General features: G+C 64.9%; 46 protein-coding genes (1 of these 46 only partly in view). 25 read left to right on the top strand and 21 right to left on the bottom strand.

Features of this window, described 5'->3' with window-relative positions; all coding sequences use genetic code 11:
* Positions 1–46 precede the first annotated feature (46 nt).
* Genes O4220_RS20305 through O4220_RS20290 form a run of 4 tightly spaced genes read right to left on the bottom strand, consistent with a single transcriptional unit; the run spans position 47 to position 5,443 of the window.
* Positions 47–2,119, bottom strand: a complete 2,073-nt coding sequence (locus O4220_RS20305) for a xanthine dehydrogenase family protein molybdopterin-binding subunit (RefSeq protein ID WP_269607262.1) — start codon at positions 2,117–2,119, stop codon at positions 47–49.
* On the bottom strand, positions 2,116–3,111 hold the full coding sequence (locus O4220_RS20300; protein ID WP_269607261.1) for an FAD binding domain-containing protein: 996 nt from the start codon (positions 3,109–3,111) through the stop codon (positions 2,116–2,118). The genes O4220_RS20305 and O4220_RS20300 overlap by 4 nt, the downstream gene beginning before the upstream one ends.
* Positions 3,108–3,608: a 2Fe-2S iron-sulfur cluster-binding protein gene (locus tag O4220_RS20295; RefSeq protein ID WP_269607260.1), complete on the bottom strand. Its 501-nt coding sequence runs from the start codon at positions 3,606–3,608 to the stop codon at positions 3,108–3,110. The genes O4220_RS20300 and O4220_RS20295 overlap by 4 nt, the downstream gene beginning before the upstream one ends.
* 59 nt (positions 3,609–3,667) lie before the next feature.
* Positions 3,668–5,443: a DEAD/DEAH box helicase gene (locus tag O4220_RS20290; protein ID WP_269607259.1), complete on the bottom strand. Its 1,776-nt coding sequence runs from the start codon at positions 5,441–5,443 to the stop codon at positions 3,668–3,670.
* A 310-nt stretch (positions 5,444–5,753) separates the two neighbouring features.
* Here O4220_RS20290 and O4220_RS20285 point away from each other — a divergent pair, with 310 nt between their 5' ends.
* A complete protein-coding gene (locus O4220_RS20285; RefSeq protein ID WP_269607258.1) occupies positions 5,754–7,541 on the top strand; it encodes an AMP-dependent synthetase/ligase in 1,788 nt (595 codons plus the stop codon).
* A 60-nt stretch (positions 7,542–7,601) separates the two neighbouring features.
* On the opposite strand, the gene O4220_RS20280 is transcribed toward O4220_RS20285, so the two are convergent.
* The gene (locus tag O4220_RS20280; RefSeq protein WP_269607257.1) at positions 7,602–8,219 is read right to left on the bottom strand and encodes an alpha/beta hydrolase; all 618 of its coding nucleotides are present in this window, start codon (positions 8,217–8,219) and stop codon (positions 7,602–7,604) included.
* A gap of 81 nt (positions 8,220–8,300) precedes the next feature.
* On the opposite strand from O4220_RS20280, the gene O4220_RS20275 reads away from it, so the two are divergent.
* A complete protein-coding gene (locus tag O4220_RS20275; protein ID WP_269607256.1) occupies positions 8,301–11,750 on the top strand; it encodes a TM0106 family RecB-like putative nuclease in 3,450 nt (1,149 codons plus the stop codon).
* Here O4220_RS20275 and O4220_RS20270 read toward each other — a convergent pair.
* Positions 11,720–12,934: an amino acid deaminase/aldolase gene (locus O4220_RS20270; RefSeq protein WP_269607255.1), complete on the bottom strand. Its 1,215-nt coding sequence runs from the start codon at positions 12,932–12,934 to the stop codon at positions 11,720–11,722. The two genes, O4220_RS20275 and O4220_RS20270, sit on opposite strands and share 31 nt — an antisense overlap.
* 76 nt (positions 12,935–13,010) lie before the next feature.
* On the bottom strand, positions 13,011–13,652 hold the full coding sequence (locus O4220_RS20265; RefSeq protein ID WP_032403836.1) for a TetR/AcrR family transcriptional regulator: 642 nt from the start codon (positions 13,650–13,652) through the stop codon (positions 13,011–13,013).
* 88 nt (positions 13,653–13,740) lie between these two features.
* On the opposite strand from O4220_RS20265, the gene O4220_RS20260 reads away from it, so the two are divergent.
* A complete protein-coding gene (locus O4220_RS20260) occupies positions 13,741–15,054 on the top strand; it encodes a D-arabinono-1,4-lactone oxidase (RefSeq protein WP_269607254.1) in 1,314 nt (437 codons plus the stop codon).
* Positions 15,055–15,188: 134 nt separating this feature from the next.
* Positions 15,189–16,676, top strand: coding sequence for a molybdopterin-dependent oxidoreductase (locus O4220_RS20255; RefSeq protein ID WP_269607253.1), 1,488 nt, complete (start codon positions 15,189–15,191; stop codon positions 16,674–16,676).
* A 1-nt stretch (position 16,677) separates the two neighbouring features.
* On the opposite strand, the gene O4220_RS20250 is transcribed toward O4220_RS20255, so the two are convergent.
* Complete coding sequence (locus O4220_RS20250; RefSeq protein WP_269607252.1) at positions 16,678–17,619, bottom strand: adenosine deaminase; 942 nt, start codon at positions 17,617–17,619, stop codon at positions 16,678–16,680.
* A gap of 10 nt (positions 17,620–17,629) precedes the next feature.
* Positions 17,630–18,421 (bottom strand): enoyl-CoA hydratase/isomerase family protein, encoded by a 792-nt coding sequence (locus tag O4220_RS20245; protein WP_269607251.1) that lies wholly within the window; start codon positions 18,419–18,421, stop codon positions 17,630–17,632.
* Positions 18,422–18,510: 89 nt separating this feature from the next.
* On the opposite strand from O4220_RS20245, the gene O4220_RS20240 reads away from it, so the two are divergent.
* Complete coding sequence (locus tag O4220_RS20240; protein ID WP_037190332.1) at positions 18,511–19,656, top strand: acyl-CoA dehydrogenase family protein; 1,146 nt, start codon at positions 18,511–18,513, stop codon at positions 19,654–19,656.
* A 98-nt stretch (positions 19,657–19,754) separates the two neighbouring features.
* Here the strand turns inward: O4220_RS20240 and O4220_RS20235 are convergent, their stop codons facing one another.
* The 3 genes from O4220_RS20235 to O4220_RS20225 all read right to left on the bottom strand — a co-directional run bounded on the left by O4220_RS20235 (position 19,755) and on the right by O4220_RS20225 (position 22,355).
* The gene (locus O4220_RS20235; protein WP_269607250.1) at positions 19,755–21,209 is read right to left on the bottom strand and encodes a DHA2 family efflux MFS transporter permease subunit; all 1,455 of its coding nucleotides are present in this window, start codon (positions 21,207–21,209) and stop codon (positions 19,755–19,757) included.
* A gap of 9 nt (positions 21,210–21,218) precedes the next feature.
* A complete protein-coding gene (locus O4220_RS20230; RefSeq protein ID WP_269607249.1) occupies positions 21,219–21,854 on the bottom strand; it encodes a PadR family transcriptional regulator in 636 nt (211 codons plus the stop codon).
* 297 nt (positions 21,855–22,151) lie between these two features.
* Positions 22,152–22,355, bottom strand: coding sequence for a cold-shock protein (locus tag O4220_RS20225; RefSeq protein WP_008714360.1), 204 nt, complete (start codon positions 22,353–22,355; stop codon positions 22,152–22,154).
* A 173-nt stretch (positions 22,356–22,528) separates the two neighbouring features.
* Between O4220_RS20225 and O4220_RS20220 the strand changes: the two genes are divergently transcribed.
* Together O4220_RS20220 and O4220_RS20215 are read left to right on the top strand one after the other, a co-directional pair.
* Complete coding sequence (locus tag O4220_RS20220; protein ID WP_269607248.1) at positions 22,529–23,272, top strand: GNAT family N-acetyltransferase; 744 nt, start codon at positions 22,529–22,531, stop codon at positions 23,270–23,272.
* Positions 23,273–23,355: 83 nt separating this feature from the next.
* Positions 23,356–24,372, top strand: coding sequence for a glutathione S-transferase family protein (locus O4220_RS20215; protein ID WP_269607247.1), 1,017 nt, complete (start codon positions 23,356–23,358; stop codon positions 24,370–24,372).
* 19 nt (positions 24,373–24,391) lie between these two features.
* Here the strand turns inward: O4220_RS20215 and O4220_RS20210 are convergent, their stop codons facing one another.
* Entirely contained in the window at positions 24,392–24,772 is a 381-nt protein-coding gene (locus O4220_RS20210) for a VOC family protein (RefSeq protein WP_269607246.1), read from the bottom strand.
* A complete protein-coding gene (locus O4220_RS20205) occupies positions 24,769–25,623 on the bottom strand; it encodes a helix-turn-helix domain-containing protein (RefSeq protein ID WP_269607245.1) in 855 nt (284 codons plus the stop codon). Before O4220_RS20205 ends, O4220_RS20210 begins: the two co-directional genes overlap by 4 nt.
* 97 nt (positions 25,624–25,720) lie before the next feature.
* Between O4220_RS20205 and O4220_RS20200 the strand changes: the two genes are divergently transcribed.
* The 6 genes from O4220_RS20200 (at position 25,721) to O4220_RS20175 (ending at position 37,187) form a co-directional block, all read left to right on the top strand.
* Positions 25,721–26,440, top strand: a complete 720-nt coding sequence (locus tag O4220_RS20200; protein WP_032380636.1) for a hypothetical protein — start codon at positions 25,721–25,723, stop codon at positions 26,438–26,440.
* Positions 26,441–26,483: 43 nt separating this feature from the next.
* On the top strand, positions 26,484–27,323 hold the full coding sequence (locus O4220_RS20195) for an LLM class F420-dependent oxidoreductase (protein ID WP_269607244.1): 840 nt from the start codon (positions 26,484–26,486) through the stop codon (positions 27,321–27,323).
* Positions 27,324–27,433: 110 nt separating this feature from the next.
* The gene (locus O4220_RS20190; RefSeq protein ID WP_269607283.1) at positions 27,434–28,528 is read left to right on the top strand and encodes an ABC transporter ATP-binding protein; all 1,095 of its coding nucleotides are present in this window, start codon (positions 27,434–27,436) and stop codon (positions 28,526–28,528) included.
* Positions 28,525–29,295, top strand: a complete 771-nt coding sequence (locus O4220_RS20185; protein WP_269607243.1) for an ABC transporter permease — start codon at positions 28,525–28,527, stop codon at positions 29,293–29,295. Before O4220_RS20190 ends, O4220_RS20185 begins: the two co-directional genes overlap by 4 nt.
* A 231-nt stretch (positions 29,296–29,526) precedes the next feature.
* A complete protein-coding gene (locus O4220_RS20180; RefSeq protein WP_269607282.1) occupies positions 29,527–33,255 on the top strand; it encodes an ABC transporter ATP-binding protein in 3,729 nt (1,242 codons plus the stop codon).
* A gap of 110 nt (positions 33,256–33,365) precedes the next feature.
* A complete protein-coding gene (locus O4220_RS20175) occupies positions 33,366–37,187 on the top strand; it encodes a multifunctional oxoglutarate decarboxylase/oxoglutarate dehydrogenase thiamine pyrophosphate-binding subunit/dihydrolipoyllysine-residue succinyltransferase subunit (RefSeq protein WP_269607242.1) in 3,822 nt (1,273 codons plus the stop codon).
* A gap of 257 nt (positions 37,188–37,444) precedes the next feature.
* Here O4220_RS20175 and O4220_RS20170 read toward each other — a convergent pair whose 3' ends face one another.
* Positions 37,445–38,089, bottom strand: coding sequence for a TetR/AcrR family transcriptional regulator (locus O4220_RS20170; RefSeq protein ID WP_269607241.1), 645 nt, complete (start codon positions 38,087–38,089; stop codon positions 37,445–37,447).
* 69 nt (positions 38,090–38,158) lie between these two features.
* Here O4220_RS20170 and O4220_RS20165 point away from each other — a divergent pair, with 69 nt between their 5' ends.
* Genes O4220_RS20165 through O4220_RS20155 form a run of 3 tightly spaced genes read left to right on the top strand, consistent with a single transcriptional unit; the run spans position 38,159 to position 41,526 of the window.
* The gene (locus O4220_RS20165; RefSeq protein WP_269607240.1) at positions 38,159–39,730 is read left to right on the top strand and encodes a flavin-containing monooxygenase; all 1,572 of its coding nucleotides are present in this window, start codon (positions 38,159–38,161) and stop codon (positions 39,728–39,730) included.
* Positions 39,727–40,560 carry an SDR family NAD(P)-dependent oxidoreductase gene (locus O4220_RS20160; protein ID WP_269607239.1) on the top strand — a complete coding sequence of 278 codons (834 nt, stop codon included), beginning with the start codon at positions 39,727–39,729 and terminating at the stop codon, positions 40,558–40,560. Before O4220_RS20165 ends, O4220_RS20160 begins: the two co-directional genes overlap by 4 nt.
* 12 nt (positions 40,561–40,572) lie before the next feature.
* Positions 40,573–41,526, top strand: coding sequence for an alpha/beta hydrolase (locus O4220_RS20155; RefSeq protein WP_269607238.1), 954 nt, complete (start codon positions 40,573–40,575; stop codon positions 41,524–41,526).
* On the opposite strand, the gene O4220_RS20150 is transcribed toward O4220_RS20155, so the two are convergent.
* Positions 41,482–42,369: a glycine betaine ABC transporter substrate-binding protein gene (locus O4220_RS20150; protein ID WP_269607237.1), complete on the bottom strand. Its 888-nt coding sequence runs from the start codon at positions 42,367–42,369 to the stop codon at positions 41,482–41,484. The two genes, O4220_RS20155 and O4220_RS20150, sit on opposite strands and share 45 nt — an antisense overlap.
* Before the next feature lie 207 nt (positions 42,370–42,576).
* Here O4220_RS20150 and O4220_RS20145 point away from each other — a divergent pair, with 207 nt between their 5' ends.
* Genes O4220_RS20145 through O4220_RS20130 form a run of 4 tightly spaced genes read left to right on the top strand, consistent with a single transcriptional unit; the run spans position 42,577 to position 46,053 of the window.
* Positions 42,577–43,551, top strand: a complete 975-nt coding sequence (locus O4220_RS20145; RefSeq protein ID WP_269607235.1) for an ABC transporter substrate-binding protein — start codon at positions 42,577–42,579, stop codon at positions 43,549–43,551.
* The gene (locus tag O4220_RS20140) at positions 43,551–44,702 is read left to right on the top strand and encodes an ABC transporter ATP-binding protein (RefSeq protein WP_269607234.1); all 1,152 of its coding nucleotides are present in this window, start codon (positions 43,551–43,553) and stop codon (positions 44,700–44,702) included. Before O4220_RS20145 ends, O4220_RS20140 begins: the two co-directional genes overlap by 1 nt.
* On the top strand, positions 44,699–45,364 hold the full coding sequence (locus O4220_RS20135; protein WP_269607233.1) for an ABC transporter permease: 666 nt from the start codon (positions 44,699–44,701) through the stop codon (positions 45,362–45,364). Before O4220_RS20140 ends, O4220_RS20135 begins: the two co-directional genes overlap by 4 nt.
* Entirely contained in the window at positions 45,361–46,053 is a 693-nt protein-coding gene (locus O4220_RS20130) for an ABC transporter permease (RefSeq protein WP_269607232.1), read from the top strand. Before O4220_RS20135 ends, O4220_RS20130 begins: the two co-directional genes overlap by 4 nt.
* An 88-nt stretch (positions 46,054–46,141) precedes the next feature.
* Here the strand turns inward: O4220_RS20130 and O4220_RS20125 are convergent, their stop codons facing one another.
* From O4220_RS20125 to O4220_RS20110, 4 genes are all read right to left on the bottom strand, one after another.
* The gene (locus O4220_RS20125) at positions 46,142–47,302 is read right to left on the bottom strand and encodes an NAD(P)-dependent malic enzyme (RefSeq protein ID WP_269607281.1); all 1,161 of its coding nucleotides are present in this window, start codon (positions 47,300–47,302) and stop codon (positions 46,142–46,144) included.
* Between the two features lie 298 nt (positions 47,303–47,600).
* Positions 47,601–47,888: a hypothetical protein gene (locus O4220_RS20120; protein ID WP_269607231.1), complete on the bottom strand. Its 288-nt coding sequence runs from the start codon at positions 47,886–47,888 to the stop codon at positions 47,601–47,603.
* Positions 47,885–48,499: a MarC family protein gene (locus tag O4220_RS20115; RefSeq protein WP_032375910.1), complete on the bottom strand. Its 615-nt coding sequence runs from the start codon at positions 48,497–48,499 to the stop codon at positions 47,885–47,887. The genes O4220_RS20120 and O4220_RS20115 overlap by 4 nt, the downstream gene beginning before the upstream one ends.
* Positions 48,496–49,332 carry a PHP domain-containing protein gene (locus O4220_RS20110; protein ID WP_269607230.1) on the bottom strand — a complete coding sequence of 279 codons (837 nt, stop codon included), beginning with the start codon at positions 49,330–49,332 and terminating at the stop codon, positions 48,496–48,498. The genes O4220_RS20115 and O4220_RS20110 overlap by 4 nt, the downstream gene beginning before the upstream one ends.
* A 57-nt stretch (positions 49,333–49,389) precedes the next feature.
* Between O4220_RS20110 and O4220_RS20105 the strand changes: the two genes are divergently transcribed.
* Both O4220_RS20105 and O4220_RS20100 read left to right on the top strand, forming a co-directional pair.
* Entirely contained in the window at positions 49,390–50,478 is a 1,089-nt protein-coding gene (locus O4220_RS20105) for a magnesium and cobalt transport protein CorA (protein ID WP_269607229.1), read from the top strand.
* 140 nt (positions 50,479–50,618) lie between these two features.
* A complete protein-coding gene (locus O4220_RS20100) occupies positions 50,619–51,587 on the top strand; it encodes an esterase/lipase family protein (protein ID WP_269607228.1) in 969 nt (322 codons plus the stop codon).
* Between the two features lie 7 nt (positions 51,588–51,594).
* On the opposite strand, the gene O4220_RS20095 is transcribed toward O4220_RS20100, so the two are convergent.
* The gene (locus O4220_RS20095; protein WP_269607227.1) at positions 51,595–52,179 is read right to left on the bottom strand and encodes a suppressor of fused domain protein; all 585 of its coding nucleotides are present in this window, start codon (positions 52,177–52,179) and stop codon (positions 51,595–51,597) included.
* Positions 52,180–52,283: 104 nt separating this feature from the next.
* Here O4220_RS20095 and O4220_RS20090 point away from each other — a divergent pair, with 104 nt between their 5' ends.
* From O4220_RS20090 to O4220_RS20080, 3 genes are all read left to right on the top strand, one after another.
* Positions 52,284–53,000, top strand: coding sequence for a metallophosphoesterase family protein (locus O4220_RS20090; protein WP_269607226.1), 717 nt, complete (start codon positions 52,284–52,286; stop codon positions 52,998–53,000).
* Positions 52,990–53,853 carry a chromosome partitioning protein ParB gene (locus O4220_RS20085; protein ID WP_094641301.1) on the top strand — a complete coding sequence of 288 codons (864 nt, stop codon included), beginning with the start codon at positions 52,990–52,992 and terminating at the stop codon, positions 53,851–53,853. Before O4220_RS20090 ends, O4220_RS20085 begins: the two co-directional genes overlap by 11 nt.
* Positions 53,854–53,992: 139 nt before the next feature.
* Positions 53,993–54,138 carry the start of an MFS transporter gene (locus tag O4220_RS20080; protein WP_269607225.1) on the top strand. 1,291 nt of this gene lie beyond the right edge of the window, so 146 of the gene's 1,437 nt are visible here — the first part of the coding sequence; its start codon is at positions 53,993–53,995; the stop codon falls past the right edge of the window.

Here is a 54,138-nt window from a genome sequence, read left to right as displayed (position 1 = left end):
TCCAACTTCTCACCCAGAAAACCGCCACTTGACACTCATAGGAGCATCACATGCGGCGCAGCTGCTCTAGCACCTTGTCCAAGGTGATCGGAAGGTCGCGGACTCGGACGCCGGTGGCGTTGTAGACCGCGTTACCGATGGCCGCCGAGGAACCGACCGCACCGATCTCACCGATTCCCTTGCCGCCCATCGGCGCGAGTTCTGTATCGACCTCGTCGATCCACACGGCCTCGAGATCGGTGACGTCCGCACATGCCGGAATGTGGTACTCGGCGAGGTCGTGATTGGCGAAGCCACCGAACTCGTGATCGACGATGCCACTCTCCATCAAAGCCATCCCGAGCCCGAACGTCATACCGCCGATGAGCTGAGACCTGGCCAACCGCGGATTCATCACCGCGCCGATGCCGAACACCCCGAGCATCCGCCGCACCCGCACCTCACCGGTATCGATGTCCACGGCCACCTCGGCGAACTGGGCACCGAAGGCCATGCGCGCCAGCTCCTTCTGCCCTTCGACGTCATCGGTGGTATCCGCCTCGGCCGAGTTGCCCGGCCGAAATTGCCCCTGATCCTTCAACGCATGACAGACCTTGGTGACGGCCCAACCCCACGACGAGGTACCCGACGATCCGCCGGCTCCAGGTGCTTTCGGCAGAGCGCTGTCACCGAGTTCGACTGTGACGGTATCTGCATCGACCTCGAGAGCATCGGCGGCAATCTGACGAAGCACGGTCCGCGCACCGGTACCGATGTCCGACGCGGCGACGGACACCGTGATCGAGCCGTCCTGCTCCACGCGTGCCGCCGCGGTACTGGGCGAAATCAGCACCGGGTAACTCGCCGTCGCGACCCCCATGCCCACGAGGACGTTGCCTTCTCTGCGCTGTCCCGGCGTCGAGACCCGACGGTCCCAACCGAACTTCTCGGCTCCCTCACGAAGGCACTGGACCACGCTGCGTGAGCTGAACGGGTTGCCGCTCGCTGGGTCGACGTCGGGCTCGTTCGCGATGCGCAGTTCTATCGGATCGATTCCGGTCGCCTCAGCCAGTTCGTCGATCGCCGTTTCGACGGCGAACATGCCGGGCGCTTCGCCGGGTGCCCGCATCCACCGCGGAGTTCCGACGTCCAGCTGTGCGAGTCGGTGGGTGGTGCGCCGGTTCGGTGCCGCGTAGATGTGCCGGGTCGATTCCGAAGTCTGCTCACAGAACTCGAAGATCGTGCTGGTCTGCTGAAACGAATCGTGCGCGATCGCCTGCAGAGTTCCTGTCGAATCAGCGCCGAGACGAACGTGATTGAGCGTCGGGGTCCGATAGCCGACGACATCGAACAGAGCCTGCCTCGGCAGGACCAGTTTGACCGTCTCGCCGGTGGCCCGTGCAGCCATGGCGGCGAGGACCGCGTTGGGCCGAGTGCTGCCCTTCGCTCCGAATCCACCGCCGACGTTCTCCGCGATCACGCGAACGTTCTCAGGTTCCAGGCCGAACGCCGTGGCCAGATCTCCCTGAACGCCCGACGGTGCCTGCGTCGAGTCCCACAGTGTCAGAACGCCATCGGACCAGTGGGCAGTGGTGGCATGCGGTTCCATCGGACTGTTGTGCATCGGAGCAGTCGAGTACCAGTTGTCGATGAGATGCTCTGCCGAGGCCAGCGCCGCGTCGGGATCGCCTACGGTCACGTCGGTGGGAAACCCTGCGTTGACAGACTCGGGCGCGTACAGCGAGCCGTGCTCGGCGGTCAGCGTGTTGTCGGGAGAACGGACGTCGGCGTACTGCACCCGCACCTGGGCAGCGGCGGCCCGCGCGGCTTGGAGGGTCTCGGCCACTACGACGGCGACGATCTGGCCGCGGTACGCGACGGTGTTCGACTGCAGCACATGCAGTTCGGCATCCTCGACCGCGCCGAGCTTCTCGGCGTTGCCGTGCCACAGGACGGCGTGCACCGCGGGGTCGGCACCGAGTTCGACGTGCTCGACCGTACCGGCCGGAACCGTGGCGGGCACGTACCAGGCATACAACTGCCCGACGGCCGGCGGCTGTTCCGCGGCGTAGCGCGCCCTACCGGTGACCTTTGCGATGGACTCGGTACGCCGAATCGACTGTCCGATCGATGCGGTCATGACCGAACCTCCGAATCTGTGAGCTCCACCAGGGTTCGGGAAACAAGATTGATCACCAACGGTATCTTGAACGCGTTGTCACGCAACGGCTCTGCCGCGTCGAGTTCCAGTGCGATCGCCCGCCGGAAAGACGCCTCCTCGGCGGCCGTGCCCAACAGTGCGTGCTCGGCAATATGTGCTCGCCACGGCTTGTGCGCGACGCCGCCCAGCGCGATCGACACCCCGCGCACGATTCCGTCCTCGACGTCGAGAACAGCGGCCACGGACGCGATCGCGAAGGCGTAGGACTGCCGATCCCGCACCTTGCGGTAGGTGGAGACGGCGGTGTCGGCCGGCTTCGGAATCTCGATGGCCGTCACGATCTCGTCCCGAGCCACCGTATTGTCGCGCTCGGGCTCGTCCCCCGGGAGTCGGTAGAAGTCGTCGATCGCGAGGACACGTTCACCGTCGACTCCGCGAACGACTATGCGCGCGTCGAGCGCCGACAGCGCAACCGCCATGTCCGAGGGGTGCGTCGCCACGCAGGCCTGCGAGGCGCCGAGAATAGCCAGGTTTCGGTGTTCACCCGTACGCGCAGGGCAGCCCGAGCCTGGTTCGCGCTTGTTGCACGGCTTCGACGAGTCCATGAAGTACACACATCGAGTGCGCTGGAACAGGTTTCCGCCGGTGGTCGCCATATTGCGCAGTTGACCCGATGCACCGGAGAGCACCGCCCGCGAGAGCACCGGGTAGCGCTGACGCACCACCGGATGCACGGCGAGGTCGCTGTTGGTCACGGCCGCACCGATGCGCAGGGAACCGTCGGCGACTATCTCGATATCGTGCAACGGCAATCGCGTCACGTCGATCAGAGTCGACGGGCCCGCGACCCCGAGCTTCATCAGATCGACGAGGTTGGTTCCTCCGCCGAGCACCATCGCGTGTTCGTCCTGAGCCAGGCGGGCCACTGCGTCGTCGACTGCGGTAGCGGCGTCGTACTCGAAGGTCTTCACGATGCGTCCTGGACGGCCGGAACGATGTTGGCGTACGCACCGCAGCGACAGAGGTTACCGCTCATACGTTCTCGCACTTCACCCGAATCGAGTTCGACGTCGGTGGCCTCGAGGTCTTCGGTGACGGCGCTGGGCCATCCCTGCTTGGCTTCTTCGATCACCGCGACCGCCGAGCAGATCTGCCCGGACGTGCAATACCCGCACTGGAACGCATCACGATCGACGAAGGCCTGCTGCACCGGATGCAGCGTGTCGCCGTCGGACAGTCCCTCCACCGTGGTGATCTCGCGATCCTGCTGCGCGACCGCGAACGTCAGGCAACTGTTGATCCGGCGACCGTCGACCAGAACGGTGCAGGCACCGCACTGTCCGTGATCGCACCCCTTCTTGGCCCCGATGAGGTCGAGGTTCTCCCGTAATGCGTCGAGCAGGGTGGTTCGGGTGTCGCAGTCGATCTCGCGATCGGTGCCGTTGACACGAAGAGTGACATTGGTCATGCCCCGGCGGATACCCGTGGCCTCGGCCACCAAACGCTCGAGTTCGGTGGTCCTGCGCGCTAGCGCTTTCCCTTGAACTTCCCGCCGCCGCGCGGCCCACCGCTGCGTCCGGGAGGGCCGGAATCGGGCTGCAGCTGAATCAGCACGCCACTGATGCGTGTCCGGCGCAACGCCTCGACCGTCTCGTCGGCGAGATCGGCCGGCAGCTCCACCAGCGAGTGATCGGGGCGAATGCTGATGTGCCCGAAGTCGCTTCGGCGCAGTCCGCCTTCGTTTGCGATGGCACCGACGATGGCACCGGGAGCAACATTATGCCGCTTTCCGACGCTGATGCGATACGTCGCCATCTCCTGGCCCGTCTTGCGGTGATGCGAGCTGGCCGCATCCTCGTCGAAGGTGCGAGGGGGACGCGGCTCGCGCGGCTCGCGGGGTGCCCGCGGTGGGGCAGGCGGCTCCGGCTTCAGAAGGAAGGCTTCGCCGTCGCGCGACTGGATCGCCAGCGCTGCCGCGATGTCGACCAAGGGCACGTCGTGCTCGCGCTCGTAGTCCTCGATGAGGCGGCGGAACAGCGCCAGATTCTCGTTGCCGAGACTCTCGGTGATGGAGTCCTTGAACTTCGTCACGCGCTGCGCGTTGACGTCGTCGACGCTCGGGAGCTGCATCTCGGTGATGGGCTGCCGCGTCGCACGTTCGATGGCCTTGAGCAGATGGCGCTCGCGCGGCGCGACGAACAACAGAGCCTGACCGGCGCGGCCCGCTCGACCGGTACGACCGATGCGGTGCACGTAGGACTCGGTGTCGTGCGGGATGTCGTAGTTGATGACGTGCGAGATACGGTCGACGTCGAGGCCACGGGCCGCAACATCGGTGGCCACGAGAATGTCGATCTGGCCGTTCTTGAGCTGGCCGATGGTGCGCTCACGCTGAGCCTGCACGATGTCGCCGTTGATCGCGGCGGCCGAGAAGCCCCGTGCGCGCAGTTTCTCGGCGAGTTCCTCGGTGGCCTGCTTGGTGCGCACGAACATGATCATGGCCTCGAACTCTTCGACCTCGAAGATTCGAGTGAGAGCCTCGAGCTTGCGCTGATGGGCAACCTGCACGTAGCGCTGGGTGATGTTCGGTGCCGTCGACGTCTTGGTCTTGACGGTGATCTCCACCGGGTCGTGCAGATACTGCTTTGAGATCTTGCGAATCGCAGCCGGCATCGTGGCCGAGAACAACGCGACCTGCTTGTATTCGGGAGTGTCGGACAGGATGCGCTCGACGTCCTCCTGGAACCCCATCTTGAGCATCTCGTCGGCTTCGTCCAGCACCAAGTACTCGAGCCCGGACAGGTCGAGCGTGCCCTTCTCGAGGTGGTCGATCACACGGCCCGGTGTGCCGACGATGATCTGGGCACCCTTGCGCAGGCCGGAGAGCTGAATGCCGTACGCCTGGCCGCCGTAGATCGGCAGGATGTGCAGACCCGGAATGTGGGTGGCGTACTTGCCGAACGCCTCGGCGACCTGGAGCGCCAGCTCGCGCGTCGGTGCGAGCACCAGAGCCTGCGGCACCCGACGCGAGACGTCGAGACGGGACAGGATCGGCACCGCGAACGCGGCGGTCTTGCCGGTTCCTGTCTGCGCCAGGCCGACGACGTCGTTACCCGCCATCAACGGTGGAATGGTGGCCGCCTGAATGGGCGACGGGCTCTCGTAACCGACGTCGCGCAGGGCCTTCAGGACCCGCTCGTCTATTCCGAGATCGGCAAAGGTGACGTCGTCACCCGTCGTCGAAGGCGACTCACCTGCGTGGCCCTGGACGGGAGGGGGCGAACTCGTCTCGTCAGACGTCACGGCGGCATCCTGATCAGATTCTGAAGTGCTCATATGTCGCCGAGTTTAGTACCTGCTCGGCCCCTGCGACCCCTTCTGCGCTGATCAGGTGACGAAACCGCCGACGGCGGTGCCCCGTGCGAGCCGCCTCACAGACGCCACCCGACGGCGACACTCGACCGAAGACGGTTATGTTGTACTCCGAGTCACACTCAACTCCCCCCTGAGCCGACCAAAAATTCACAAACCGGACACCCTCGGTGGTGCGTTACGGACCGGGGTGTGATGAAATGCACAACTACCACGCTATTTTTCCGTAAGGGGTCCAGCAGTGCGCGAATATTCAGTGCCGGCGTCGTTCACCATTCCCGACGACGCTTCCATGGCCGACACCGTCTTCCGCTACGAGAAGGAGTCGCCGAACCTCGTACCGTTCCAGCGACTCGTGAACGGCACCTGGACCGACGTCACAGCGGGCCAGTTCGCCAAAGAGGTCACCGCGGTTGCCAAAGGCCTGATCGCATCGGGCATCGAACTCGGCGACCGCGTCGCGATTCTCAGCGCGACGCGCTACGAATGGGTGGTTCTCGACTACGCCATCTGGACCGCAGGCGGATGCACCGTCGCGATCTACGAGACCTCATCGGCCGACCAGGCGCAGTGGATCCTCGAGGATTCCGCGACCAAGCTGCTGATCGTCGAGACCGCGTCGCACGTCTCCAATCTCGCGGACGTCACCGACGGTGCCGCCGATCTGCGTGAGGTACTGCAGATCGACAGCGGTGCCATCGACGAGCTGACCACCCGCGGCGCGGGAGTGAGCGACGAGGACGTGCACACCCGCCGACACCAGGTCACTGCGGCCTCGCCTGCCACCCTGATCTACACCTCGGGCACCACCGGCCGCCCCAAGGGCGTGCAGCTGACACACGCCAACTTCTACGCCGAGGTCCAGGCCACCCAGATCGCGCTGCACGACTCCATGCGCGAGGGCAACCGCACACTGATGTTCCTCCCGATGGCGCACGTGTTCGCCCGCGCCGTGTCGTTCGGTTCGTTCGAGTCGAAGGTGACCGTGGGCCACACCTCGGACGTATCGACACTGGTGGATCAGTTCGCCGTCTTCAAGCCGAACTTCATCCTCTCGGTGCCACGCGTGTTCGAGAAGGTCTACAACTCGGCCAAGCAGAAGGCACACGACGGCGGCAAGGGCAGCATCTTCGACAAGGCCGCCGCGACGGCCATCGAGTGGAGCGAGGCCCAGGAGAAGGGCGGCGCAGGCCTGGTCCTGAATCTCAAGCACGCAGTCTTCGACAAGCTCGTCTACTCCAAGTTGCGGGCTGCCCTCGGCGGCAACTGCGATCGTGCGGTCTCGGGCGGTGGCCCCCTCGGCGCTCGCCTCGGCCACTTCTTCCGCGGCGCGGGTGTCCCGGTCTACGAGGGCTACGGACTGACCGAGACCAGCGCAGCCGTCACCGTCAACACCACGAAGGAACAGCGCGTCGGCACCGTCGGCAAGCCCATCGACGGCCACGCGGTCAAGGTCGCCGAGGACAGCGAACTGCTACTCAAGGGCCCTGTGGTGTTCAGCGGCTACTGGCACAACGAGAAGGCCACCGCCGAAGCGATCGTCGACGGCTGGTTCCACACCGGCGATCTCGGATCGATCGACCAGGAAGGCTTCGTCTCGATCACCGGCCGCAAGAAGGAAATCATCGTCACCGCGGGTGGCAAGAATGTCGCTCCCGCGGTACTCGAGGACGCCCTGCGCGCGAACGCGATCATCAGTCAGTGCCTCGTCGTCGGCGATGCCAAGCCGTTCATCGGTGCCCTGATCACCCTCGATCCCGAGGCACTGCCGGGCTGGCTCGAACGCCACAGCCTCTCTGCCGACATCCCGTTCTCGGAGCTGTCGAAGAACGCGGACCTCGTCGCCGAGATCGACAAGGCCGTCGCCGAGGCCAACAAGAAGGTCTCCAACCCCGAGCAGATCAAGAAGTACACGATCCTCGAGAACGACTTCACCGTCGAAACCGGTGAGCTCACCCCGACGATGAAGCTCAAGCGCAACATCATCCACTCCGAGCGTGGCAGCGACATCGAGGCCATCTACTCGTAGATCGACCTGGAGAAAGGGCCCGGCGTGCTGTGCACGCCGGGCCCTTTCTCGGTTCTCGGGTCAGGACATGTGCTCGTCGAGGAACTCCGCGACCGCCAACGTCACCTGCAGATGAATCTTCTCGTGCAGCAGGTCGTGGCCACCGTCGTCGAACTCGTGCAGGGACGCGTCTGGCACACCGCCGATCCACTCGCGGACCGCATCGATCGGAGCCAAGCGGTCGTCGACACCGTGCACGGCGAGGATCGGAATCACATTGTCGGAGAGGTCGTCGGAAGCGCCCGTCACCGACTTCGGAGTGCCACACAGCACAGCGCACCGGACCGCCTCCGGATGCGCGCCGAGCGCTGCGATGGCCGTCGCGGCACCCAGCGAGTGCCCCATCAGCGCGAACGCCAATTCAGGATGCTCGGCCTCGGCGATGTCGAGCAACTGCAGCGCATTCTGAGCCAGGCCAGGTATCTGAGCCGCGTCGGTCAACTCCCCTTCGGTGAGACCGTGGCCGACATGGTCGACCGCCCACACGTCCACTCCGCGACCGTTCAGCACCCGCGCGAACCGGTGATAGTGGCCGCTGTTCTGACCGAGACCGTGGAGGAACACAAGACCGAAACGAGCATCGGGAACGGTCCAGTTTCGGTAATGGACAGCACCGGTGGCTCCGTCGAAAAATGGCATTCGATCATTTTGCCTCCTCTCGTCGGCATCCGCGCGCAACGTGACCGGCGCCGCTGTCGTCGATGGCTAGGGTGGGCACTTGTGTTCCTCCTCGGCGATCGGGTCGTCTACAGCGCCAGCGACCTCGCAGCGGCGGCGTCCTGCGAATTCGCATTGCTTCGCCGACTCGACGGGCTGACCGGACTGATCCCGCGTGCTGCCACCGAACCGGACCCCATGCTCGACCGCACGTCCGCACTCGGATTCGAGCACGAACGGCGTCAACTCCAGGCCTTCGAGCTGCGCTACCCCGGCGGCGTCCTGACGATGGACAGACCGGGACGCACCGCCCAGGAACTGGCCGACGCCGCGTGGGCAACCTTCACCGCGCTGACCGCGCGCACCCCTGTGGTGTACCAGGCGACCTTCTTCGACGGCCGGTTCCTCGGCTTCTGCGACTTTCTGGTGGCAGAGGGTTCGGGCTACGGCGTATACGACACCAAGCTGTCGCGGCACGCGAAGGTGCCGGCGCTGCTGCAGTTGGCGGCGTACGCAGATGCGCTGCGGACCGGCGGAGTGACTCCGAGCGACGACGTACACCTCGTGCTCGGTGACGGCAGCCACTCCGTTCACCCTCTCGCCGAGATACTTCCGGTCTACCGGCAGTCCCGGGATCATCTGCAACACATCCTCGACGAGCACCACGCCGAAGGCACCGTCGTCGACTGGTTCGATACGCGCTACTCCGGGTGCGGGCAGTGCGAGGCCTGCGCTGTCGAAGTGGAACAGCACCGAGACCTGGTTCTCGTCGCCGGCATGCGCACGAGTACCCGCGAGAAGCTGCTCGACGCAGGAATCACCACGGTCGACGAGCTGGCCTCCTCGACGGGGATCGTCGACGGGATGTCCACACGTACGGCGACGAACCTGCGCGCCCAGGCGGCACTGCAAGTTCGCCAGGAGCACAGCGGCGAACCACAGTTCGAGATCTTCGACGCCGATGCTCTCGGGGTGATCCCCGAACCCGATCCGGGCGACATCTTCTTCGACTTCGAGGGCGATCCACTGTGGGCCGAAGCCGGAAGTAGCGAGTGGGGACTCGAGTACCTGTTCGGCGTCTACACCGCCGACGGTGAATCCCTTCCGTTCTGGGCGCACGATCGCGCACAGGAACGCCGTGCCCTGATCGACTTTCTCGACTACGTCTCCGCACGCCGCGCCGCATACCCCCACATGCACGTCTACCACTACGCCCCGTACGAGAAGACCGCACTGCTGCGCCTGGCCGGACGATACGGAGTGGGCGAGGACGCCGTCGACAACCTACTGCGGGACAACGTTCTGGTGGACCTCTATCCGATCGTGCGATCGGCGGTGCGCATCGGAGCTCGGTCCTACAGCATCAAGAAGCTCGAACCGCTGTACATGCCCGCGGCCCGCGACGGGGACGTCACCGACGCGGCCGCGTCGATCGTCGAATACGCGAACTGGTGCGATCTGCGGGATCAGGGCAAGGATGTCGAGGCCGCCGCTCTCCTGGCCGATATTGCCGAGTACAACCGCACCGACTGCGAATCGACTCTGCGACTCCGCGATTGGTTGCTCGAACGCGCATCGGACGCCGGTGTTGCGCCGCGGGTGAACCAGGAGCTCGACCTCGACACGAGCGCCTCCGACACCGCGAGCCCGCTGGAACTCGAACTTGCCGAGTACTCGGGACTGCCCTGGGACCGCACCCCGACACAGCAGGCCGTTGCCCTGTTCGCCGGTGCCATCGGCTACCACCGCCGCGAGCGAAAGCCGTTCTGGTGGGCCCACTTCGATCGACTGACCCATCCGATGGACGAGTGGCCCGATGCGGCAGACGTATTGAAAGTCGAACGCGCCGAACTGGTGCACGACTGGATGAAAACGGCACTTACACAGCGGGTTCAACGACGACAGATCAAGCTGCTGGGGCATCTGAGCAACGGTGTGCTGTCCAGCTCGAAGGTCAAACTCCTCTACGCAGACCCGGCTCCGGAAGGGCTGCCGAAACAGCAACCGACCCATCGCGCGACCACGTCGGTCGAGATCGTGCAGGCCGGCTACGAGGGCACCCTCGACATGGTCGTCGTGCAGGAGAACCTGCGCAAGGGCGTGACCGGATACACCGACTTTCCCATCGCAACGGCACCCGAGCCGCCGCCTGCGACCAAATATCTCGAAGAGGCGATCGTCGCAGCGGCCACCGAGGTCGGCGCTGCCCTGCCCCACCTTCCGCGTACGGCCATCGCCGATCTGCTGACGCTGTCTGCGCCCCGAACCCGTTCCGGCACAGGCCTTCCTGCGGTCCAGGGGCACGACTACGCGGCTGCGGTAACCGCAGCGCTGCTCGATCTGGCGAACTCCTACGTGGCCGTTCAAGGCCCACCCGGGACCGGGAAGACCTACACCGCCGCGCGGGTGATCGCCGAACTGGTCGATGTCCATCACTGGCGCATCGGCGTGGTGGGCCAGTCTCACCACGTGGTGAACAATCTGCTGGACACCATCGTGGCCGCCGGGGTGGACCCGGCCAAGGTGGGCAAGAAGGCCCCGACCGCCCACACCGTCGTCGAACCCACCGACTACGCCCGTTTCGTCACCGACGCCGAGGAGGGCTGCGTCATCGGCGGCACCGCCTGGGACTTCTCCAACCCCGGCCGGATACCGCGTAGGGCCCTGGATCTGCTGGTCGTCGACGAGGCCGGGCAGTTCTCGCTGGCCAACACCATCGCCGTCTCGGTGTCTGCACGCAACCTGCTGCTGCTCGGCGACCCGGCACAGCTGCCGCAGGTCAGCCAGGGCACCCACCCCGAACTCGTCGACGAATCCGCCCTGGGCTGGATCACCGACGGTCACCCGACGCTGCCCGCCGATCGCGGGTACTTCCTGGCGACCACGTGGCGGATGCATCCGGATCTGTGCGCGCCCGTCTCGGCGCTGTCGTACGAGGGCAAACTGCAGTCCAACAAGGCTGTCACACAGGCTCGTTCACTGTCAGGGCTGGAGCCCGGCCTGCATGTCGTCTATCTGGACCATCACGGTAACTCCACGGACTCGGTGGAAGAGGCCGACGAGATCGTCGCACGAGTGCAGGGTCTGTTGGGTCGATCGTGGAGCAACCCCGAGTCGTTCGACGGCGAGCGGCCGATGCAGCAGTCCGACTTCCTCGTCGTCGCGGCCTACAACGCTCAGGTCGCCGTCATCCTCGAGCGTTTCGCGGCCGCCGGACTGGGTGACGTCTCGGTCGGAACCGTCGACAAGTTCCAGGGCCGACAGGCACCGGTGGTATTGATCTCGATGGCGGCATCGGCGATCGAGGACGTTCCGCGTGGCATGTCGTTTCTGCTCTCGCGCAATCGACTCAACGTCGCCGTCTCTCGCGGTCAGTGGGCCGCGATACTGATCCGATCGCGAGCACTGACCCAGTACTTGCCGTCGACCCCGGCCGGACTGGTCACCCTCGGCACCTTCATGAGCCTGTGCGAGAACGGAATTCAGCCGAACGCCATGCCCTCGCCGCGGTAGGTGGGGACCGCCTCGACGGACCCGTCGGCGTGCACCAGATGCAGGGTGTCGAATCGCTCGCACAGCTCGCCCGCCTTGGCGTGCCGAAACCAGACCCGATCACCGATCTGCACCTCCTCGGCCCCGCTCACCGGAGTCTGCACCTCACCGGCACCCTCGTTGCGCAGTAGCTTCAGCCCGGACGCCACTACTCCGGCGGCCTTTCTCGACCACGCCACCGGCCGCGGGGATCGCGACCCCGACGCCGGACCCGACGCGATGTAGCCACCGCCGAACAACGTTGCAATCTGGGGGGTCGGCTTGCGCACCGCGGACAGAGCGAAGAACAGCGACGGCTCGGCCGAGAAGGCGCGATACCGATCGAACAGCGTCGGCGCGAACAGACCCGATCCGGCGGTGACCTCGGTGACGACCGGATCGGCCGCCGAGAAGTCGATCGAGCCAGTGCCACCGCTGTTGACGATCTCGATGTGACCCACCGCCGCAGACACCGCCTCGACCACTGCCTTTCTGCGCGTGGAGATCTCACGGGCAGAGAGCGACTTCATCCATTCCACCGCGACATTGGCATCGGGCACTCCGGCGATCTGAGCCTCGTAGAACATCAGACCGACGACCCGGAACCCCCGCGAGTGCGCCGCCCGTGCGAAGTCGGCAACCTGCTCGGGATCGCGCAGCGGAGAACGCCTGACCCCGATGTGCAGCGGCCCGATCCGCAGCGAGGCATCGACATCGATGCAGATACGGGGCTTGAGAAGGTCGCTGCGGGTGGCGTCGCGCACGATGTCCAATTGCGCGACGTCGTCGACCATCAGTGTGATGCGACCCGACAGAACCCGATCGTTGACGACCTCGGCGAGAGCCGTGCGGTCGACACTCGGATAGCCCATCAGGATGTCCTCGACACCCTGGCGCGCGAGCCACACCGCCTCACGCAGCGAGTACGCCATGACCCCGCGCACGCCTTCTGCTGCGAGCACCCGATCGAGGACGGCTCGGCAGCGCACCGACTTGCTGGCGATCCGAATCGGCACACCCTTCGCTCGCGCTCGCAACGCTGCCGTATTGGCATCGAGAGCGACCGAATCGACTGCAGCCAAGGGAGATTCGAGATTCTCGGTGGCAGTGGCGATACGAGAGAGTGGTGTCGTGTCGGAGGTGACGACACCGGCGATCGAACTCATACTTCAACATTCCTTCGTCGTCGTTGCCGGGCCCACACAGTCAAACACTCCGCAGCCGAGAAGTCCCGGCGAGCACTCAACGGTCCAGAGCTTTGCCCGCGATCAGCCCGGACAGGTCGTCGATCTGCGCCAGCACCTCGAGGTCGTCGCCGTCGACCAGCCACCGCAGCACCAGCCCGTCGAGAGTCGCCATCCCGAAGCGTGCGATCGACTCCACCGGCTCGAGCCATCTCGTGCCGGTGTGATCGGAGCACTTCTCGAAGAACAACCGGGCCTCGGAGTCCCGGATCCGGTACTGACCGTTGGCAATCTCGGCGGCCGTCGCGGACCCGAGCGCGCGATGCCGCAGCAGGTAGGTCTTGATCTCGTACGCGAGCAACTGCCGATCCGGCGACTTCTCGATCAACAACCACACCGCGCTCAGTCCGCCGTGCACCAGCTCTCGCAGACCCCGAACTCCCGGCAATTCTCGAGTACCGACAGCGCTGTCCAGAGCCGCGTGGAGAATCTCGGTGACGTCGACGATGAGGTGCTCCCCCATCGCGATCACCAGATCCTGCTTGGTCTCGAAGTGGTACTGCACGATGCCCTTGGTGACGTCTGCGTACTCCGAGAGCGCCCGCACCGTCAGGGACTCGATACCCACCCGCTCGGCGACGTCGATCGCCGACTGCACCAGTTGTGCGCGTCGCACATCCGCGGGCAGCCTCGATTGCATGACCCGATACTAGGGCGCTGCCGAAGTCTGTGCCTCGTATTGACCCACGGGCAGCTCGGTGTGGGTTCGGGAGTGGGATAGTGATTCGATGATCGGGCGGCCGTGGCAGAACTGGGCAGGTAATCAACACGCGTTCCCGTCGGACCGCGCCGAGCCCGCATCGGTGGACGAACTGCGCAGCGTTCTGCAGCGCGCAATCGAGGGGTCTCGGCCGGTGCGGTGCGTGGGTGCCGGTCACTCCTTCACCCCGATCGCCGTCGCCGACGGCGTGCAGATCAGCCTCGATTCGTTGCGCGGGATCGAATCGGTCGTCCGCAACGACGACGGTTCCGCCCAGGTGACGGTGCTCGCCGGCACCCGGCTACGGGAGCTGACCGCGCAGCTGTGGGACCTCGGCCTGGCCATGACCAACCTCGGCGACATCGACGAACAATCCGTCGCCGGAGCCATCTCCACGGGCACCCACGGAACCGGGGCCCGCTTCGGCGGCATCGCAACTCAGGTGCAGGCGCTGGAGCTGATGACCGCGGACGGCCGGCTCGTTCGGTGCTCCCGCGACGAGAACGCAGAGCTGTTCGACGCGGCCCGCATCGGTCTCGGTGCGCTCGGCGTCATCACCCGCGTCACACTGCACTGCGTTCCGGCATTCGCCTTGCGGGCCGTCGAGGAACCGTCGACGCTGACGGCAACGCTCGCTGAGCTCGAGACCACCGTCGCTGCCGTCGACCACTTCGAGTTCTACTGGTTTCCACACACCGACCGTGTGCTGACCAAACGCAACACCCGCCTGCCCGGAAACGCCGAGCTGCGCCCGCTCGGAAAGGTGCGCTCGTACCTCGACGACGAGCTACTGTCCAACACGGTCTTCGAGGGGCTCAACCGCGTGGTGACGCGGGTGCCTGCCCTGATTCCTCGTCTCAACGCGGTCTCGGCCCGGGCGCTGTCGGCCCGCGAGTACACCGATCGCTCGTATCGGGTGTTCGCATCCTCGCGAACCGTCAAGTTCGTCGAGATGGAATATGCGGTGCCGGCATCCGAGATCGGCTGGGTGCTGCGCGAGGTGGATCGCTGGCTCGAGCAGTCTTCGATGTCGATCGCGTTCCCCGTCGAAGTACGGTTCGCCGCCGCCGACGACATCTGGCTCTCCACGGCTTATGGACGCCCGACGGCCTACATCGCTGTGCACCAGTACCACCGTCGCGATCACCGCGAATACTTCGACGCCGTCGAGGCCATCTGCCGCAGCGTCGGCGGGCGTCCGCACTGGGGCAAACTGCACTCCCTCGGCGGCGACGCACTGCGTGATACCTACGAGCACTTCGACGACTTCGTGCGCATCCGCGATTCGATGGACCCGACGAAACTGTTCGGTAGTAACTACCTCGAACACCTGCTGTCCTGAGCGGCTCACCGGTGTAGTGTTCCGCGCAATTTCTGCTCCACTGCTGCGACCTTCGAGCGGGTTCCCCCAGGCCAACGCGTCGAGTGGAGCGTCCCGTGCACGCAGCCACTCCCCGCACGCTTACATTGGAGCGAGTGAGCACAGGTAAACGCGCGCTGTCCGGCATCATCGCCGCCGGAGTCGTCCTCGGTGTCGGTGAATTGATTGCCGTCCCCATCGGACCGAACTCGTCGCCACTGACCGCCGTCGGGTCCTCGGCCGTCGACAACAGTCCGGCCCCGGTCCGTGAATGGGCCATCGACACGTTCGGCACCTCAGACAAGCTCGCCCTGTTCATCGGTATGGCCGTGGTGATCGCTGCTATCGCTGCCGCGGCAGGCATCGCCCGCAAACCGATCGGTGCTGTGGTGTTCGCAGCACTGGGCGTGCTCGGCGTACTCGCGGCAGTGACGCGACCCGACGCAACGGCCTTCTACGCAGTCCCGACCATCGGCGGTGTCGTCGTCGGCATTGTCGTGCTGCACGCCCTCGTCGGTGCCGCCGCCCCGGCGACCGAGGGGATGAACCGTCGCAGTTTCCTGACCCTCGCCGCCGGTGCCGCGGTACTCGGCGTCGTCGCCGGGACGGCCGGACGGATGCTCACCTCGGCGCGAGCCGTCACCGCCGATCGACTCGGCTTCATGCTTCCGACCCCTACGCCGCAGCCGCCGATACCGGCCGGGGCAGATCTGCAGATCGACGGCCTCGCGTCGTACATCACCCCGAACGAGGACTTCTACCGCATCGATACCGCATTGGTCGTGCCGCGGGTGGCGTCGGATACGTGGTCGCTGCGGATACACGGCATGGTCGACCGCGAGATCGAGCTGACGTTCGCCGATCTGGCGCAGCGCCAGGCCGTCGAGAAGACGGTCACCCTGACCTGTGTGTCGAACATCGTCGGCGGCGACCTCGTGGGCAACGCAACGTGGATCGGCTACCCGCTCAAGGACATTCTCGAAGAAGCAGGCATTTCGCCGGATGCCGACATGGCTCTGTCTTCCAGCAGCGACGCCTTCACCGCGGGCACTCCCCTGGAGGTTCTGCTCGACGGCCGCGACGCCTTACTGGCGGTGGGGATGAACGGTGCGCCGCTGCCCGTCGAACACGGCTACCCGGCGCGGCTCGTCGTTCCGGGCCTGTACGGATACGTCTCGGCGACCAAATGGGTCACCGACATCGAGATCACCCGCTTCGACAAGGTGACCGCGTATTGGACCGACCGCGGTTGGGGTGCCCTCGGACCGATCAAGACCGCCTCGCGGATCGACACTCCGCGATCGGGCAGCTCGGTGCCGGCCGGAAAGTCGGTGATCGCGGGCGTCGCCTGGGATCAGCACACCGGTATCGACGGCGTCGAAGTGCAAGTGGACGAGGGCAACTGGGTGCAGACCACACTCTCCGAGGAGTACTCCAAGGACACCTGGCGGCAGTGGACAGTCGAGCTGGACCTGCCTGCGGGCCAGCATTCGATTCGAGCCCGGGCCACCAACTCCGCCGGAGAGCTGCAGACCAACAAGACCGCCGACACCGTTCCCGACGGAGCCACCGGCTACCCGAAGATCTCGGTGACGGCGAACTGATCTAGAAGGTGCTGAAGCTCGCGCGAATCGAGTTCTCGGCCAACTGCTTTCGCTCCGCCGCGGTGAGGCCCATTCCCGCTTCGAGGGCAGAGAAGTTGTCGTCGACATAGCCGCCGAAGTAGGCGGGATCGTCGGAATTGATCGACACCGACAGGCCGCGCTCGAGCATCTGCCGCAACGGCAGCTGCTCGACGTTGTCGATCACCTTGAGCCGAACATTGGACAGCGGGCAGACGGTGAGCGGGATCTGTTCCTCGACAAGTCGATTCACCAGCGCCTCGTCTTCCAGGCACCGCACCCCGTGATCGATGCGCTCGACCTTCAGAAGATCCAGTGCCTGCCAGATGTAGTCGGGCGGGCCTTCCTCACCGGCGTGGGCGACGACATGCAAACCCTCGGCGCGCGCCTTGGCGAACACATCGACGAACAGCGACGGCGGGTAGCCCACCTCGGCGGAATCGAGACCGAGGCCGATGATCGGAGCCTGCATCGCCAACAGGTCGTCGAGCAGTTGATTCGCGTGCAGCACCGGCTTGTCACGCAGGATCGACGCGATCAGCCCACTGGTGACGCCGAATTCGCGCTCACTGGTCGCGCACGCGTCGGCCAATCCCTCGACGACGGCCTCGAGGGAGACACCGCGCTCGGTGTGCGCCTGCGGGTCGAAGAAGATCTCCGCGTGCGTGACCCCGGCCTGCGCCGTGCGGCGAAAGTACGCCCGGGCCAGATCGGCGAAATCCTCGGCGGTCTGCAACACAGCCATGTTCGCGTAGTACAGATCGAGGAAGGACTGCAGGTCGGTGAACTCGTACTTCGCGCGCAGTTCGTCTATGTCGTTGTACGGCAGCGTGATTGCATTGCGCTCGGCTAGATCGAAGATCAGCGGAGGTTCGAGCGACCCTTCGATGTGCAGGTGCAGTTCGGCCAGCTGATCGTTACTCACTCATACAATTCTACTTGCCCGTGTACGTCGCCTTACCCGGGCCGACCTCGAGGAAGCTCGCGACCGCGCCGCGCAGATCCTCGGTCTCGAACAATGCACCCGAGACCTCCGAGGTGATCTTGTCCGCGTGGGCCACGCCACCGGAACGCCACGCTGCCACAATCTGTTTCGTGGCCGCGTGCGCGACGGTGGGGCCGTCGGCCAGCCGGTGCGTCAGCGCGAGTGCCGCGGCGTCGACGTCGTCGTGGATCTGATTGACCACGCCCCACTCCTTCAGAGTCTGGGCGTCGTACAGATCTCCGGTCATGACGAGCTCACGTGCCCGGCCCGAACCGGCTCGCTCGGCCAGACGCTGCGGCCCACCCATCGACGGCGTCAGACCGACGACGGTCTCGACGAGACCGAACTTCGCCTTCGGTCCGGCCAGGATGATGTCGCAGGCCAACGAGATCTCGAACGCCGCGGTGAGCGTCAACCCGTGCGCGGCGTAGATCACCGGGCACGGCAGCGCCTCGAGCGGATGCGCGATGTCAGCGAACAACCCACGCCACAGATCGGCGCCCTGCGCAGCGGACAGGCCCTGGAACACGTGCACGTCGACACCGGCCGAAGTGACCTTGCCCTCGGCGCGCAGGAGCACCGCACGAGGGGGTCGGGCGACGAGATCGGCGACATCAGCGGCCACTGCGTCGAACATGGCCTGATCGAACAGATTGAGCGGGCCGTGGTCGAAGGTGAGGACGGCGACCTCCGCGCCGGCCGCGGTGGTCGATCGAACGAGCGAAGTGGGTGCGTCAGCCATGGTTCGCATAGTGCCACACCCGTCCGAGGGCCTTGTTACCACCGAGTATTGTGCGCAGGAAAGTGAACGTTACCGAGAGGAACACCTAGATGAAGCGCAGTCTGTTCGAGTCCGATCACGAGGACTTCCGTGCATCGGTGCGCGAGTTCGTCACCCGAACCATCACGCCGGTCGAGGAGAAGCTCGTCGAACAGCGGTACATCGATCGCGAGATCTGGCTCGAAGCGGGACGCAACGGCTTCCTGGGCCTCGAAGTCCCCGAGGAGTACGGCGGCAGCGGAGCCGAGGACTACCGATTCAATGCCGTCCTCGCCGAGGAACTCGCCCGCTCGAGTGCCGCGGTGGCGTCGTGCTTCGGTATTCACGTGGACATCGTCGCGCCCTACCTCGTCAAGCTCACCACCGAGGAGCAGAAGAAGCGGTGGCTGCCCGGGTTCTGCAGCGGCGAGATCCTCACCGCGATCGCGATGACCGAGCCGTCCGGTGGCTCGGACCTGGCCGCGCTGAAGACCACCGCCGTCAAGGACGGCGACGACTTCATCATCAACGGATCCAAGACGTTCATCACCAACGGCAACTCCGCCGATCTCGTCATCGTCGCCACCCGCACGACGCCGGAGAAGAAGGCCAAGGGCATCACGCTGTTCGCCGTCGAGAACGGCACCGAAGGGTTCTCTCGCGGACGCAAGCTCGACAAGGTCGGTCAGCCCGAATCCGACACCGCCGAATTGTTCTTCGAGAACGTGCGGGTGCCGAGCTCGAACATGATCGGTGAATTCGACGGCGGCTTCATCCACATGATGCAGCTGCTCCCCCAGGAACGCATCAGCTGCTCGGTGGCCAACCTCGGACACGTCCGCCCCATTCTCGAGGAGACGCTGCAGTACGCCAAGGACCGCAAGGCCTTCGGCCAGCAGATCGGCTCGCTGCAGTGGAACAAGTTCCTGCTCGCCGAGCTCGTCACCAAACTCGATGTGGCACAGGCCTACATCGACAACTGCATCGCTGCCCACGGAATCGGGGAGCTGACGGCCATCGACGCCGCCAAGGCGAAGTGGTGGAGCTCGCAGGTGCAGAACGAGATCCTCGACCACTGCGTCCAACTGCACGGCGGCTACGGATTCATGAACGAGTACCGCGCTGCCCGCGCCTGGAAAGACGCTCGCGTGACGAAGATCTGGGCCGGATCGAACGAAATCATGAAGGAACTGATCGGCCGGGATCTGGGCCTGTAGTGCGCTTCGCGTAGGAGTGGAGCCTGCGGAACGACCGATGAGCAGTGGTGCGGATAAGTGCCCTCCAGGGCACTTGAGCGCACCACTGCCTCCGGCACTTACTTGAACGCAGGCCGGGCGTAGAAGCAGACCGCGATCATGCCGACGATCAGTACGGCAGCGGGCAGGATCAGTGACTGCGCCATAGCGGTGGTGAATCCGTCGCGCAGCATCTCCGGTACGCGACCGGCAAATTCGTTTGCCCCCGTTGCAGATCCACCGGTGGGAAGTTCGGCGGCCAACCTCGATTGGATGAGCGCACCGATGCCCGCGCTACCGAGAACCGAGCCGATCATGCGGGTGGTGTTGTAGATGCCCGAGCCGGCGCCCGCCTGACTCATCGGCAGATTGCGGGTTGCCGTGGCCGCCAAGGGAGACCAGATCAACGCGTTTGCGACACCCATCGCGGCGACCGGGAGCAGCAGCTTCCAGATTGCGGTGGTGGGCGTCATCTCGTACGCGAACCACAGCAGCGCGGCCGCGAGGATGAACAGCCCCGATCCGGCGATGTAGCGGGGATGCGTCTTGTCGACGAGCTTGCCGACATTGGGCGCGAGGATTCCGGTGAGCAGCGCCATCGGCACGAACAGCAGCGCCGATCGGGTAGGCGTCAAACCGGTGACACTCTGCGCGTAGAACATGATCGGCAGCATCATGCCGGACATCGCGAAGCCCATGGCTGCGATACCGATGTTGGACAGCGAGAAGTTACGGTCGCGGAACAGCGCCAAAGGCACCAGCGGCTCGCTGGTGTTCACGGACTGCCAGTAGACGAACCCCGCGAAGACGAGCAACCCGACACCGATGAGGATCCAGACGCCGGTACCCCAGTCGTACTTCTGACCTTCCTGGATGCCGAAGACGATGCAGAAAAGTCCGACGGCACTGAGCGCAACGCCCAGTAGATCGAACTTGTGATCGTGGGTCGGCAACACCGGAACGAACTTCAGCGCCAACGCAATTGCGACAATTCCGACCGGCACGTTGATGAAGAAGATCCACTCCCAGCCGAGCGAGTCGACCAGTACACCGCCGAGAATCGGCCCGACGAGCGTCGCGACGCCTGCGACTGCGCCCCATGCTCCCATCGCAGTTCCGCGCTTCTCCGCCGGGAACACACGAGTGATCACGGCCATCGTCTGCGGGGTGATCATCGCCGCGCCGAGACCCTGAACCGCACGCGCCGCGATGAGCATCTCGATCGATCCCGACAGTCCACACCACACGGACGCGAGGGTGAAGAGCACGAGGCCGGCGATGTACAGGTTCTTCGGGCCGAACTTGTCACCCATCCGACCCGTGACCAGTAGCGGAACGGCATACGCCAGGAGGTACGCACTGGTGACCCAGATGACGTTGTTGATGTCCGTGTTCAGACCGGCGAGAATCGCGGGCTGAGCGACGGCCACGATGGTGGTGTCCACCAGAATCATGAAGAAGCCGAGGCACAGCGCCCACAGGGCGGGCCACGGTCTGATGTCGTTGTGCAACGGCGCGGTCTCGACGGCGTTCATTGTGCTCTCCTAGTCCCCCGAGGCGTGGGGGTCGTGTGGTCGGTGCCGATCGGTGAGGGTGGTGTGCTGCGCGGAAATGGCATGCGGCCACTCGAGCTCGCCGCTGTCGACGCGATCGATGTAGCTCGTCAACCACTTCACTTCAGCGTCCAGCATGTGGTAGGTGTAATCGATTCCAGCCCAATAGATTTCGGATACCTTGCGTTCTCGCGCCAGGCGCTGGAATCCGGACAGTTCCTCGATTTCTCGAGCCAGATCTTCGGTACGCGCACGGAGCAACGCGGTCGCCTCGGATGCCGATAGGTTGTGCATCTCGGACAGGCCCAGGGTGAACTGTGGATATTCACGCACCGGGGAGCGAAGGATCTCGGCCAGCCGGTCGACGAGAACCCGCCTTCCGGCGGGCGTGATCTCGTAGGTCGTGCGCTCGGGACGGTTACCCCCGCGGTCGGTGCCGACCTCGGTGATCAACTCCCGCCCGTGGAGTCGAGCAACTGCGTGATAGAGCGAACCGGGGCGGATCTTGACGATCCGGCCCTCTTTGCGCTCGAGAAGGAGCTGATACATCTCGTAGGGATGCATCGGCCCCTCCGAGAGCAGGGCGAGGACCGAGACCCCCAGCGGATTCACTGCGTCCCCTCGCATCGAACCTCACCCCACATCTGGATATCCCAATCGAATTATTCCAGTTGGAATATACGACCATGGCTCGATGAAGAGCAACCCGGACAATGCTCTGACCTGGGCATCAAACGGACATACTGCGCACATGCACTATCGAGAACGCAAAAGGACACCGACCGTAGTCGATGTCCCGTTCGAACAGACGAAGGCCGGATACTCGGAATTTCTTCCGTGTATCCGGCCTTGTCACCGAGTTTCTGGTGGAGATTACTTCGAGAAGGTCACTCCGCCAGGAGAAATCGGGTTACGAAGCTTGAATCAGATGGCGCGGACGCCGGTAGCCTGGGGGCCCTTCTGACCCTGGCCCACCTCGAACTCCACGCGCTGGCCCTCGTCGAGCGACTTGAAGCCGCTACCCTGAATCTCCGAGTAATGAACGAAAACGTCCGGTCCGCCACCATCCTGCTCGATGAAGCCGAAGCCCTTTTCGCCGTTGAACCACTTCACACTGCCCTGCGTCATTCTGTAAACCTTCTGTAAGCGAGCTAGATCTTCACGTCGAAGCTCTAATCTCAAATGCGAGTCTGCCATCTATCGGCGCTGAGCGAAACACCGGGGGCAAAAAAGTTCGAAAGATTGCTTTTGGACGGTGAAACCAGAACGTCGCCCACAGGCGTGATGGCTAGTCTCGATACGTGGATCTCCCCCTCTTCGACGACGTCCGATTCGACCCCCACAAACTCGACATCGTTCGCCTGGCCTGGTGTCGACAACTGGGCCTGGACGACACGGCCCTCGACACCGACGCCGACCGCGTCGAACATCTCGTTTCGACCGAGAACATCACCGTGCTGCAACTGGCCGGGACCACTGTGATCGCAGGGCCGTCCTGGGCGGTGGATGCCTCCCGCTCTATCACCGGCCGGCCCGGTGCGGACCGAACCTGGATGTCCTCGATTCTCGGCGACCGTTCGGAGCACTACGAGATCGGCACCCACTCGCTGGCGTACGGCTCGGACATCGGCCACTCCATCGATGTGCACGATCCGCTGATCTCCCACGATGCTGTGCACGTCCGCAACCTGGCGGCGCAGTGCAGTGATGCCGACGTTGCCGAGGCATTCGGAGAATCCGTCTCACGGAACTGGTTCACGCTGCTCGGCGACGACAGACCGGCGGACTCGGCGCGGTCCCTCGCCGCGGCCGGCTACTCGGAAGAGCAGCTGATTCTGGCCGACATGCGCGTCCTGACCGACCCGGACCATCGCCGACGGGGTCACGCTCAGGTGGTCGGCCGCCTGGCCACCAACGACGCCATCGACGAGGGCTTGATCCCGCAGTGGCGCTCGCGACCCGAGAACTCCATTGCCCGACGCCTCGCCGCGCGGCTGGGATACACCGAAATCGGCGTGTGCCACACAGCTGCGGTTCGACCCTGACCCGGTTGAGGAGGCTCCGAACTGGGTAGCGTCGAGACGACCGCCAGTGCGCCAGAACATGAATAGGTGAGGAGTTCGAGAGCATGGCCGATGACGCCGCATACGTGGAACCGGGCAAGGAATTCAAGCGCGACACCAACTACATACCGACACGGATCACTGCCGACGGCAGGGACGGCTATCCGGTGGAGCCGGGACGGTATCGCCTGATCGCTGCGCGCGCCTGCCCATGGGCTCATCGGTCCATCATCGTGCGTCGACTCCTTGGACTCGAAGATGTTCTGTCCCTGGGCATTCCGGGCCCGACCCACGACCCGCGCAGCTGGAACTTTCAAGAGAAGCCCGGCGGTATCGATTCGGTTCTGAAAATCGAGAGGCTGCAGGACGCCTACTTCGCCCGGTTCCCCGACTACGAACGCGGCATCACCGTCCCCGCCATCGTCGACGTCCCCACAGGTGAGGTCGTGACCAACGACTACCCACAAATCACCCTCGACTTCTCCACCGAATGGACGCAATACCACCGAGACGGTGCCCCCGATCTGTATCCCGAAGCACTGCGCGGAGAGATCGACGACGTCGCCGATCTGGTCTTCAAGGACGTCAACAACGGCGTCTACCGCTGCGGATTCGCCGGTTCACAGGAGGCATACGACAAGGCCTACGACAGACTCTTCGCGCGCCTCGACTGGCTCGGCGAACGCCTGTCCATGCAGCGCTACCTCGTCGGAGACCACATCACCGAAGCCGACGTACGCCTGTTCACCACCCTGGTGCGCTTCGACCCCGTCTACCACGGCCACTTCAAATGCAACCGCAGCAAGCTCAGCGAGATGCCGGTGCTGTGGAACTACGCCCGCGATCTCTTCCAGACCCCCGGTTTCGGCGACACCGTGGACTTCGACCACATCAAGCGGCACTACTACGAGGTGCACCGCGACATAAATCCGTCCGGCATCGTGCCGAAGGGCCCGGATCTGCAGGGCTGGCTCGAGCCGCACGGGCGGGAGTCGTTGGGCGGATCACCCTTCGGCGACGGCACCGCTCCGCCACCGCCGAAGCCGGACGAACTGGTCCCGCCCGAGCACTGGGTGAAGTAACCGACACGCGGGGTGGGGCCTACGCCCCGGCGTAGGTGCCGAAGCTCCAGTAGACCCCTTCGGCGTCGCGACAGGTGAAACCGCGGCTGCCGTAATCCTCGTCGCGCAACCCCTGCGTGACATTGCCGCCCGCCGCAACGATGCGATCGTGGATGCCGTCCGGGTCGTCGGTGACGATGTAGATCGAACCGACGCCCGGCGGCATCTCGCCGATGGCACCCTCGTCGCGCACACTGCCCAGCATCACCCCACCACCCTCGGGCCAGCGCAGTTCCGCATGATCGACGCGGTCGCCTTCGCCGTACACCGCGCGCTCCTCGAATCCCAACACGTCGACGATGAATCGGATGGCGTCGCGTGCGTTGTCGTATTTCAGAGTGGGCCAGATATGTGTCGTCATGAACCGATACCCTCCTCGTCACCGGCCGCGGAGTCTTGGAAAAATGAGAACATCTCGCGCTCGCGCCACGTCGTCGGCGACATACCCGCCATCACACGCCATTCGCGGTTCATGTGCGGCTGGTCGTAGAAGCCGCATTCGGATGCCACCGCAGCGAGGTCGGAACAGGCCGGATCACGCAACCGTCGATGCGAACGATAAAAACGAGCGATACGCACCGCTTCCTTCGGACCGACACCGAACTCCGAACTGAACTTCGACACCAAATGTCTTCTGCTCCAACCGATATCGAGCGCAACGTCCGCGACCTTCGGAACCGAACCCGAAGTGAGTGCGTGCCACGCCCCGATCAACCGGGAATCGACTTCGCACTCTCGAAGGCGACGCAACAAGATCTCGTCCACCACATCGAAACGAGCCGCCCACTCCGGAGCCGCACAAACTCGCTCACGGAGTTCGACCGCGTCTGCGCCCAGCACTTCGTCGAGGTCGACCAGCCACTCCCCCAGCTCTGCTGTGGGGACTCCCAGCAAGGCTCTCGAGCCGAGCGGCGTCAACGACAACTGGATTCCCGACTGATTGCCGTTGTGCACGATCGTCACCGGCGAGGTGGTGATTCCGCTCGCCAGCGTCTCGAATACGCCCGCACCCTGACGCGGAGCCCGGGCGATCTCCAGACTCGGCTCCATCGCCACGATGACCGTCAAATAAGGGCCCGGCATTCCCACGTGCTCACCCGGTGCCAACCCACGCGTCCGATACCCCTCGTACGGCCGCACGAACGGGCGCAACGCCGCACACGGCGCGCGGCGCGCGCCGTCGGACACCACCTCGCTCGGAGGAATCTGCACTTCGCGAGTCTAAATTGCCCCGTACGTGTGCAACGGAGAATTCGCGGGTAACTCCCCCGACTAGCGTCAACGACGTTCGCAACCGGAAGAGGTATCGATGGCAGGCAACAAGGACGACGCTCAGGTCGAGATCTCGAGCGGAGGCAAGCTCGAACGGGCCCTGGTCAACATCCTGGACAACGCCAGCCGCCTGCAGGGGCCTGCCGTCGACAAGTACGTGGCGCACGTGCGGCGGGCACACCCGTACGACACCCCGGCCCAGATCATCGAACGGCTCGAAAAGCGATTTCTGCTCGCGGTCACCGGCAGTGGTTCCGCCGTGGGCGGCGCTGCGGCCGTTCCCGGAATAGGAACTGTCGCCTCGCTCGCCGCCGTGGGTGCCGAAACCGCCTTCTTCATCGAGTCGTCGGCACTACTGACGTTGTCGGTCGCATCGGTGCACGGCATTCCCGTCGAGAATCACCAGCAGCGACGGGCTCTGGTGCTGTCGGTGGCGCTAGGCGAATCGGGCATGCAGATAGTGCAGCGCACGGTCGGCAAGACCGCCAAGAATTGGGGTCCGCTGATCACGTCCCGCATCCCCGGCGGCTCGATGGCCAGCATGAACAAATCCCTCGTGAAGAAGTTCATCACCAAATATCTTGCCAAGCGCAGCGCGCTGTTGGTCGGCAAGATGCTGCCCGCCGGAATCGGTGCGGCGATCGGCGGCGCAGGCAACCGCGTGGTGGGCAAGGGAGTCATCAAGAACGCGCGTGACGCCTTCGGTCCGCCGCCCGCGCGGTTCCCGGAAAACCGGATCATCGAACCGGACGAGTGAGAATGTACGGAATCTTCGCAAGCGTGCGGCGTTGTAATCCCACATGACTTCCACACCTGAACTCGGCAAGTACGGCGTCTGGCGACTTCACTCGGCGTTCACTCCCAAACTGTCTCGTGCCATCGAGTCATTCGGCTACGGAACTATCTGGCTCGGCGGCTCCCCGCCCGCGGATCTGACCACCACCGAAGAGATTCTCAACGCCACCGAGACGGTCGTGGTGGCAACCGGCATCGTCAACATCTGGTCGGACGCAGCCGCGGACGTCGCGCAGTCGTATCACCGGTTGGAAAAGAAGCATCCGGGACGATTCCTCCTCGGAATCGGTGCCGGCCACCCGGAGGCAACGCAGGAATACACCAAGCCATACGACGCCCTGGTGTCGTATCTGGACGATCTCGACACCGCAGGAGTGCCGGCGGAACGACGCGTCCTCGCTGCGCTCGGCCCCAAGGTTCTTGCGCTCGCCGCCGACCGCACGGCCGGTGCGCATCCGTACCTGACCACCCCCGAACACACCCGTGAGGCGCGAGAAGCATTGGGGCCGAACAAGATTCTGGCACCCGAGCACAAGGTGGTTCTGGAATCCGACCCACAGAAGGCCCGAGAGATCGGCCGACCACCGGTGAACAACCCCTATCTTCACCTTCGCAACTACACCAACAATCTGAACCGGCTCGGCTACTCGGACGAAGAGATCGGGGACGGTGGCAGCGACCGACTGATCGACGCTCTGGTGGCGCACGGCACGGCCGACGCGATCGCAGGACGATTGCAGGAGCACCTCGCCGCGGGCGCATCCCACGTGACACTGCATTCTCTTCCCGACGACGCCGATCCGCTCGAGACCTACCGCGAAATCGGCGCCGCGCTGCTTCGCTGACATAGGGGCCGCACCCGCGACGAAGTCGGTCTCACCCCGTAGCCTCGTGTACCGGTTGCCACGTGCAACCGGTACACGTGCAGTTCGACGGCCAGGGGGATTCCGCAGCGATGACCAGCTACTCGGGAGCAGCGCTGGAAGCGCAGGCACTGACCAAACAATTCGGCACCGTTCGGGCGGTGTCGGACCTGAGCTTCGTCGTTCCGCGCGGCACCGTCACCGGATTCCTCGGTCCCAACGGATCGGGTAAGACCACCACACTGCGCATGCTGCTCGGGCTCGTGGCACCCACCTCCGGGATCGGCCTCGTGAACGGCGCACCGTTCGGTGCCGCAACACACCCTGCCCACACAGTGGGAGCCGTTCTCGACTCGCTGAGCATGCACCCCAAACGGAGCGCCGCTCATCACCTGAAGATCTACACGGCGGCAATCGGCGTACCCGACAGCCGCGCCCTCGACGTGCTGTACCTCGTCGGCCTCGGCGATGCCGCCCACCGCCCCGCAGGCGGCTTCTCGCTCGGTATGCGGCAGCGTCTGACTTTGGCGACAGCCCTACTCGGAGACCCCGAAATCCTCGTCCTCGACGAACCGGCGAACGGTCTCGACCCCGAGGGGATCGCCTGGCTGCGCGATTTCCTGAAGGCATTCGCAGCGTCGGGGCGGACGGTATTGATCTCGAGTCACATTCTTCGTGAAATCGAGCAGACCGTCGACAATCTGGTGATCGTCAGCGCCGGCTCGCTGATGTATCAGGGTTCGATCGCACAGTTGCGGTCCACCCGCCCGAGCCGCGTGCTCGTGGCGGCGTCGGACCCGGCGAAACTGGCGATCGCGTTGGCATCGAACGGCCTCAACGACACTCAGCTCCTGCCCGACGGACGTATCGGCGTCGCAGGCACCGACGCGGCCACGATCGCACGCATCGCCGCCGACGCCGATGTCACGGTGTTCGGCACCACCGCAGAGCACGTCGACCTCGAGCAGGTGTTCCTGTCGATGACGGCGGGGCAGTACACCGCGGCACCGGTCGGGCAGAATCCGTACGGGCCGCCGCCGGGACATCAGCAGGGTTATGCGCCACCGCAGAACTTCGGTCCTCCTCCGGGTTACGGCCCGCCTCCGGGTTACGGCCCGCCTCCGGGGTACAGCCCGCCTCCGCCCGAATACGGTCCGCCGCAGAACTGGAACGGGGGCCAGCGATGAACGCTCTGCTGACGTCGGAGATCCGTAAGGTCACGACGCTGAAGTTCTGGTGGGCACTGGCGATCGCGCCGATCGTCGTCGGAATCTTCGCGTCTGTCATCACGTCGGTGATCGCGAACCAGTTAGGTCCGTACGAGGAGGACCTGGATATCTCGGGTGGTGTCGCCTCGATCGGCCTGTACGTCGCCGCCGGAGCCGCAATCCTCTTCGCCGGCATCTTCGGTGCCGTCAATGCCGGGACCGAGTTTCGCCACAAGACCATCACCACCAGCTTCTTGACGGCCCGGGGCCGCGACGGGGTGATCGCCGCCAAACTGATCGTCACCGCACTGTTCGGACTCGGGTACGGACTGGTCGTACTGCTGGCCAGCCTGATCTGCCTGCTGATCTTCAACGACCGGACCGTGATGCTCGACGGCCCGTTCATCGGCGTGGTCGCGTCGTGTCTGCTGGCCGTCGTGCTGTGGTCGATGATCGGTGCAGGGCTGGGACTGCTACTCAAATCTCCGACGTGGGCGGCCATCGTGCTCGTCGCATGGCTGCCGTTCGGCGAGGGTCTGCTCTCGCTGATCCTGTTCGGAGTGGGGTTGGGACCCGTTGCCACCGCGCTGCCGTCGAACCTGACTCTGCCGACGATGGCGGCCACACAATTGGACGACGCCGGCGATCTGGCGTCGTGGCCGTGGGCACCGCTCGGGCTCGCATTGTGGGCAGCGATCCTTACTGGCAGCGGCTGGTTTCTCGCCCGCACCCGCGACATCGACTGAGGTCGGAACCGGTAACCGCGATCGCCGACGAACGCTGTCGGTGATCGGGTCTACTTTGGTTCATCGATGGCACACAGTAATTCGGTGACGAACCGCGGCGCGGCAGTGGATCGCGACGCGGCGAACAACGGCACCCTCGTCGAGTCCATTCCGCCACGTGATGATGTCCCGGCCGACAGCGCAGCGTCGAGCACCCCACGTGGTTGGATCCGACGTCTGACGGCGCAATGCATGCTGCACCGGCGCACGGCGCTGGGCGCACTGGGTGTCACGATGATCGCCGCGGTCATCGACATCTCGTTCCCGCTGCTCACCAGGGTGGCGATCGACGACGCGACCGCAGGCAAGAGCAACGTGATTCTCACGGTCGCCGTCGCCATCGGCCTGCTGGGTCTGGTGCGATTCGCCTGCCAGTTCGGCAGGCGCATGCTCGCCGGCAGGCTCTCGATCGACGTTCAGCACGACCTACGTCTGGATCTGCTTGCATCGCTGCAGCGGCTCGACGGTCGCAAACAGGACGAGATTCGTACCGGCCAGGTCGTGTCGAGATCGATCACCGACCTGCAACTCGTCCAGGGTCTACTGGCCATGGTGCCGCTCTCGGCTGGAGCGATTCTGCAGTTCGTCCTCGCCCTGGTGGTAATGGCGTATCTCTCACCGTTGCTCACCGTCGTCGCAGTCCTCATCGTTCCCGCGGTGAGCATCGTGGTCTACCGAATGCGGCCGACCCTCTTCGCCGCCACGTGGTCTGCTCAACAACGTGCCGCCGATCTGGCGCAGCATGTCGAAGAGACCGTCACCGGGGTTCGAGTGGTCAAGGGCTTCGGTCAGGAAGCCCGCGCGGTCGATCGCATCGAACAGCTCGGTCGCACATTGTTCGCCGAGCGCATGCGGTCGGCGAAGATCAACTCGCGGTTCGCGCCGTCGATGGCCACCATTCCGCAGCTCGGTCTCGTCGGAGTCATCGCCCTCGGCGGATACCTCGCGCTGCAGGGCCACATCACCATCGGCACGTTCCTGGCCTTCGCGACCTACGTCGCCACGTTGTCCGCCGTCACCAGGACCGTCTCGTCCGTGGTGATCATGGCCCAACTCTCCCGCGCGGCCGTCGAACGCGTCTACGAGGTGGTCGACACCGAGCCGTCCGACCCGGAACCGGCAAAGCCTCTTTCCTTGCCGGACGGACCTCTCGGCGTTCGCATCCGCGACGTGACGTTCGGGTTCGAGCCCGAGCGGGACGTACTCACCGATCTGAGCCTGACCATCTCGCCCGGGGAGACCGTTGCCGTCGTCGGACATGCGGGTTCCGGGAAAACCGCACTCGCGCTCCTGCTCCCCCGCTTCTACCGTCCTGCCGAAGGGCACATCGAGCTGACGTCAGACGGTGATGCCATCGATATCGACGACCTCGACTCGACGTCACTGCGCGAAGCGGTGTCACTGGTGTTCGACGAGCCGTTCCTGTTCTCCGACACCATCGCCGCCAACATCGCCCTCGGCAGGCCCGACGCCACTGCCGACGACATCGAGCGCGCGGCGCGCCTGGCGCAGGCCTCCACCTTCATCGACGCGTTGCCCGAGGGATACGACAGCCTGGTCGGCGAACGCGGGCTCACACTCTCCGGAGGACAGCGCCAGCGCATCGCGCTGGCACGCGCCCTCCTCGTGGAACCTCGAATTCTGATTCTCGACGACGCCACATCCGCCGTCGACGCGGAAACCGAAGCCTCCATATTCGAAGCGCTGCGCGGCATCCGGACGCGGGCAACTCTCGTTCTCGCTCATCGCCGTTCGACCCTGACACTGGCCGACCGCGTCGCCGTGCTCGACAACGGTCGGATCATCGACACCGGAACGGTCGACGAACTCGACCGGCGCTGTCCGTTGTTTCGCGCTCTCCTGGCCGATGGCGACGACGAACCGGGCACCGAGCCGGCCCACGACCCGATCGAGGAGCCCTCCGCCGAGTCGCTGTGGCCCGAGACCGCGCCGGAATCGTCGGTAGAGCCCGGCAGCGTCGCAGCTCCCGGGGGCGGCGGTGGCCACGGAACTGCGATGGCGGGGGCGTTCGGCTCACTGGCACCGACACCCGCAATTTCCGAGGCGGTCGCAGCCCTGCCTCCGGCAACCGAGGACCCGGGCACATCGGGATCCGATCTCCGCCGACCCGACCCGGGCTTCCGGTTGTCCAGATTGCTCGGCCCGGTCCGAATGTTGCTCGCCGCCGTGGTCGTTCTGCTCGCACTCGACTCGTTGGCCTCCATCGCCTTCCCCTCGCTCGTTCGCTACGCGGTGGACAGCGGAGTGGCTCGAGGAGACTCGAACACCCTGTGGATCGCCACGTCGATCGGCGTCGTACTGGCAGCAGCGAGTTGGTTCGTCGTCTGTTGGACGACGATCATCACTGCGCGGGCAGGCGAGCGGGTGCTCTTCGGACTTCGTGTGCGTAGCTACGCCCACATTCAGCGGCTCGGCCTCGACTACTACGAGCGTGAGCTCTCGGGCCGCATCATGACTCGGATGACCACCGACGTCGATGCGCTGTCGTCGTTCATTCAGACCGGGGCATCGACCGCTGTCGTGAGCGTGTTGACCGTCCTCGGTATCGCAGCCGCCCTGCTCGTCACGGACCTCACTCTCGGCCTGGTGGCGTTGGCGGTCGTGCCGCCCCTCGCCGTGGCCACCGTGATCTTTCGCCGGATTTCGTCGGCGGCGTACTCGACGTCCCGCGAGCGCATCTCGATCGTCAACGCCGACTTCCAAGAGAACGTCACGGGCCTGCGCGCGGCACAGGCCTACCGGCGTGAGGAGTACGCCGCATCCCGGTTCGCCGAGCGCTCCGACAATTACCGAGCGAGTCGAATGCGATCGCAGACCGCGATCTCGGTGTTCTTCCCGCTGATCACACTGCTCTCCGACATCGCTCTCGCCGTCGTTGTGTTCGTCGGCGCACATCAGATCGCGACCGGCACCACCACCGCAGGCACCCTCGTGGCGTTCGTCCTGTATCTCGGACTGCTCTTCGGACCGATTCAACAGCTCTCGCAGGTGTTCGACGGTTACCAGCAGGCACGTGTCGGCGTCGGACGCATCGGCGACCTGTTGCGCACCGAGAGTTCGATCGAAACCGCCACGACCGCGAACACGACCGCACTTCCCGGCGGACGCCTACGCGCCGACATCGACCTCGTCGACGTCGGGTTTCGCTATGCCGGAGCTCACTCCGACGCATTGAGTGAGGTATCTCTCACCATCCCCGCCGGCACCACCGTCGCATTGGTCGGGCGCACCGGAGCAGGCAAATCCACCGTGGTGAAACTGCTGGCCCGCTTCTACGACCCGACCTCCGGATCGGTGCGCGTCGGCGGCAACGATCTGCGCGACTATCGACTGTCCGACTATCGGCAACGACTGGGCGTCGTACCGCAGGAAGCGCACCTGTTCACCGGAACCGTTGCGTCGAACATCGCCTACGGCAGACCCGACGCCACCCGCGCCGACATCGAGAACGCGGCTCGCTCGGTGGGCGCTCTGACCACCATCGCTGCACTTCGCGGCGGTATGAACCAACCAGTCGGAGAGCGCGGCCAGGGGCTCTCCGCTGGCCAACGGCAACTGATCGCGCTGGCGCGAGCCGAACTGGTCGACCCCGATCTGCTCCTCCTCGACGAGGCAACCGCCACGCTCGATCCTGCCACCGAACGCACCGTGCTCGCGGCCAGCGACGCCGTCGTACGCACCCGCACGGCAGTGGTGGTGGCGCACCGATTGGCGACCGCCGCACGTGCCGATCTGATCGTCGTCGTGGACGGCGGACGTATCGTGGAAACTGGACGACATTCGGAACTTCGCGCCCAGGGCGGTTTCTACGCCCGGTTGTGGACTGCGGCCGAAACGAACCGGGGGAATAATTCGATAGTCCAAGGAGTCATCGACAACGAGGCCGATGGTTACCGGTGAGTACATATCACAGCTACGTCCCGGACGCACGTGAGCTGGACCAAAGGTCTAGCCTGGACTTGTACGCGCGCTGAACGGGAACGAAGACAGAAACGAGGCGAACTACTGCCGTGAGCAGCAGCTCTACTACCCAATTCGGACAAAATCAATGGCTGGTCGACGAGATGTACCAGCGATTCAAGCAAGACCCTTCCTCCGTCGACGCGAGCTGGCACGAGTTCCTCACCGATTACGACCCCCAGGCCGTAACCGACGAGACTGCCGGCAGCTCGAACGGTGCGTCCGGTAACGGGAACGGCGCAGCCTCGAACGGTAGTTCGGCAAAGTCCGCTCCCCCAGCAGCACCCGCGCCTCCCGCCAAGCCTGCCGCCTCGGCTCCGCAGAAGGACAGCACTCCCAAGGCCAACGCTCCGAAGGCCGCAGCTCCCAAGGCTGCCCCGAAAGCCGCCGCGCCGAAGGCCGAGCCTGCGAAGCCTGCCGCCGCCGCAAAGCCTGCCGAGAAGAAGGCCGCTCCGGCGAAGTCAGCCCCTGCAGCAGCCGAATTCGGCGAAGAGTCGAGCAAGATCCTGCGCGGCGCAGCAGCAGCGGTAGCGAAGAACATGTCGGCCTCGTTGCAGATTCCGACCGCAACCAGCGTGCGTGCGATTCCGGCCAAGTTGATGGTGGACAACCGTCTCGTCATCAACAACCATCTCGCTCGTACCCGCGGCGGCAAGATCTCGTTCACGCACCTGCTCGGCTACGCCATCGTGCAGGCCGTCAAGGCGTTCCCGAACATGAACCGCCACTTCGCCGAGGTCGACGGCAAGCCGAACGCCGTCACTCCGGCCGCGATCAACCTCGGTCTGGCGATCGACCTGCCCGGCAAGGACGGCAACCGCTCGCTCGTCGTCGCTGCCATCAAGAACACGCAGGACTTCACGTTCACGCAGTTCTACAACGCCTACGAGGACATCGTCCGGCGCGCCCGCGACGGCAAGCTCACCGGTGAGGACTTCCAGGGCGTCACCATTTCGCTGACCAACCCCGGCGGAATCGGAACCGTGCACTCGGTGCCGCGTCTGATGAACGGCCAGGGCGCCATCATCGGTGCCGGCGCAATGGAGTACCCGGCAGAGTTCCAGGGTGCCAGCGACGAGCGTCTCGCCGAGTTCGGCGTCGGCAAGCTGATGACGCTGACCTCGACGTACGACCACCGCATCATTCAGGGTGCCGAGTCGGGTGACTTCCTCAAGACGATCCACAACCTGCTGATCAGCGACGAGTTCTACGACGAGCTGTTCCATTCGCTCAAGATCCCGTACGAGCCCATCCGCTGGCGCAAGGATCTGCCCGAGGGCACGGTCGACAAGAACACCCGCGTGCTCGAGCTCATCGCGGCGTACCGCAATCGCGGTCACCTGATGGCCGACACCGACCCGTTGCAGTTCACCAAGGACAAGTTCCGGATGCACCCGGACCTCGACGTGATCAGCCACGACCTCACGCTGTGGGACCTCGACCGCGAGTTCAAGGTCGGCGGATTCCACGGCAAAGACAAGATGAAGCTGCGCGACGTGCTCAGCGTGCTGCGCGACTCGTACTGCCGCCACGTCGGCGTCGAGTACACCCACATCCTCGAGACCGAACAGGTGTCGTGGCTGCAGGAGCGCGTCGAAGCCAAGCACGTCAAACCGACTGTGGCGCAACAGAAGTACATCCTGAGCAAGCTCAACGCCGCCGAGGCTTTCGAGACGTTCCTGCAGACCAAGTACGTCGGCCAGAAGCGCTTCTCGCTCGAAGGTGCCGAGTCGGTCATACCGATGATGGACTCCGTCATCGACCAGAGTGCGGAGTACGCCCTCGACGAGGTCGTCATCGGCATGCCGCACCGCGGCCGGCTCAACGTGCTCGCCAACATCGTCGGTAAGCCGTACTCGAAGATCTTCACCGAGTTCGAGGGCAACATGAACCCGGCTGCCGCACACGGCTCCGGCGACGTGAAGTACCACCTCGGTGCAGAGGGCACGTACATCCAGATGTTCGGCGAGAACGACATCAAGGTCTCGCTCACGGCGAACCCGTCGCACCTCGAGGCCGTCGACCCTGTACTCGAGGGACTCGTCCGCGCCAAGCAGGATCTGCACGACAAGGGCACCGGCCAGGGCGGCTACTCCGTCCTGCCGCTGATGCTGCACGGAGATGCTGCCTTCGCCGGCCAGGGCGTCGTCGCCGAGACACTGAACCTGTCCGATCTTCGGGGCTACCGCACCGGCGGAACAGTGCACATCGTCGTCAACAACCAGGTCGGCTTCACCACATCGCCGGAGTTCTCGCGTTCGTCCGAGTACTGCACCGATGTGGCCAAGATGATCGCTGCGCCGATCTTCCACGTCAACGGCGACGACCCCGAGGCCTGCGCCTGGGTCGCCCAGCTGGCGGTGGACTTCCGTCAGAAGTTCCACAAGGACGTCGTCATCGACATGATCTGCTACCGCCGTCGCGGTCACAACGAGGGCGACGACCCCTCGATGACCCAGCCGGCGATGTACGACGTGATCGACACCAAGCGCAGCGTCCGCAAGAGCTACACCGAATCGCTCATCGGCCGTGGAGACATCTCGCTCAAGGAAGCCGAGGATGCACTTCGCGACTACCAGGGTCAGCTCGAACGCGTCTTCAACGAGGTACGCGAACTCGAGAAGTACACCCCGGAGCCCAGCGAATCGGTCGAACTCGACCAGCAGTTGCCTGCCAAGCTCACCACGGCCGTCGACAAGGCCGTCCTGCACCGTATCGGTGATGCCCACCTCGACGTCCCGGACGGGTTCAACGTGCACCCGCGCGTCAAGCCGGTACTCGAGAAGCGTCGCGAGATGGCGCACGAGGGCAAGGTCGACTGGGCATTCGGCGAGCTGCTGGCACTCGGATCGTTGGTGGACGAGGGACGCAATATTCGCTTCTCCGGCCAGGACACCCGCCGTGGCACGTTCACCCAGCGGCACTCGGTGATCATCGATCGGAAGACCGGTGCCGAGTACACCCCGCTGCAGAACATCGGCAGCGACAACCCCGGCAAGTTCATGGTCTACGACTCGGCGTTGAGCGAGTTCGCGGCCGTCGGCTTCGAGTACGGCTACTCCGTGGGCAACCCGGACGCACTGGTGATGTGGGAAGCGCAGTTCGGCGACTTCGTCAACGGCGCTCAGTCCATCATCGACGAGTTCATCTCCTCCGGTGAAGCCAAGTGGGGTCAGCTCTCCGACGTCGTGCTGCTGCTGCCGCACGGCCACGAGGGTCAGGGTCCCGACCACACCTCGGGACGCATCGAACGCTTCCTGACGCTGTGCGCCGAGGGCTCGATGACCGTCGCGCTCCCGTCGACCCCCGCGAACTACTTCCACCTGCTGCGCAGGCACGCGCGTGACGGCATTCGTCGCCCGCTGATCGTCTTCACCCCGAAGTCGATGCTGCGCAACAAGGCAGCGGTGAGCAACATCGAGGACTTCACCGATGGCAAGTTCCACTCGGTGTTCGACGAGCCCACCTACGACACCGGCACCGGTGACCGCAGCGCGGTCAAGCGAGTGCTGATGGTCAGCGGCAAGCTCTACTACGAGCTCCTCGCTCGCAAGCAGAAGGACAACCGCGAAGACGTCGCGATCGTCCGCGTCGAGCAGCTGTACCCCGTGCCGGTCCGTCGGATCCGGGAAGCACTCGAGAGCTACCCGAACGCAACGGAATTCCGTTGGGTTCAGGAAGAGCCTGCGAACCAGGGTGCCTGGCCGTTCTTCGGTCTCGCACTGCCCGAGCTCATGCCCGAAAAGCTGGTCGGCATCAAGCGCATCTCCCGTCGCGCAATGTCCGCACCATCATCGGGCTCGAGCAAGGTGCACGCCGTCGAGCAACTCGAAATCATCGACGAGGCCTTCAACAAGGTCGGCGAAGACTAGATCTCCGACAGCGACAAGCGGCCCACTCCCTTCGGGGGGTGGGCCGCTTTCGTCGTTTCTGTGCGCCCTGGGTTGGGATCAATGTGAGATTCAGTCGCTCAGATTGCAACAGAGCCGCATTCATTCGGCTGTAGCCGTGACGGCACTTCGGATGAATGCGGGATTCAGTCGGTCAGACTGCAACAAAGGGACATTGATCCCAACCGGGGCGATCCCAACCGGAGAGGACGCGCAACTCGGGCGTCGCACTAAGGGGCTCAGGCGTCGGCGTCGGCTCCCAGGAGTGCGGAGATCATTCCCGGTGCCAGGGCGACGGCAGGCAGGGCGTTGACGTTCAGGTCGATCAACTCGTCGCGAGTGATGTGCGGATCCCGGAGCCAAGTGATGGTCGCTTCCTCCACGAAGGCGATCCAGCCACGGACGGCGAGGTCGATGGTGGGGGTCACTTCCATGTCGAGGCCGGCCAGTTGAACGAGGGTGCGCTCGGCCATGGTGGTGCGGGTCTGCTCGAACACCTCGCGCATCAGGGGGTCTCCGCTCGCGGTGCCGCGAAGCAGGGAGATGAAGGTGTCGCGCTTCTCGGTGACGTAGTCGACGTAGTTGGCGATGGAGTCGCGGAGAATCTCGAAGGGTTCGAGTTCGGGGTCGGGGGCGGTGCGTTCGATCATCGACCGCGAGGCCTCGCGAACTATTTCGAGGTGAAACTCCTGCTTGGACGAAAAATAGTGGAACAGTAGGCCACGGGAGACACCTGCTTGGTCTGCGATGTCCTCGACGGAGATCTGCTCGAGTGGCCGGTCGGCGAGCATCTCGGTGCCCAGCTCGATCAGCTGAGCTCGGCGTTGCTCGGGACTGAGTCTGGTCCGCTTCGTCGTCGCACCGGGGCTGTTCACGAACGCCATGCAACCACCCTACTGAATATTAGTCAATAACTATTGACTCACACTCAATAAGCTTCTACGCTCCCCTACATGAGTCTTCCCGTAACAGATACTTCGGACCGTGCAACGTCGCCGCGTCACGTCGATACGCTGATCATCGGCAGCGGATTCGCCGGCCTCGGTGCCGCGATCAAGCTGACGAAGGCAGGCAAGAAGGACTTCGTCGTCATCGAACGCGGCCACGACGTCGGCGGCACCTGGCGCGACAACACCTACCCCGGTGCCGCCTGCGACGTGCCGTCGCACCTGTACTCGTACTCGTTCGCCCTGAACCCCGATTGGACCCGGTCGTTCTCCACGCAGCCCGAGATCCAGAAGTACATCGCCGGGGTGGCGCGCAAGTACGGAGTCATGGACAAGCACGTGTTCGGCACGGATGTGACCTCGGCTCGCTGGAACGCCGAGTCCAACCGCTGGGATGTCGAGACCACCTCGGGCAACTACACCGCGAAGATCGTCGTCTCGGCCGTCGGCGCACTCTGTGAGCCGAATCTGCCCGACATCAAGGGCATTCACGACTTCGAGGGCGACGTCTTCCACTCCGCCCAGTGGAACCACGACGTCTCCCTTGCCGGCAAGCGCGTCGCCGTCATCGGCACCGGCGCGTCGGCAATCCAGATCGTGCCCGCCATCGCGGGCCAGGTGAAGCACCTCGACGTGTACCAGCGCACCGCGCCCTGGATCCTCCCGCGCGCCGATCGCCCGTACACCAAGCTCGAGCGCTTCGCCTTCAAGCACGTTCCCGGATTCCAGCGTCTGTCTCGCGCCGGCATCTACGCGATGCGTGAGACCCAGGTCGTCGGACTGGCCAAGGCTCCGGCCTTCATGAAGCCCCTGCAGTGGGCATCGGAGAACCACCTGCGTACCCAGATCAAGGACAAGGCGTTGCGCGCCAAGGTGACGCCGAACTTCCGCATCGGCTGCAAGCGCATGCTGATCTCGAACGCGTACTACCCGGCTCTCGCCCAGAACAACGTCGATCTCGTGACCGATGGCATCGCGGAGGTCCGCAAGGGATCCATCGTGACCAAGGACGGCACCGAGCGGCCGATCGACGCGCTCGTTGTCGCCACCGGCTTCCACGTCACCGACTCCCCCGCATACCAGGGCATCACCGGCAAGGACGGTCGCACGCTGGCCGAAACCTTCGACGACGGTGGCCAGCAGGGTTACAAGGGCGCAGCGGTGGCGAACTTCCCCAACATGTTCTTCCTGGTGGGACCGAACACCGGTCTGGGCCACACCTCGATGGTCTTCATGATCGAATCGCAGATCAACTACTTGGTCGACGCGCTGAACACCATCGACAAGCACGACATCGGCACGATCGAAGTGCGCAAGGACGTGCAGGACGAGTACAACGTGACCCTGCAGGACCAGCTGTCCAAGAGTGTGTGGATGAACGGTGGGTGTGCCAGCTGGTACCTCGACAAGCACGGTAACAACACGACCCTGTGGCCTGGCTTCACCTTCGAGTTCCGCAGAATCACCAAGCAGTTCGATCTGGATGCGTACCGTAGCGTCGCCAGCGCAGACCTCTCCTCCGGATCGTCGGCCGACACCGGCACCGGCAACAACACAGACAAGGTGGCCGCTCGATGAGCACATTCACTGGCAAGGTAGCCGTCGTCACGGGCGCAGGCTCGGGAATCGGCCGCGCACTGGCCCTCGAGCTGGCCGGGCGCGGAGCGAAACTGGCCCTGTCCGACGTCGACACCGCCGGGCTCGACGAGACCGTCCGACGGGTCGAGGCCCTCGGAGCCGAGGTCAAATCGGATTTTCTGGATGTTTCCCAGCGCGAGACCGTACTGGACTACGCCGAGGCCGTCGCCGCGCACTTCGGCAAGGTCAACCAGATCTACAACAATGCAGGCATCGCGTACCACGGTGACGTCGACAAGTCCTCGTTCAAGGACATCGAGCGCATCGTCGACGTCGACTTCTGGGGAGTTGTCAACGGCACCAAGGCTTTTCTGCCGCACATCCAGGCCTCCGGCGACGGCCACATCATCAACATCTCGAGCCTCTTCGGCTTGCTGGCCATGCCGTCGCAGTCCGCGTACAACGCAGCGAAGTTCGCCGTTCGCGGGTTCAGCGAGTCGCTGCGCATGGAGATGCTGATCTCGAAGGCACCGGTGAAGGTGACGGTGGTTCACCCTGGTGGCATCAAGACCGCCATCGCCCGAAATGCCACCGTCGCCGAGAACTTCGACCAGGCCGACGTGGCGAAATTCTTCGACGCAAAGCTTGCCAAGACCACCCCGATCGACGCGGCCAAGACCATCCTCAAGGGCGTCGAGAAGGGCAAGGGCCGAGTACTCATCGGTTCCGACGCCATCGCCCTCGATCTACTGCAGCGCATCACCGGTTCGCGGTACCAGGGCTTGGTCGCCATGGTGTCCAAGCGTGCGATGCCACGCACGAAGAAGTAGACGGGTCGCGTCATGAAAGCCTTCTACGTTCCCCTGCCGATCGTCGCGGCAGCGCTGAAGCCCTTCTATCGCCTCGCACTGAATCCGCGCCTGTCTTTCCGGGCGCAGCGGGCCCTCCTCGAGGCTGCGGCTCCGGCGCAGACGCTGCCGCACGGAACGGTCTCGCAGAAGATGACACTCGCGGGCCGCAAAGCCGAGCGTGTCACCGTCGGTGCGACCGAACGCGACACCGCGATTCTGTATCTCCACGGCGGCGCGTACACGATCGGATCGATCAACACGCACCGCTCCTTGGCCGCGCACCTGGCCCGGGAATCGGCGAGTGCCGTCTACGTGCTCGATTACCGGTTGGCCCCGGAAAACCCATACCCCGCCGCACTCGACGACGCAGTGGCCGCGTTCCGTGAACTGGTCCGCTCACACGGATTCACTGCCGATCGCATCGCCATCGCAGGCGATTCGGCCGGCGGCGGTCTGACAGTGGCTACTGCCCGCCGTCTGGTGGACGACGGAACGAGCCCGGCCGCCCTCGGACTGATCTCGCCGTGGGTCGATCCCGGTGCGCGCGACGCTCCGAAGGAGCGCGATCTCGTGGTCAACACCGGCTGGTCGTACAGCTCGGCCGACGCGTACCTGGGCGCGGGCGATCCGCTGGATCAGGGTTTCGCGCCACTTCTGGGAAACCTGGACGGCCTGCCACCGATCGTCATGCACGTCGGCACCGACGAGGTCCTGTACGCACAGATCACCGCGTTCGCGGACAAGCTGCGCCTGTCCGGCGCAGAGCTCGAACACGTCGAGTACAAGAAGCTCTGGCACGTAGCTCATCTGCAGGCGTCGATCCTGCGTGAAGCGGCCGAGGCCGTCCAGCACATGGGCGCGTATCTGGGCCGCAAGGTCAGGGCGTCGACGAACGATGCCTCACAGGTTGTGCTCACCGAGCCAGCGGCCAGCGACATCGCCTGACGCAACACCACTGCGGACCTCGCCGATCATGTCGGCGAGGTCCGCGGTCGTCAGCTCCCCCGCCACCACCGAGAACGACCTCACAGCACTTTCGCTGAGCACTCCGTTGCGGTAGAGCGGAACGACGTTCTGCGCCGGATAGACGTGGTCGTCGTCGGGCAGTGTTGTCAGATCTTTCGCGAGCGGGCCGAACGACGCGGTGCGAATGGCGAGAGCGCCCACCTCTCCCGCGTTCAACCCGTCGACGGCAGCTTGCCCGTCGAAATACGGAGTGAAATCGGTGAACGACGCCCCTGTGAATGTGGGACTGCTCCTGGTCACCGAGACCACGTCCATCGGATCGACCTGGCCGTCGACAAGGCCCACGGTGTTCTCGCCCCGACGGAGAAAGTCCGTCACCGTCTCTCCGTCGTCCGACGCCGAGTCGGGAGCAACTGCAATCGCCAATCGATCCTCGGCCGTCGCGTAGTCCCCCACCGACAATCCGGCGGGCAGCGAGCGGTTCAGCTCGGTGAACACGTCCTCGGCCTCGGTTGCAAAGGCGAGCGTGTCGAAGGTGCGCAACAGGTCGCCGGTCAGTTCGGGAACCATCGATACCTCGCCGCGATCGAGAGCCGCGAGGTAGTCGGCCCGATCACCGAGGCCGTCCTTCGTTTCGACGTCCACCCCCGTCGAGCGCAACCCACCGGCGTAGATCTGCGCGAGCAGCTCGGAGATGTCCGAGCTGCCCGATCCGACGACGACGGGCCCATCAGCAGCCGCGGTCGACTCGGCGGTACTGCAGCCGCCGAGGAGTCCTGCGATCGACACCACCACAGCCGTGGCCAGAACCGACGAACGCACCGTATTTTCTCCTGTTCACTGCCCGTGTGGTTTACCGATCCCGGCCGCGGGGCACTAGTGCGAACGAGACGGTAGTCGAACCAACCTTATGGCCACCCTGATTTCGACTACCATCCCGAGCAGCCCGAGTCCTGGTTCTTCCGATGCCCCCCAGGGGCCGATCGGCGGAAATGGGTAGGACTGTGCCCGAACCGATGGAAGGACACCATGACCACCTCCCGAATCACGCGTGCGTTCTCCGCTCCGAGGGCAGTGGCAGCTGTTGCCGCACTCGCTCTCTCGGTCACCGCCCTGACCGCCTGCGGCGGAAATTCGGATCCGCTGTCCAGCGGTGGAGGCGAGACCAACACCGACACGAACTCCATCATCATCGGGTCCGCGAACTTCCCCGAGTCCGAGACCGTGGCGAACATCTACGCCGAGGCGCTGCGTGCCAACGGTTTCGACGTGAGCACCAAGCTCAACATCGGCAGCCGCGAGGCATACATCCCCGCAGTGCGTGACGGGTCTATCGACATGATTCCCGACTACACCGGCAACCTGCTGCAGTACTTGGACGAGTCCGCAACCGCCACGTCCTCCGACGACGTGCTGGCAGCCCTGCCCGCCGCACTGGGCGACGACCTCACCGTCACGGCCCAGGCCCCCGGCGAGGACAAGGACGCCGTCGTCGTCACCCGGCAGACCGCCACCGAGCGCAACCTCACGACCGTCGGGGACCTCGCGCCGTTCTCCTCGGACGTGACCTTCGCCGGCACTCCCGAATTCCAGGAACGAGTCGGCGGTCTGCCGGGTCTCCGCGACAAGTACGGCCTCGACATCTCGGCCGGCAACTACATCCCGATCTCGGACGGCGGCGGACCTGCCACCGTCGAGGCTCTGGTCTCCGGCCAGGTCGTCGCCGCGGATATCTTCACGACCTCGCCTGCGATCGCGCAGAACGATCTGGTGGTGCTCGAGGACCCGGAGAACAACTTCGCCGCCCAGAACATCATCCCGGTGCTGCGTACGGCCAAGCAGTCCGACAAGCTCACCCAGGTTCTCGACGCCGTGTCGGCTCAGATCACCACCGAAGAGCTGATCGCGCTGAACACCTCGGTGTCCGGTGACGAGAAGGTCGAGCCTGCGGCAGCGGCAGCGGCGTGGGTCAAGGACAAGGGCCTGGACCAGCCGGTCAGCTGATGATCACTTTCGAGCAGGTCAACAAGACGTATCCGGACGGCACCACGGCAGTCGACTCCTTGGACCTGGTGATCGAGCCACACTCGTTCACCGTGTTCGTGGGGCCGTCCGGCTGCGGCAAAACCACCTCGATGCGGATGATCAACCGCATGATCACACCCACCTCCGGCGTGATCACAGTGGACGGTCGCAACATTGCCGACACCGATGCCGTGAAACTGCGCCGAGGCATCGGCTACGTCATCCAGAGTGCAGGGTTGCTTCCGCATCGCACCGTCGTCGACAACGTCGCCACCGTGCCCGTGCTCAACGGCGAATCTCGTCGCGCAGCGCGCAAGGCTGCACTCGACGTCCTCGAGCGAGTCGGCCTGGACCCGGCGTTCGCCTCGCGCTATCCGGCGCAGCTGTCCGGTGGACAGCAACAGCGGGTAGGGGTGGCCCGGGCACTGGCCGCCGACCCCCCGATCCTGTTGATGGACGAGCCCTTCAGCGCGGTGGACCCGGTGGTTCGTGAGGAACTGCAGACCGAGATGCTGCGTTTGCAGGCCGATCTGAAGAAGACGATCGTCTTCGTCACCCACGACATCGACGAAGCCGTCCGGCTCGGGGATCACATCGCGGTCTTCGGACCGCAGGGCCGACTGCAGCAGTACGACAAGCCCGAGACCGTACTCGCGGCACCTGCCACCCCGTTCGTGGCCGGTTTCGTCGGTCGCGACCGCGGTTACCGAGGCCTGTCTTTCCGGTCGGCCCAATCGGTGACGATGCACCCCATCCACACGGCCATGCAGGACGAGGTGAGCAGTCTTCGACTCGACCAGGGGCAATGGGTCCTGGTGGTCGACTCGCAGCGGCGTCCGTTCGGGTGGATCGATGCAACCGGCGTCGAGAAGGTGCGCGACGGCCGAAGCATCGACGAGAGCACGGCGGCGGGCGGGTCGTTGTTCCTCGAGGGCGGAGATCTGCGCCAGGCACTCGACTCGGCGATCTCGTCGCCGTCGGGCATCGGCGTTGCTGTCGATTCGTCCGGGGCGGCGGTCGGCAGTGTCGACGGCGCGGAGATACTCGAAAATCTTGCCGCACAACGCAAGTCCGAGGATTCCGAGCGCAACCGCCACCACTTCCTCGCGACCGGGGACACGGACCAGTGACCTGGCTGTTCGACAATTTCGATGTCGTTCTCGGCTACACGAAGACACACCTGTATCTCTCGCTCGTCCCGCTGTTCGTCGGACTGCTGATCGCCATCCCGCTGGGCACCGTCATCCGCAACACCCGCTGGGTTCGCCGAATCACGTTGACGGTGGCCAGTATTGCGTTCACCCTTCCGTCGCTGGCACTGTTCGTCACCATTCCGGCCGTGGTCGGTCTCCCCGTTCTCGATCCGCTGAACGTCGTGATCGCGCTGGCCGTCTACTCGACAGCGCTGCTGGTGCGCGCGGTACCCGAGGCACTCGACTCGGTACCGTTCGCCGTCGTCGATTCCGCCGAGGCAATGGGCTATTCGACACTGCGCCGAGCATTGACCGTCGAACTGCCACTGGCACTTCCGGTGCTCATCGCCAACATCAGGGTTGTCGCGGTCACGAACATCTCGTTGGTCTCGGTGGGCTCGGTGATCGGCATCGGCGGCCTCGGTCAGCTGTTCACGCAGGGCTACCAGCGTGACTACCCCGACCAGATATTCGCGGGCATCATTTCGATCGTGTTCCTGGCGTTGGTGTTCGACGCGGCCCTGTTCCTACTGGGTCGTCGGCTCACCCCGTGGACGCGCCTCGGCACTGGCTCGTCGAAGAAGAAGGCACGCGCATGAATCTGTTCTCGGAGGCGTTCTCGTACATCCTCGACGGCGGAAACTGGTCCGGGCCAACGGGAATCGGCGCTCGGCTGATCGAGCACATGTGGTACAGCTTGCTGGCGGTCCTACTATCTGCAGTGATCGCAATACCCATCGGCCTGTTGATCGGTCATCTACGACGCGGTGAAGCGGTGATCGTCGGCCTCGTCAACGCACTTCGTTCGCTGCCCACCCTCGGCATCCTGGTGTTCCTGGTTCTGGTGATCGGGTTGGGGCTGGTGCCGCCGATCATCGCACTGGTGCTGCTCGGCATTCCGCCGCTGCTGGCCGGGACGTACTCCGGTATCGCCAACGTCGACGCGAATGTGGTGGACGCCGCCCGCGCGATGGGCATGACGGAAACCCAAGTTCTGCTTCGGGTCGAGATTCCGAATGCGCTCCCCCTGATTCTCGGCGGACTCCGCAACACCACTCTTCAGATCATCGCCACTGCGACGATCGCGGCCTACGTCAACCTCGGCGGGCTCGGCCGCTACATCTTCGACGGCCTGGCGTTGTACGACTACCAACGGGTTCTGGTCGGCGCGATCCTGGTGGCAGTGCTGACCCTCGTCGTCGACGGTCTGCTCGCCCTTGCGGTGTGGACCTCCGTTCCGGGAACCGGCCGGCTGCGCCGGATGCCCACCGGCCTGGCGAAGGTCTGAGAGAACTCGAGGGCGTATTCGAACGAAAGACACCGGCGAACCACTGGCCCGGGTGGGGGCTGGGTTCGCCGGTGTTTCTTCCGTTTTCCTACGCGACGCCCTCGGCTCGCGCTGCTGCCGCAACTGCGTCCGCAACGGCCGGGGCGACACGAGGATCGAGTGGGCTGGGCACGATCTTGTCCGCAGCCAACTCGTCGCCGAGAACCGAGAGGATTGCCTCGGCAGCGGCGAGCTTCATGCCTTCGGTGATACGACGAGCGCCCGCGTCGAGCGCGCCCTTGAACACACCGGGGAAGGCGAGAACATTGTTGATCTGGTTCGGAAAGTCGCTGCGCCCGGTCGCGACGATGGCGGCGTACTTCCTCGCCACCTCCGGGTGAATCTCCGGATCCGGGTTCGACAGCGCGAACACGATGGCCTGCGGGGCCATCGAGGCGATGTAGGACTCGTCGACCTTGCCCGCGGACAGACCGAGGAACACGTCGGCTCCGGCCAAGGCCTCGGCCGCTCCGCCGGCAAGGGCACGCGGATTGGTGCGCGCAGCGAGATCGGTCTTGACGCTGGTGAGGTCCTGGCGATCCGAGGAGACGATCCCCTTGGAGTCCAGCACCACCACGTCCCTAATGCCGGCCAGCAGGAGCATGTTGGCGCACGCGACGCCTGCTGCCCCGGCTCCGGAGATGACGACCTTCAGTTCGGACGTGTTGCGGCCCTGAACCTTCGCGGCTCCGTTGAGTGCAGCAAGGACGACGATCGCGGTGCCGTGTTGATCGTCGTGCATCACCGGGCACTCGAGCGCCTCGATCACGCGGCGTTCGATCTCGAAACAGCGCGGTGCCGAGATGTCCTCGAGGTTCACGGCACCGAAACTGTGCCGCAGCCGCACGATCGTCTCGACGATCTCGTCGACGTCGTTGGTGTCGAGGACGATCGGGATGGAGTCGAGACCGGCGAACTTCTTGAACAGTGCCGCCTTGCCCTCCATCACCGGCAGGGACGCCCGGGGGCCGATATCGCCCAGGCCGAGCACCGCGGAACCGTCGGAGATGACGGCGACGAGGCGATCGGTCCAGGTGTAGCGCTTGGCGAGCGCTGGGTCGGCCGCGATGGCGCGGCTGACCTGGGCTACCCCGGGGGTGTAGGCGATCGACAGATCGCGCTGGGTCTCGAGCGGCGCCGCCAACTCGACCGACAGCTTTCCGCCGAGATGTCCGGCGAAGATCTCCTCGTCGGTGATCGCGGCCGGCATTGCCGGTGCCGAGTTCGGTGCTGTGGTGTCTTCGACTGCCGTCACGGTGAAAGCTCCTCGCACTGTCGACCTCGACCAGCAAGGCGACGCATGTCAACGAAGTGAGTGGTTCTGGGAATGGAGAGCGCTCGGAGTGCGCCAGTGCTGGCTGCAAACTGCCGAAAGCGTGTCTCGCAGGTGCGGCGGGTGTGCCGACACGATCAGCGACGGGCTGTAGCCCGATCGGTGGCCCCAGTGTGCCACACCGCCCGGCCACCTGACCACAGAGTCAGAAGTGCCCTCACTGCCACCCCTGTCCTCATTGCCACCATTGAGTCCACAGCACCAGGCCCGTGACGACGAAGACGACGAGTGCACCGACGAACGCGGAGAATCCACGCCGATGATCCGCGATGCGCTGGGCGACGACGGCCACCACGGCGGCGGCGATGTGTGCGCCGACGGAAAGCCCCCCGGGTCCCGGGAAGCCGCGCGAGTGCCCGAGATATTGAGTGACGGCGACACCGATCGCGAGCACCACCAGACCGGCGGTGACGACACCGCTGAGCCCGCGCAGGAATCGGAGCCCCACTCCGGCCCCGGTCATCCGCCGGCCACGAATCCGCGGACCGAATCCGCGATCAACTGCACCGCAATGGCGGCGAGCAACAAACCTGCGATACGCGCCAGCAGCGAGATGCCACCTTCACCGAGAAGACGGATCAGTACCGTCGAGAATCGCAAGATCAGGAAGAACAGCACGTGAATAGTGATGATGCCCAACGCAATCGCCAGCAAGGAGCCAGCATCACCGTCGGCCTGACTGACGTAGACGATCACTGCGGCGATGGCACCGGGACCTGCCATCAGCGGAGTCCCGAGCGGCACGAGGGCTACGTTGACGTCCTCCGCCGCGGAGTCTCCGCCCGCCCCCTTGCCGGTGAGCAACGACAGGGCGATGAGCAGTAGCAGTAATCCGCCCGCGCCCTGCAGCGCCGGAATGCCGATGTGCAGGTAGCTCAGAATCGCCTGACCGCCGATGGCGAACACCGAGATGACGGTCAGCGAGACTGCGGGTGCTTGCCACGCGGCCTTGTTGCGAGCTTCCTTGCTCTTGCGGCCCACCAGGGACAGGAACACCGGGATAGCGCCAGGCGGGTCCATGATGACGAACAGGGTGATGAGCACGGTCAGGTAGAGCGTCACATCGAAGGTCATGAGCGAGCCGCCGCCACTATGCGATCGTATTGGTCCGGCGCAGTGGTGTATTCGCCGAGTTTCACTGTCTTGTTGGTCCCGTGGTAATCCGAGGACCCCGTGACGATCAAGTCCAGTTCGGCGGCGAGATCGGCCATCACCACAGTGTCCTCCGGCGAATGATCCATGTGATGGACCTCTACTCCCCCGAGCCCCAACGGCGTCAGTTCTCGAATGTGGTCCAGGTCGAGGATGCGTCCGCGCGCGCGGGCCCGAGCATGCGCGAGCACGCTCACACCGCCGGCTGCCGCGATCATCTGAACCGCGGACTCGAGCGGAGTGTCCACCTTCTCCACGTAGTACTTGCCGCTGGTCGCCAGCGGACCGGCAAACGCGGCATTCATGTCCTGGACGTATCCGGCGTCGATCAGTGCACGGCCGAGATGGGGACGTCCGGCTGCGGCACCGGCCGAGGCCAACACTGCGTCGGGATCGATCGGCAGACCGTCGGCCGCCATGTTCTCGGCAATAGCTCGCAACCTCGTCACCCGTTCGCCGCGCAGACGCGCGCGCTCGGCCGCGAACGCTTCGTTCTCGGGGTCGAAAAGGTACGCGAGCAGGTGCACGGGAACCGGTTCGCCGTCCTCACCGCGTCCGGTGCACGAGAGTTCCATACCGCGTACGAGCGTCAGACCGGCAGGAACGGCCGCGGCCGCTTCGTCCCAGCCCGACGTGGTGTCGTGGTCGGTCAGCGCCACCACCGACAGTCCCGCCGCCGACGCCGCCTGGACCAGCTCTGCCGGGCTGTCGGTACCGTCGGACGCCGTCGAGTGGGTGTGAAGATCGATGAGCACCTCGACAGTGTTCCAGGCTCTCCGTCTCGTCGTTTTGCTGGCGTACGATTGCCCGCCATGCCGTCCCTTCCACCTCGACCGTCGCTCCCGTCACTGCATCGACGAGGACCCAAGGCCGCACCCGATCCGGGCCCGAGAATTCCGGTGCCCACGGCCCGCGCGATCGTCGACTGCGCGGTGTACGTCGACGGCTCCCGATTGCCCGGCAGATTCACCCACACCTCGGCCATTGCGGAGGTACGTGCCCGCGGCGAGGGGTTCGTGTGGGTCGGCCTGCATGCGCCCGACGACCATCAGATGAACGCGATCGCGCAGTGCTACGGACTGCACGAGTTGATGGTCGAGGACACGGTGCACGCGCACCAACGACCGAAACTCGAACGCTACGACGACGTCGCATTCCTGGTGCTGCGCACGGTGAAGTACGTCGAGCACGAGTCGGTGACCACCGCCAACGAGATCGTCGAGAGCGGCGAGATCATGGTGATGGTCGGCAGGGACTTCGTCATCACCGTTCGGCACGGCGAACATTCGGGGTTGGCCGGCGTCCGGCAGCGCCTCGAAGCGAATCCGGAACAGCTCGCACTCGGGCCCTCTGCGGTGCTGCACGCTGTGGCCGACCACGTCGTCGACGAGTATCTGGCGGTGACCGAGTCGATCGAGCGGGACGTCGACGGTATGGAAGAAGAAGTGTTCTCCCCGCACCATCACGTGCCCATCGAGAACATCTACCTGCTCAAGCGGGAGGTCGTCGAGCTGCGCCGGTCGGTGACGCCGCTGTCGACGCCGTTGGCTCGTCTGGTGCAGGAACCGAGCGTGCCGAAGGCCGTACGACGGTATCTGCGTGACGTACAGGACCACCACACCACTGTCGCCGAGCGGATCTCCGAATACGACGAGGTACTCAGTTCGCTGGTCGACGCCGCATTGGCCCGGGTGACGATGCAGCAGAACCTGGACATGCGCAAGATCTCGGCGTGGGTGGCGATCGCCGCAGTGCCGACCATGGTCGCGGGCATATACGGGATGAACTTCGACAACATGCCCGAGCTGCACTGGACCTACGGCTACCACCTGATCGCCGCGATCGTCGCCTGCGTCTGCATCGGATTGTGGCGCACGTTCCACAAGAACGACTGGCTGTAGAAGCCACGCTCGACGTTGGACATCGCCCAACGTCGAGCGCCGGTTGTTGGTGATTGCCCCGACCACCGCCGGGTGACGAACCCACCTGCTCTTGCCGGATGAGACTGCAGAAGCCCTGCATCGTCATTCGGAAGGGATCGATGAGAATCCGCACGCTGGTATCGGCCGTGGCAGTCGCCGTTGTCTTTTCGTCCGCGCCGGGGGCCGCATCGGCTCAGCCGGGTCCCGCCGAGCCCGCCGGCCCGCCGCTGACCGTCGCGCAGGCCGATCTCGACAACGCGCTCACGTGCACCACGGATCTGCACGAGGCCACCCGCGATCCGGTTCTGCTCACCCCGGCCTTCGCCACCGATCAGCAGTCGTTCGGCTGGAACTACCTGCAGTCACTGCCTGCCATCGGAATCCCGGTGTGCAGCCTGTCGTTTCCCGACGAGGGCTACGGAGACCTGCAGATCTCGGCACAGTACGTCGTCCACGCAGTTCGGACCATGGCCGCCGACAGTGGCCGCAAGGTCGTCATGATGGGCCACCAGCACGGACCGCTGGACGAGCTGTGGGCGTTGACGTTCTGGCCGGACCTGCCTGCACTGGTGTCGGATGTCATCTCACTCGCAACTCCGTACAACGGGACCGATTCGGCCCGAAACGGGTGCGACGACTCGCAGGAGTGCCCACCGGCGAATTGGCAGATCGCAACCGGATCGAAGTTCCTCACCGCACTGGCTGCCCGCCCCCTGCCCCTAGGCCCCAGCTACACCTCGATCTTCACGAGATTCGACGAATTGATCTATCCGCAACCACGCGCGAGCACCCTTGCCGGAGCGTCGAACATCGCCGTCCAGGACGTCTGCCCACTGCGACCGGTCGAACACTTCGGCATTCTCGGTGACAACGTCGCGTACAACATCGTGCTCGACGCACTCGACCACAACGGACCCGCTGTACGGCAACGCATTTCGAAGAACCTGTGCTTCACCACGACGATGCCGAATCTGCGCCTCACTCCAGGCTCAGGCGCCTCCGGGCCGAGCTATTTCACCGAGATACGACGACACTTCGAGGAAGATGCGGTTGCTGCAGAACCGGCGTTGGCGTCCTACGCGCGCTGAGAAGCCGTCAGAGGCTGGCGGCGGAACGATTCGGATCGCGAACGTCGATTCCGGCCTCGGCCCAGGCCTCACGCAGCGCATCGGCTCCGCGCAATCGCACCCAGGCGGCCTCGGTGCCGGTGAGAGGGACGGCGGCCAGAAAGCGAACCGGATCGTAGGGCTCGGGCAGTGTCAGATCGGCGATGTCGCTCGCCCCGAGCAGCACAGCGGTGAACGGCGCGTTGGTCCACAGCGGCTCGCTCAGATCGAGCAGCGCGTCCTCGACGAGTACGACGCCCTCGACCGCGGGTGACGCAGCAAGGACGGCCAGACTCTTGTGCACGCCCGAGGCCACGCCTGCACCGCCTCGGAGAGTCAGCACCAGTTCGGCTCGGGGGCCGCGCGAGGGATCTGCGACGAGTTCGTTGGGATCGGCCATCGGGTGTCGAGAACAGCCGAGACTGACGTACCGGACCACGTCGGAGTCCGCGCCGAATCTCAGGACGTCCAGCGGCTCGAGACCGAGGAACGTCACCGACGCCGACGACGGATTCTCGTCGCCGATCTCGGTCACCAGATGTGCGCGTACCGCTGCAATGACACTGTCACTCACGTGACCCATCCAACACTGTCGCTCACCTGACCCATCCAACACCACCGATGCCCGAGAAGTCCGTTCGGAGGTGCCACTCGGGGGAGGTGGGTACCGTCGTACCCGTGGTCTCCGTTCTCGCAGTGTCCGACGAAACGATCGAATCCCTGTGGAGTCCGCAGGTGAAGTCGCTCGGAGTCGACTTGATCCTCGGCGCAGGCGACCTGCCGTTCGACTACCTCGAATACCTCACCGATGCCTTGAACGCGCCGTGCGTATTCGTTCCCGGCAACCACGACGCGGACCTCACCGGCTACTCGGCCGGACGTGCGGGATGGATGCGCGCCGGGCTCCCCACCACCTGGCCCGGACCCGTCGGGGCCGTCAATGTCGATCGCCGAATCGTCTCCGCGGCCGGCCTGCGGATCGCCGGTCTCGGCGGGTCCATCCGCTACAACGGCGGGCCCAACCAGTGGACCCAGCGGCAGCAGCGTCGACGCTCACGCACCCTGACCCGAACGTTCGCGTGGCATCGCAACGTACGCAAAGACTCTCGGCCCCTGGACATTCTGCTGACCCACAGTCCGCCGCTCGGCGTCGGAGACGACACCGACCCCGCACACATCGGTTTCGACTGTCTCGACGAGGTGACGCGAAGACTCGCCCCACAGTTGTTGTTGCACGGCCATATTCATCCGCACGGCGCTACGCCGGAGGATCTGACCCTGCACGGCGCCGCGGTGATCAACACCGTCGGGTACACCCTGCTCGAGATCGAACCGGGTGGACAGAGAACCGAATTCGAGGCACCGAGGATCGTGAGGCGCAGGCATGGCACGTGACACCGGATTTCCGGCCGCCGATGCGGAGAACGACTTCACCCGCCAGCGCCGACGCGCCGACGTCGCCCGTCTGGTCGGATGGCTCCGGCGTCAACCCGACGACGTCAACACCATCCTGCCGTTCGACGAGGTGGTTGCCGCGCTCGGCAAGGTGGGCGAGCGTCACCTCGGCCTGCAGGTCATTCGCGTCGAGACCATCGTCGGGAGCGTCGACCGCACTCGTGATTTCGACCGCTTCTTCCGCCCGACGTCGGCGCGCATTCGTGAACGCTGGCAGCGACTTGCCGCCGCTCAACGCCGCGGCGAGGCGATGCCCCCGATCCAGGTGTACCGCATCGGCGGCATGCACTTCGTCGTCGACGGCCATCATCGAGTGTCCATCGCGTTCGCCATGCATCGAACGTCGATCGACGCCGTCGTCACCGAGATCATCACGCGCATCTCCCCCGAGGGCATCACCCGTCGCGGCGATCTGCTGATCAAGGATCACCGCCGAATCTTCCTCAGTCGTGTCCCCTTGGTCGGCAAGGCACGCGAGGCCGTCCAGGTGACCGATCCGTTCGATTACGCCCAGCTCAGCGAGTCGGTCGAGGCGTGGGGTTTCCGGCTGATGCAGGAGGTCGGTGAATTCGTCGACCGCGGTACCGTCGCGCGGCGTTGGTTCGGCGAGGAGTACCTGCCGGTGGTGCGCATGGTGCGCGCGGCCGAAATCCTCGAGGATCGCACCGATGCGGAGGCCTACCTCTGGATGAGCCGAGAACGGTACCGCCTGGTGCGCGAGCATGTGTGGAACGACGAGATCGTCAGCGAACTGCGGCAGAAAGCTCTGGGCAAGCCCACCCGGCCGCAGTAGAGCCTGCGTCGATGCCCGGCCGTGGTTTCCCGAACCAGCTTTCCTGGTACACCTACATCTGATAGTTACTTAGATGCGTTCATCACTTTGTTCGTCTCGGTTCCACTGCATCGTCGATACCTAACGAGGTCGTTCTTTCATGTCCACCCGCCGCATACTGCTGCCCGGACTCTGCTTCATCGTCATGACTCTCGCCGTTCTGCAAACGATGGTGGTCCCCATCGTGCTGACGATCGGCACCCAACTCGGGGTCAGCACAACCGCCGCCGGATGGGTATTGACGGC

This window comes from Rhodococcus ruber (assembly GCF_027270735.1).
Taxonomy (GTDB): domain Bacteria; phylum Actinomycetota; class Actinomycetes; order Mycobacteriales; family Mycobacteriaceae; genus Rhodococcoides; species Rhodococcoides rubrum_A.
This window is presented reverse-complemented; position numbering and strand designations above follow the sequence as displayed.

Bases quoted from the DNA above. Each gene is read 5' to 3' on its own strand.
- O4220_RS20305 (WP_269607262.1), bottom strand. From the start codon at position 2,119: ATGACCGCATCGATCGGACAGTCGATTCGGCGTACCGAGTCCATCGCA.
- O4220_RS20295 (WP_269607260.1), bottom strand. From the start codon at position 3,608: ATGACCAATGTCACTCTTCGTGTCAACGGCACCGATCGCGAGATCGAC.
- O4220_RS20280 (WP_269607257.1), bottom strand. From the start codon at position 8,219: ATGCCATTTTTCGACGGAGCCACCGGTGCTGTCCATTACCGAAACTGG.
- O4220_RS20270 (WP_269607255.1), bottom strand. From the start codon at position 12,934: ATGAGTTCGATCGCCGGTGTCGTCACCTCCGACACGACACCACTCTCT.
- O4220_RS20265 (WP_032403836.1), bottom strand. From the start codon at position 13,652: ATGCAATCGAGGCTGCCCGCGGATGTGCGACGCGCACAACTGGTGCAG.
- O4220_RS20260 (WP_269607254.1), top strand. From the start codon at position 13,741: ATGATCGGGCGGCCGTGGCAGAACTGGGCAGGTAATCAACACGCGTTC.
- O4220_RS20245 (WP_269607251.1), bottom strand. From the start codon at position 18,421: ATGGCTGACGCACCCACTTCGCTCGTTCGATCGACCACCGCGGCCGGC.
- O4220_RS20240 (WP_037190332.1), top strand. From the start codon at position 18,511: ATGAAGCGCAGTCTGTTCGAGTCCGATCACGAGGACTTCCGTGCATCG.
- O4220_RS20235 (WP_269607250.1), bottom strand. From the start codon at position 21,209: ATGAACGCCGTCGAGACCGCGCCGTTGCACAACGACATCAGACCGTGG.
- O4220_RS20230 (WP_269607249.1), bottom strand. From the start codon at position 21,854: ATGCGAGGGGACGCAGTGAATCCGCTGGGGGTCTCGGTCCTCGCCCTG.
- O4220_RS20225 (WP_008714360.1), bottom strand. From the start codon at position 22,355: ATGACGCAGGGCAGTGTGAAGTGGTTCAACGGCGAAAAGGGCTTCGGC.
- O4220_RS20215 (WP_269607247.1), top strand. From the start codon at position 23,356: ATGGCCGATGACGCCGCATACGTGGAACCGGGCAAGGAATTCAAGCGC.
- O4220_RS20210 (WP_269607246.1), bottom strand. From the start codon at position 24,772: ATGACGACACATATCTGGCCCACTCTGAAATACGACAACGCACGCGAC.
- O4220_RS20200 (WP_032380636.1), top strand. From the start codon at position 25,721: ATGGCAGGCAACAAGGACGACGCTCAGGTCGAGATCTCGAGCGGAGGC.
- O4220_RS20195 (WP_269607244.1), top strand. From the start codon at position 26,484: ATGACTTCCACACCTGAACTCGGCAAGTACGGCGTCTGGCGACTTCAC.
- O4220_RS20190 (WP_269607283.1), top strand. From the start codon at position 27,434: ATGACCAGCTACTCGGGAGCAGCGCTGGAAGCGCAGGCACTGACCAAA.
- O4220_RS20185 (WP_269607243.1), top strand. From the start codon at position 28,525: ATGAACGCTCTGCTGACGTCGGAGATCCGTAAGGTCACGACGCTGAAG.
- O4220_RS20180 (WP_269607282.1), top strand. From the start codon at position 29,527: ATGCTGCACCGGCGCACGGCGCTGGGCGCACTGGGTGTCACGATGATC.
- O4220_RS20170 (WP_269607241.1), bottom strand. From the start codon at position 38,089: ATGGCGTTCGTGAACAGCCCCGGTGCGACGACGAAGCGGACCAGACTC.
- O4220_RS20165 (WP_269607240.1), top strand. From the start codon at position 38,159: ATGAGTCTTCCCGTAACAGATACTTCGGACCGTGCAACGTCGCCGCGT.
- O4220_RS20160 (WP_269607239.1), top strand. From the start codon at position 39,727: ATGAGCACATTCACTGGCAAGGTAGCCGTCGTCACGGGCGCAGGCTCG.
- O4220_RS20155 (WP_269607238.1), top strand. From the start codon at position 40,573: ATGAAAGCCTTCTACGTTCCCCTGCCGATCGTCGCGGCAGCGCTGAAG.
- O4220_RS20145 (WP_269607235.1), top strand. From the start codon at position 42,577: ATGACCACCTCCCGAATCACGCGTGCGTTCTCCGCTCCGAGGGCAGTG.
- O4220_RS20140 (WP_269607234.1), top strand. From the start codon at position 43,551: ATGATCACTTTCGAGCAGGTCAACAAGACGTATCCGGACGGCACCACG.
- O4220_RS20130 (WP_269607232.1), top strand. From the start codon at position 45,361: ATGAATCTGTTCTCGGAGGCGTTCTCGTACATCCTCGACGGCGGAAAC.
- O4220_RS20125 (WP_269607281.1), bottom strand. From the start codon at position 47,302: ATGCCGGCCGCGATCACCGACGAGGAGATCTTCGCCGGACATCTCGGC.
- O4220_RS20120 (WP_269607231.1), bottom strand. From the start codon at position 47,888: ATGACCGGGGCCGGAGTGGGGCTCCGATTCCTGCGCGGGCTCAGCGGT.
- O4220_RS20115 (WP_032375910.1), bottom strand. From the start codon at position 48,499: ATGACCTTCGATGTGACGCTCTACCTGACCGTGCTCATCACCCTGTTC.
- O4220_RS20105 (WP_269607229.1), top strand. From the start codon at position 49,390: ATGCCGTCCCTTCCACCTCGACCGTCGCTCCCGTCACTGCATCGACGA.
- O4220_RS20100 (WP_269607228.1), top strand. From the start codon at position 50,619: ATGAGAATCCGCACGCTGGTATCGGCCGTGGCAGTCGCCGTTGTCTTT.
- O4220_RS20085 (WP_094641301.1), top strand. From the start codon at position 52,990: ATGGCACGTGACACCGGATTTCCGGCCGCCGATGCGGAGAACGACTTC.